Origin of the sequence: Robertmurraya mesotrionivorans (assembly GCF_050971805.1) — a bacterium.
GTDB lineage: Bacteria > Bacillota > Bacilli > Bacillales > Cytobacillaceae > Robertmurraya_A.
In genome coordinates this window covers 243,008-300,678 of the sequence record NZ_JBPCCH010000004.1, presented here as the reverse complement: position 1 = coordinate 300,678, position 57,671 = coordinate 243,008, and the positions used below count along the sequence as shown (strand labels likewise).

39 protein-coding genes and 2 riboswitches (2 of these 41 running past the window's edge) are annotated in these 57,671 nt (G+C 39.2%); of the genes, 7 read left to right on the top strand and 32 right to left on the bottom strand.

The window, feature by feature from the left end:
• A protein-coding gene (locus ACRX5O_RS09895; RefSeq protein WP_433905784.1) for an FMN-dependent NADH-azoreductase crosses the window boundary here: on the bottom strand, positions 1–94 show its 5' end (the start). It extends 551 nt beyond the left edge of the window; the window shows 94 of its 645 coding nt (coding positions 1–94); it begins with the start codon at positions 92–94; the stop codon falls past the left edge of the window.
• A gap of 190 nt (positions 95–284) precedes the next feature.
• Here ACRX5O_RS09895 and ACRX5O_RS09890 point away from each other — a divergent pair, with 190 nt between their 5' ends.
• Positions 285–626 (top strand): winged helix-turn-helix transcriptional regulator, encoded by a 342-nt coding sequence (locus tag ACRX5O_RS09890; RefSeq protein ID WP_433905783.1) that lies wholly within the window; start codon positions 285–287, stop codon positions 624–626.
• A 47-nt stretch (positions 627–673) separates the two neighbouring features.
• On the opposite strand, the gene ACRX5O_RS09885 is transcribed toward ACRX5O_RS09890, so the two are convergent.
• Both ACRX5O_RS09885 and ACRX5O_RS09880 read right to left on the bottom strand, forming a co-directional pair.
• Positions 674–1,357, bottom strand: coding sequence for a helix-turn-helix domain-containing protein (locus tag ACRX5O_RS09885; protein ID WP_433905782.1), 684 nt, complete (start codon positions 1,355–1,357; stop codon positions 674–676).
• Between the two features lie 278 nt (positions 1,358–1,635).
• Positions 1,636–5,094 (bottom strand): glycoside hydrolase family 3 C-terminal domain-containing protein, encoded by a 3,459-nt coding sequence (locus tag ACRX5O_RS09880; protein ID WP_433905781.1) that lies wholly within the window; start codon positions 5,092–5,094, stop codon positions 1,636–1,638.
• A 266-nt stretch (positions 5,095–5,360) separates the two neighbouring features.
• Between ACRX5O_RS09880 and ACRX5O_RS09875 the strand changes: the two genes are divergently transcribed.
• Entirely contained in the window at positions 5,361–6,509 is a 1,149-nt protein-coding gene (locus ACRX5O_RS09875) for an MFS transporter (protein ID WP_433905780.1), read from the top strand.
• Between the two features lie 521 nt (positions 6,510–7,030).
• Here ACRX5O_RS09875 and ACRX5O_RS09870 read toward each other — a convergent pair.
• From ACRX5O_RS09870 to ACRX5O_RS09845, 6 genes are all read right to left on the bottom strand, one after another.
• Positions 7,031–9,874 (bottom strand): alpha-L-rhamnosidase, encoded by a 2,844-nt coding sequence (locus ACRX5O_RS09870; RefSeq protein ID WP_433905779.1) that lies wholly within the window; start codon positions 9,872–9,874, stop codon positions 7,031–7,033.
• Between the two features lie 35 nt (positions 9,875–9,909).
• Positions 9,910–11,634 (bottom strand): glycoside hydrolase family 3 protein, encoded by a 1,725-nt coding sequence (locus ACRX5O_RS09865; protein WP_433905778.1) that lies wholly within the window; start codon positions 11,632–11,634, stop codon positions 9,910–9,912.
• A gap of 13 nt (positions 11,635–11,647) precedes the next feature.
• Positions 11,648–12,295, bottom strand: a complete 648-nt coding sequence (gene pgmB, locus ACRX5O_RS09860) for a beta-phosphoglucomutase (protein ID WP_433905777.1) — start codon at positions 12,293–12,295, stop codon at positions 11,648–11,650.
• A 293-nt stretch (positions 12,296–12,588) separates the two neighbouring features.
• Positions 12,589–13,494 carry an alpha/beta hydrolase gene (locus ACRX5O_RS09855; RefSeq protein WP_433905776.1) on the bottom strand — a complete coding sequence of 302 codons (906 nt, stop codon included), beginning with the start codon at positions 13,492–13,494 and terminating at the stop codon, positions 12,589–12,591.
• Positions 13,495–13,580: 86 nt separating this feature from the next.
• Entirely contained in the window at positions 13,581–14,894 is a 1,314-nt protein-coding gene (locus ACRX5O_RS09850) for an MFS transporter (RefSeq protein WP_433905775.1), read from the bottom strand.
• 255 nt (positions 14,895–15,149) lie between these two features.
• Complete coding sequence (locus tag ACRX5O_RS09845) at positions 15,150–17,654, bottom strand: GH39 family glycosyl hydrolase (RefSeq protein WP_433905774.1); 2,505 nt, start codon at positions 17,652–17,654, stop codon at positions 15,150–15,152.
• A gap of 218 nt (positions 17,655–17,872) precedes the next feature.
• On the opposite strand from ACRX5O_RS09845, the gene ACRX5O_RS09840 reads away from it, so the two are divergent.
• Positions 17,873–20,257, top strand: coding sequence for a beta-glucosidase (locus tag ACRX5O_RS09840; protein WP_433905773.1), 2,385 nt, complete (start codon positions 17,873–17,875; stop codon positions 20,255–20,257).
• 44 nt (positions 20,258–20,301) lie between these two features.
• Here the strand turns inward: ACRX5O_RS09840 and ACRX5O_RS09835 are convergent, their stop codons facing one another.
• From ACRX5O_RS09835 to ACRX5O_RS09795, 9 genes are all read right to left on the bottom strand, one after another.
• On the bottom strand, positions 20,302–21,198 hold the full coding sequence (locus tag ACRX5O_RS09835) for a carbohydrate kinase family protein (RefSeq protein ID WP_433905772.1): 897 nt from the start codon (positions 21,196–21,198) through the stop codon (positions 20,302–20,304).
• Positions 21,199–21,262: 64 nt separating this feature from the next.
• Positions 21,263–23,455: a bifunctional diguanylate cyclase/phosphodiesterase gene (locus tag ACRX5O_RS09830; protein ID WP_433905771.1), complete on the bottom strand. Its 2,193-nt coding sequence runs from the start codon at positions 23,453–23,455 to the stop codon at positions 21,263–21,265.
• A 154-nt stretch (positions 23,456–23,609) separates the two neighbouring features.
• On the bottom strand, positions 23,610–26,627 hold the full coding sequence (locus ACRX5O_RS09825; RefSeq protein WP_433905770.1) for a family 78 glycoside hydrolase catalytic domain: 3,018 nt from the start codon (positions 26,625–26,627) through the stop codon (positions 23,610–23,612).
• Between the two features lie 404 nt (positions 26,628–27,031).
• On the bottom strand, positions 27,032–28,780 hold the full coding sequence (atzF, locus tag ACRX5O_RS09820) for an allophanate hydrolase (protein WP_433905769.1): 1,749 nt from the start codon (positions 28,778–28,780) through the stop codon (positions 27,032–27,034).
• On the bottom strand, positions 28,740–32,384 hold the full coding sequence (uca, locus tag ACRX5O_RS09815; RefSeq protein WP_433905768.1) for an urea carboxylase: 3,645 nt from the start codon (positions 32,382–32,384) through the stop codon (positions 28,740–28,742). The genes atzF and uca overlap by 41 nt, the downstream gene beginning before the upstream one ends.
• 20 nt (positions 32,385–32,404) lie before the next feature.
• Entirely contained in the window at positions 32,405–33,055 is a 651-nt protein-coding gene (locus ACRX5O_RS09810; protein ID WP_433905767.1) for an urea amidolyase associated protein UAAP2, read from the bottom strand.
• Positions 33,055–33,783: an urea amidolyase associated protein UAAP1 gene (locus ACRX5O_RS09805; RefSeq protein WP_433905766.1), complete on the bottom strand. Its 729-nt coding sequence runs from the start codon at positions 33,781–33,783 to the stop codon at positions 33,055–33,057. The genes ACRX5O_RS09810 and ACRX5O_RS09805 overlap by 1 nt, the downstream gene beginning before the upstream one ends.
• A 50-nt stretch (positions 33,784–33,833) precedes the next feature.
• Positions 33,834–33,928: riboswitch (guanidine-I (ykkC/yxkD leader) on the bottom strand.
• A gap of 83 nt (positions 33,929–34,011) precedes the next feature.
• A complete protein-coding gene (locus ACRX5O_RS09800; protein WP_433905765.1) occupies positions 34,012–35,379 on the bottom strand; it encodes an APC family permease in 1,368 nt (455 codons plus the stop codon).
• A 67-nt stretch (positions 35,380–35,446) separates the two neighbouring features.
• Positions 35,447–35,541: riboswitch (guanidine-I (ykkC/yxkD leader) on the bottom strand.
• Positions 35,542–35,689: 148 nt separating this feature from the next.
• A complete protein-coding gene (locus ACRX5O_RS09795) occupies positions 35,690–36,682 on the bottom strand; it encodes a hypothetical protein (RefSeq protein WP_433905764.1) in 993 nt (330 codons plus the stop codon).
• Positions 36,683–36,874: 192 nt separating this feature from the next.
• On the opposite strand from ACRX5O_RS09795, the gene ACRX5O_RS09790 reads away from it, so the two are divergent.
• Entirely contained in the window at positions 36,875–38,575 is a 1,701-nt protein-coding gene (locus ACRX5O_RS09790) for a transglutaminase domain-containing protein (RefSeq protein WP_433905763.1), read from the top strand.
• A 271-nt stretch (positions 38,576–38,846) separates the two neighbouring features.
• Here ACRX5O_RS09790 and ACRX5O_RS09785 read toward each other — a convergent pair whose 3' ends face one another.
• From ACRX5O_RS09785 to ACRX5O_RS09750, 8 genes are all read right to left on the bottom strand, one after another.
• A complete protein-coding gene (locus tag ACRX5O_RS09785) occupies positions 38,847–40,055 on the bottom strand; it encodes a glycosyltransferase family 4 protein (protein WP_433905762.1) in 1,209 nt (402 codons plus the stop codon).
• Between the two features lie 176 nt (positions 40,056–40,231).
• A complete protein-coding gene (locus ACRX5O_RS09780) occupies positions 40,232–40,741 on the bottom strand; it encodes a (2Fe-2S)-binding protein (RefSeq protein ID WP_433905761.1) in 510 nt (169 codons plus the stop codon).
• A complete protein-coding gene (pucD, locus tag ACRX5O_RS09775; protein ID WP_433905760.1) occupies positions 40,732–43,005 on the bottom strand; it encodes a xanthine dehydrogenase subunit D in 2,274 nt (757 codons plus the stop codon). Before pucD ends, ACRX5O_RS09780 begins: the two co-directional genes overlap by 10 nt.
• 12 nt (positions 43,006–43,017) lie before the next feature.
• Positions 43,018–43,875: an FAD binding domain-containing protein gene (locus tag ACRX5O_RS09770; RefSeq protein WP_433905759.1), complete on the bottom strand. Its 858-nt coding sequence runs from the start codon at positions 43,873–43,875 to the stop codon at positions 43,018–43,020.
• On the bottom strand, positions 43,872–44,489 hold the full coding sequence (locus tag ACRX5O_RS09765; RefSeq protein WP_433905758.1) for a nucleotidyltransferase family protein: 618 nt from the start codon (positions 44,487–44,489) through the stop codon (positions 43,872–43,874). Before ACRX5O_RS09765 ends, ACRX5O_RS09770 begins: the two co-directional genes overlap by 4 nt.
• The gene (locus ACRX5O_RS09760) at positions 44,449–45,522 is read right to left on the bottom strand and encodes an XdhC family protein (protein WP_433905757.1); all 1,074 of its coding nucleotides are present in this window, start codon (positions 45,520–45,522) and stop codon (positions 44,449–44,451) included. The genes ACRX5O_RS09765 and ACRX5O_RS09760 overlap by 41 nt, the downstream gene beginning before the upstream one ends.
• 961 nt (positions 45,523–46,483) lie before the next feature.
• Positions 46,484–47,707, bottom strand: coding sequence for an MFS transporter (locus ACRX5O_RS09755; RefSeq protein WP_433905756.1), 1,224 nt, complete (start codon positions 47,705–47,707; stop codon positions 46,484–46,486).
• 15 nt (positions 47,708–47,722) lie between these two features.
• Positions 47,723–48,136: a MarR family winged helix-turn-helix transcriptional regulator gene (locus ACRX5O_RS09750; protein WP_433905755.1), complete on the bottom strand. Its 414-nt coding sequence runs from the start codon at positions 48,134–48,136 to the stop codon at positions 47,723–47,725.
• A 179-nt stretch (positions 48,137–48,315) separates the two neighbouring features.
• On the opposite strand from ACRX5O_RS09750, the gene ACRX5O_RS09745 reads away from it, so the two are divergent.
• Complete coding sequence (locus ACRX5O_RS09745) at positions 48,316–49,230, top strand: ABC transporter ATP-binding protein (protein WP_433905754.1); 915 nt, start codon at positions 48,316–48,318, stop codon at positions 49,228–49,230.
• On the top strand, positions 49,217–50,053 hold the full coding sequence (locus ACRX5O_RS09740) for an ABC transporter permease subunit (protein ID WP_433905753.1): 837 nt from the start codon (positions 49,217–49,219) through the stop codon (positions 50,051–50,053). The genes ACRX5O_RS09745 and ACRX5O_RS09740 overlap by 14 nt, the downstream gene beginning before the upstream one ends.
• Positions 50,054–50,104: 51 nt before the next feature.
• On the opposite strand, the gene ACRX5O_RS09735 is transcribed toward ACRX5O_RS09740, so the two are convergent.
• The 6 genes from ACRX5O_RS09735 to ACRX5O_RS09710 all read right to left on the bottom strand — a co-directional run bounded on the left by ACRX5O_RS09735 (position 50,105) and on the right by ACRX5O_RS09710 (position 57,152).
• Positions 50,105–50,932 (bottom strand): DUF8832 domain-containing protein, encoded by an 828-nt coding sequence (locus tag ACRX5O_RS09735; RefSeq protein WP_433905752.1) that lies wholly within the window; start codon positions 50,930–50,932, stop codon positions 50,105–50,107.
• Positions 50,933–51,146: 214 nt separating this feature from the next.
• Positions 51,147–52,208, bottom strand: a complete 1,062-nt coding sequence (locus ACRX5O_RS09730; RefSeq protein ID WP_433905751.1) for a Ger(x)C family spore germination protein — start codon at positions 52,206–52,208, stop codon at positions 51,147–51,149.
• Positions 52,205–53,299 (bottom strand): GerAB/ArcD/ProY family transporter, encoded by a 1,095-nt coding sequence (locus tag ACRX5O_RS09725; protein WP_433905750.1) that lies wholly within the window; start codon positions 53,297–53,299, stop codon positions 52,205–52,207. Before ACRX5O_RS09725 ends, ACRX5O_RS09730 begins: the two co-directional genes overlap by 4 nt.
• 24 nt (positions 53,300–53,323) lie before the next feature.
• Positions 53,324–54,811, bottom strand: a complete 1,488-nt coding sequence (locus ACRX5O_RS09720) for a spore germination protein (RefSeq protein ID WP_433905749.1) — start codon at positions 54,809–54,811, stop codon at positions 53,324–53,326.
• Positions 54,812–54,935: 124 nt separating this feature from the next.
• Positions 54,936–55,934 carry a F510_1955 family glycosylhydrolase gene (locus tag ACRX5O_RS09715; protein WP_433905748.1) on the bottom strand — a complete coding sequence of 333 codons (999 nt, stop codon included), beginning with the start codon at positions 55,932–55,934 and terminating at the stop codon, positions 54,936–54,938.
• 21 nt (positions 55,935–55,955) lie between these two features.
• Positions 55,956–57,152: a cell wall-binding repeat-containing protein gene (locus ACRX5O_RS09710; protein WP_433905747.1), complete on the bottom strand. Its 1,197-nt coding sequence runs from the start codon at positions 57,150–57,152 to the stop codon at positions 55,956–55,958.
• A gap of 199 nt (positions 57,153–57,351) precedes the next feature.
• Between ACRX5O_RS09710 and ACRX5O_RS09705 the strand changes: the two genes are divergently transcribed.
• Positions 57,352–57,671 carry the start of a sensor histidine kinase gene (locus ACRX5O_RS09705; RefSeq protein ID WP_433905746.1) on the top strand. The gene runs 1,081 nt beyond the window's last position, so 320 of the gene's 1,401 nt are visible here — the first part of the coding sequence; the start codon lies at positions 57,352–57,354; its stop codon lies beyond the right edge, outside the window.

Here is a 57,671-nt window from a genome sequence, read left to right as displayed (position 1 = left end):
TCCCTTCTAACTCCGCCATAAACGTTTCGTACATCTTACTAGAAATCGCCTCAGACGCAGGGCGGTTATTTGCTTTTACTACTAAAACATTCATTTACATTCTCTCCTTTATTTCCTTCTTTGCCGGGCTAGCTACACTAACTACCTAACTATAATTATTATAATCGGAGTCAAATGATTGTTAAGTACGCACTTAAAAGTGGTATAGTATCAAAATGTATACTATTGCTTTAGCACTCACCTTTATATAGCCAGTTAATTTTTTCATAAAGGAGGAAATGAGATTGGAAATAAAGCCTGAATTATGTCGTGTCGACGACGCTTTAGGAATCTTAACGGGAAAATGGAAACCCATTATCTTATTACACCTTTTAACAAAAGGAACTCAACGATTTAGTGAATTAAAGCGAAATATGCCTGGAATCACACAGAAGATGCTCACGAATCAATTACGTGATTTAGAAGAGGAAGACATTGTGCAACGTGTCGTTTACCCACAGGTCCCGCCAAAGGTGGAGTACTCGATAACGGATTATGGGAAAAGCTTAGAGCCCATATTAAGAGCTATGCATGATTGGGGCACCAAACACAATTTGCATAAAAAACAAAAAATTGTTAGTAAATAATAAAATTTTAAGAGCTGTCACCATGGACAGCTCTATTTTTCTTGTCACTAGGCTTGTGATTGTCTATCTCTATAAATGCCTGGTGTCATTCCCACATGTCTTTTAAATAACTCCGAGAAGTGACGATAATTATAATAGCCCACTTTTTCACTAACTTCGTTTACTTTCGCTCCGTTCTTTAGCAATTTCTTTGCCTGTTCAATCCTCACTTTTGTGACGTACTTTATGTATGACTCTCCCACTTGTTCCTTAAATAACACACTAAAATAGGTGCTACTCATGTTTGAATGCTCTGCCACTTCTTGAAGGCTAAGTTCTTTTTCATAATTTAAATGAATAAAACGCAAGGCACGCTCAATGGCGATATGTTTAGGCTTAATCTGATTGTTCTTTACCCATAGAAAAATTTGTTGCATCTGCTGTTGAAACCAATGACATAGCTCTATCGTTGAGTGTATGTTGGCAACTTCCTGATGAGGCAAATATCCTTTATTCCAAAGACTTTCTTTAGCTACTTCCATACTTAGGTAAATAAGTCTAAGCATTTTTCCTTTTACTACTTCGGGATCTAATCTCCGCTCTATCATAGAACAATTAAATTCCTCTATTTTTTGAAGAAACGCTTCACGATCAAGCATGCGGAGACTAAGAAGAAGTGATTGTTTTCTTTGTGTAAGTTCCTTTTCTGTTAATACCTTACACTCAAGTTCGAAAATGGGAGCGTTAACCATAACATTTTTCAACTCCTTATCCATAGAATATTTACAGAGATTGAATATATACGGGTTAAATAGATTTCTGGATAGTCAAAATTATGTTGGAGGACATCTACTTGATTGTTAATTGAAGAAGAACAGGAGGAGAAATAATTCATTGTTTCAGTACTTCCATTTTACTAAGTTTTTCAATATTTTGAAAACGCTATCTTTTTGGTTGATGTCTGCTTTTTTTAGGTCATACCAAAAAGAGATCACAACCGTCAAGAACGGCTGTGATCTCTTTCTAAGATTTATTTCTTTACTGACTGAGCTACTTCAAATTTCAGGCTATCAATTCGAAGATCTGGTGCATGGAACACGACATATACTGTATTTTGACCTTTTGGCAATTTCCCCTTTAGATCAACGGTTACATCTTTGTATCCCAATTCATTTACCGTAACACCTGCATTTTCAATTGTATAAGTGTTCTTTCCAGTTTTCGGAACTTCTATTTCAGCAAAAGGTTCGCTATTGACAGCACCAGCATGCAAAGTAATTTTTCCTCCTGCCACGTCTGAAGCAACGCTCGCTGTTACTTTCGTCGAACCTGTAAGCACTACTTTTGGTAGAGCTACCCAGGATCCGTCTTGTTTCGAACGGACGGCATGATATTCACCAACAACCTTTTCTGCTTTTAAGCTTTCGGCCGTTCTAGCTTTGGAGACTTCATGATAGACAACTTCATTTGATGCAAATGAGTGGTCAAATACATTAATAGGTTTATTTGTTGGCAAAGCCGCAAGTGACTTCCCATCCATTGCAATCGTACTTTCTGCTTTAATATCATCAGAAGAAGATCCTATCATAAGTTCATAGTTTCCTTCCTCTACAAGGAAATCCCCAGCATTTACATCCCAAATAGCTAAGTCCTTCGGATCGACCGTAAGTGTAACTGTCTTTGTTTCACCAGCTTGTAAGGATACCTTCTCAAAAGCTACGAGTTGCTTTTGAGGGGCATATTCCCCATAAGCAGATTTTTTAATTTTTCCGTATAGCTGAACGACCTCAGAAGTATTTACCGTTCCTTCATTCTTCACTTGAACTGATACCTCAAAAGGAGAACCCTCAGAAGCCTTCTTTGGTGCTTTAAAGTCACTATACGTAAAGTTACTATAAGATAGGCCGTAACCAAATGGGTATGTGACAGGAGCCTTTGTATACATGTAGGTTAATTCTTGTTCAATTGGATCTGCATTTGTCATATCCAACGTAAATCTTGGATCAATGTCATCCAATGCAATAGTTGTATTTCCCTCAGGAATAGAATACTTACTGATTTCTGGGAATGCAGACATATCTGCATACCATGTTGAAGAAAGACGTCCAGTTGGAGCATAGTCTCCATATAGCACTTGAGCTAACGCATAAGAATCATACTGACCTCCATATGGTTGATAAACAATTGCTGAAACGTTCGGGTTATTTTGAATTGGCTCCATCCCTACTGGGAAGCTAGATTTTACAACAACAACTGTCTTTTTCCCTTCCGCAGCAAAAGCAGCCGATACTTTCTCTACCAACTCGTAATCTGCATCTCCCATATTCAAGTCAGAGCGATCATTGCCTTCTCCCGCACTATGACGTGGAATAGCACCCACAAACACAACAGCATAGTCATCTGTTTTCGCACGTTTTACTGCTTCAGATCCTACTTCTTTTACGACTGTTTGTTCAAACTTCACATCATCATTACGATTGGTTACATTGGCAGCATTTCCAATAGTTGATGCCGCTGTCTTCAATTTTCCATCAGAACCAGTTGTAACCACTCGACCGTTAGAATAATACCAATTTGTGAAATCACCTGAGAATCCAGTTCTGTATCCATTTGCCACAAGGGAAACGGTTTGATCAGCATTTTCCTCTACTCGAATGGTTGGTGGAATCGCACTTGTATTCCCTAACATTTGGGCAAGATCCCAGTCATTATTGGTTAAGTTTAATGGCGTTGCATTTGTATTTTCAACAGATACATTACCAGTTGTAGGCGAGGTCACCCATTTTCCGTTTAATACCGAACGTAAGCTATACCCTTTTTGACCCCAATCATATACTTCAAATAGGTGCGCCGGGTTATTTTTATCTAATGGCTCAGATGTTGTTACAAGCTGAGAACCCTTTGCTACATCTGCAACATTTTCATCCGCTGTAACCGTCTGGCCATTCAGCTTTGATTTTAATGAAACCACTTCCACCGCTGGGTCATAGGAAACATTATTCGAACCATTTGCCTTGATAATAGCCAATAGTGGTGAGATTCCAGAGTTATCAATATTTGGTGTCGTCCTTGCTGAGTAAGTGGTTTTAAACCTTGAATCTGCATACACTCCAGAAACTGAAGCCTTCTTGTTTTTCTCGAGTGGTAGTGCCCCATCATTTTTTAGAAGGACAATACTTTCTTGTGCAGCCTGTAAAGCAACTTCTTGATGTTCAGGATCACTATATGTAGCTAGTTCCTCCCTAACATCCTTCGCCTCTTGAGCAAACGGATAGTTCTTCGGAATTCCGTTTTCATCTACTTCATTAAAAATACCCACTCGAACCATTTGATTCACATGTGAACGAGCCGCTTCAATTAAATCCTCTTTTGTCACACCGTATTTCCCTTCTTCAACTGCGTCAACTACAGCTGCAACATCGTCCAATGCATTTTGAGGATTTGGTCCAGGACGTCCGGCATTTGCATCAGCTAAAATCATTAAGATGGTTGCAGCCGTTCGATCCGTCGCATATTGAGTATCATAACCATTTCCTTGCGCATTGGCTCCGAATACGTGGGCATCTCCATTAAAGTCCGGAGAGCTGTAAACACCGTATTTCGAGTGATTATTAGCATGAATTTGGTAAGGTGATAGAATGTTTGGAATTCCATTCGTACGTCCAAATGACGTCATCACCCCAGCAACTGAACCTGAACTTAATGCTTTTAATGGACTTTTTGTCTGATATTCAAAAATAGATCTGGCACCAGCACTATTATTCGCCGTTTGACGGAACCACTGGGCATTATATACGGAGTAATGCTTCGTTCCAACAGCTGCACGCATCCAAAAGCCATCTTCACTTTGTTCCTGATCCGTGCCACTAAGTCCTGCTGCCATATTATCGATCATCGTAGAAGCCATGTGAACATCCTCTGAAAACCCTTCGTCAAATCGACCGCTTAACGGATTAATTCTCATATCGCTCACAACCGTAAATGCAACCGTCGCAGAAGGATCTGTTCCACCGTGAATATTTGACTCCCCTTGCTTCACTTTTAATGTACTAATTTTTTCACTTCCTACTACTTTACCAATATCCGTAAGAAGTTCTTTGTTCCAGGTTTGCCCCATTCCTACTAACGCAGGGAAATCCGTTGATACCCCTTGGACATTATCTGCTGCTGAAAGAGCACCAGGAATCACTTTACCTGCATTCGGACCACGCTGTAAGGTGTAATGGTTTCTAGAACCTGTTGCATAAACAGCTGGTCCTTCTAGACCCGTATATTCAAAATAAGCATCAACATACTCATCTAGATGGTCAGGTACACCGTCAAACAACGGCATTCCATCAAATACCCCACCCACTTGATGTTTAAATAAGTTGTTCTCTTCTGCCTGTTTCTCTGGAGCTTTAAACCCAACCATACTCGCTGTTAACGAAGTAATAAGCAATACGGACAGTGACTTTCTCCCTATTCTAGAAAGACGGGATTTTTTCAACACAGCACTTCCTCTCAGATATTTTTTAAGCGCTTTCAATTATAAAGGGACCGGTCTCCTATAAAAATATTTTAATCTCTATCTACCATTCAACGATAGTGAGTTATTTTTACGATTGTGTACACATTTTTAAGACAGATAGAAGTGGATTCATTTTAATTATCATTCTTGATAGGATTTTCCTAATTTTTACTCTGTAAAATGAACAGTATACTTAAAGTATGTCTTAGATCGCAGTGATGTTTTTTCAGATTGAGGTGATTGGGTTGGTTTTAAGAATTGTATTTATCATTACATTAGGATTTCAGACCGTTATCAATATGACGAGACCTGTTATCACGTTATATGCGTCAGAGCTCGGAGCTTCTCCCCTTGAAATAGGTATCCTTACGGCAGCCTTTGCCTTGTTTCCTCTCATTTTTGCGATTCAAGCCGGTAAACTAGCGGATAAACTCGGAGATCGCATTCCTGTATTTATCGGGTTATGTTCAATACTTGTGGGGATGGCTATTCCATTGACTTTCCCAAGCATGTGGGCCTTGTTTGTGAGCCAGTTTTTTGTAGGAATTGGAAGTGTATTTATCCCTGTCTCCTTACAGAATGTTCTTGGAAATAGTGCAACAAAAGAGAATCGTGACCACTACTTTAGTATGCTTGGCATGGCAGTAGCAACAGGAGCATTAATTGGGCCTATCATCGGAGGATTTGTTACGGAGCATATCTCTTATTCTTTTTCTTTTTTGCTTTCCATTCTTATTGGGATCGTGCCAGTGATTTTTACCTTTTTCCTGCCAGTAATCAAAAGGCAAGCTTCTGCTAATCATTATGGAATGCTTTCTTCTATCAAGCTATTACAAAATCCATTATTACAAAAAGCCTTATTTTCAAGTGCCCTAGTATTGTACTCAAGGGATATTTTTGTTGCGTATTTTCCTTTGTATGCAAAAAGCTTCCAACTGTCTGATTCGACGATAGGAATCATTATTGCTGTTCAAGGATTAGCGATGATTATTGTGCGTGTATTTTTACCGAAATTAATAGATATGTTGGGTAGAGACAGGATCCTGCTTATCTCTATCATTGTTGCTGGAACCTCGTTTCTGCTTATGCCTTTTTCAGAGAATGTGATTTTTATGGGCATTTTGAGCTCCCTTATGGGATTGGGCTTGGGTTGTGGTCAACCTCTCTCCATGACAACGACGTATAATGCGTCACCTAAATCAAGGACCGGCGAAGTTCTCGGACTACGCCTAACCACGAATCGCCTCTCACAGCTGATTGCTCCTCTTTTCTTTGGCGTGATTGGTGCCTCAGCTGGAATTATGTCTGTGTTTTTGGTTAGTGGGGTTTTCTTAGTTTCAGGGACCTTTTGGATTCGACCGGAAAAGGTGAACAGTTCGGATAATTATACTTAAGTTGGAGTCGTAGTGACCTTTCACAAATGTATCTACCACCCTCTAAACATGTTCATATGCGGGATGAAGTTCGTTTGCTTCGGCTTATCAGCTTTAAATGATCTTCATATGCTTTATGAACTTCATTTGCTCCTGCTCTTCTGTTTCAAATGATCTTCATTTGCTCGATGAACTTCTATTGCTCCAGCTTTTCTGCTTCAAATGATCTTCATATGATCGATGAACTTCAATTGCTCCTGCTATTCTGCTTTAAATGACCTTCATGTGTGAGATGAACTTCGTTTGCTCCGGCTTTTCTGTTTCAAATGATCTTCATCAGCTCGATGAACTTCAATTGCTCCTGCTTTTCTGCTTCAAATGATCTTCATATACTCGATGAACTTCATTTGCCTAAAGCTTTTCTACTTCAAATGATCTTCATATGCTCGATGGACTTCGTTACTCCGGCCTTTCTCCATTAAATTCAAATACTTTCATGTAAAAAAGCAGACAATAGTTGTCTGCTTTCCGTAAATCTATAATTATTCAAAACGAACCCGAACTTTAGCCAATATTCCATCTAATTCGTCAAGAACTTCACGTTGGATTGGTAAAAAAGGTTTGTTCGCTACTTCTCTCAAAGACAAATGTCCCACTTTTCCTATCAAATCCTCAGGTAATTGAGAAATCTGTGGTATCTTCTCTACTAAAAGGCTTTTTGCCTCTTCGTTGTGGAGTAAGTCGGACAAGGCAAATTCTGTGCTGTAGCTTTCGATAAAAGCTTTCGTTGGAGTATAACTAATTTCCCATACTCCGCTTTCCAGTTCTACCTGCACATTCTCATTCATTTGGTGTGCGGATAATCCAGTCTCTATTAATAATTGACCATTAATCTTTACCGTTTGTACTAATGCATCTGGTAAGACAAGTGTGGCTGTTGCATTAAATGGAATCGTAAATGCAAAGTCCAGGTTTCCTTCCTCATCTATTGACCAGTTGCTTTCATATAAACCGGAGGCAGAATTCAAACTAGCCTTTACCTGATTGATTCTGCTGTTTGGTTGTGGAGCTAATGTAATATGCCGGAATCCTGGATGATCTTCTACTGGATTAATCCCAGCCATATTTCTAAACATCCATTCTACAATCGAACCGTATGCATAGTGATTCAAGGAATTCATATCCGTTCCACTTATTGTTCCATCCGGCAATACAGAATTCCAGCGCTCCCAAATGGTTGTTGCTCCCATGGTCACTGCATATAACCAGCTTGGATAGTCCTTATTAAGTAACAATGTATAAGCAACGTCATTGCTTTCGTTTTCAGATAATACTCTGCACAAATATGGAGTTCCCACAAAGCCCGTCTTTAAATGATTGCCATCATTCTTTAACTTAGCACGTAAATCATTGGCAATTCTTTCCGTAAATTCTTCAGGAACTAACTCCATAAATAATGCTACAATTAATGCCGTTTGCGTATTTAATGCGAGTCGGCCATTTTTTGTGAAGTACTCGTCCTGTATAGCAGTTCTTACCTCATTTGCTAGGTTCTCATATTTGATCGACACATCGACCATTCCAAGTACTTTCGCTGCCTTTGCGACTAAACCTGCGGAATAGCAATAATAAGCGGATGAGATAAAGCCTACCTCTGTTCCACCAGTAGGAAAATTAGGATTTTCTCCATCTAAAGCTAGCCAATCACCGAAATGGAAGCCTGTCGTCCACAGTCTCTTTGAGCCTGATTCATCATCCGCTCTTTTAATATAATCAACCCAAGCTTTCATGCTATCAAATTGTTGTTCTAATATGGCTTTATCACCATAATGCAGATACACATTCCAAGGAATAATGGTAGCTGCATCACCCCAAGCACTTGAACCGCCACCCTTTATATTCGTAGCAGGCACCACCATTGGGACCATGCCCGCTTTATCCTCTTGCTCCTTCCAAAGATCATACCCATATTTGCTGAAAAAAGCATACGAATCCATATTAAAGCAAGCCGTTCCTGAAAAGACTTGTGCATCACCCGTCCAACCCATCCGTTCATCTCTTTGTGGGCAATCGGTAGGCACATCTAAAAAGTTACCTTTTTGTCCCCATAATGCATTCAAAAATAGTTGGTTCACTAACGGATTACTCGTTTCAATATGTCCTGTTTGGTCCATATCTGAGTACAATACACAACCCGTAAAATCATCAGGATTCAATTCTCCCTGCCATCCCGACACTTTTACGTACCTGAAACCATAGAAAGTGAAGTGTGGTCTAACAACCGTTTCTTCTCCATTGGATATATACGTAAACTTCGCTTGAGCTGTACGTAAATTCTCCCGATAGAAATTACCTTCCTGAAGAAGCTCGCCATACTCTAAGGTAATTTCCGAACCCCTTGGAGTCTTATTTTTAAATTGGATCCATCCCACCATGTTTTGACCCATATCTAACACGGTCTCACCTGTAGGTGTATGAATAACCTCAATTGGTTGAAGCGTATCTTTTATCACAACAGGTAAGCTTAATCTTGCTTTTAATCGATCAAATCCTAAATCAATTTCCTGGACGTTATAGGTTGTACGATTATCAAAGGTGGCGTCATACACCTCACCATCATAAATACTGCTTTCTAAAATGTTACTTCTTCTCGCCGTCCAAGTGTTGTCTGTAGGAATCAATTGACTTGTTCCATCTTTAAAGTAAACGACCATTTCACAAAGGAGTGCATACTTATCTCCATAGATTTCAGAGGTTCCTCCGTCAAAACCAAATCTTCCTTTATAAAGACCATTTCCTAGCATCACTTCTACATTGTTTTGTCCCGTTTTAACTTGCTCCGTAATGTCATAGGTTTGATATTGCAGCCATTTATGATAAGCATTAAAATGTGGAGTTAAATATTCATTACCGGCCTTGTCACCGTTGATTTCCATTTCATATAAACCTAACCCACATACATATGCTCGAGCAGATTCAATTTCTTTTTCAATCAAAAAATCTTTCATTAGTACAGGCTCTATACTCTTATCAAGCTCTGGTGTAATCCAACTAGCCTTCCACGGCTCCTCACCCTTTGCTGTCTCAAACCAGGCAGGATCACTAGTTGCCACATCCCCATTATCTGCCCATACAGTCACTTGCCAGAAATAGCGTGTATGCGGTTTTAGCTCGATTGGGAGTTCAAAAGCAAGACTGTCTATTTCTTGACTCTTCCCGCTATCGAACACGATGTTAGAAAAATGATGATCTAAAGCCACCTGAATCTGTGCAGCTGTTTGCTTTTTTGCTTCTGTTTCACAGGTGATAAAAGACAGTCTTGGTTTTCCTAGATCAAATCCCAAAGGGTTTGTTATACGGTTGGTTTTCAAATTTATAATCTTCATGATTAGAGTCTCCTTTTAACTAGTACTCTTTCTTTTTATAGTCTAGTATCCCACTTTCCACAAAACGCATCTACTGGACTCTTTCCTTTGAATTCTGATCTTCCAGTAATTTTATCAATCACTGCCTTAACGACAAACTCATTTGACGAATACGCATTAATATACGTTTTTACCATCGGTACATCCTGAAGATGATAAGGGTTGGCTACCGATATAAACATGGTCGGAATTTCGTTTACAAACCATGGAGCATTTGCATTTAATGGCTGCATCCAATCAATTCTAACAGTGGTTTGATTACTTGCGGTTTCTAGATTTGCCACATATACAACAAGGTCATATTTTTGTTTCAAATCATGAACGCTCATAAGCAATTCTTTAAAGTTCACCTTACTATTATCAAAGAGATCTACCTCAAATCCTTCTATTTGAAAAGCTTCTAAAAATGAATGAGTTACAGAAGCGCCTTCTTTCAAGCCCCCACTATGGTCACCTAAAATATTTAATCTGATCTGTTTATATTGTTTAGGGCTAATCGGTAATAATTTCTGTGTGTCTTTTACTAACGTTACCGACTGATCAGCACATTCGCTTGCCCATTTCTTATGTTCATCACTCTGTAAAACAGATAATGCTTCTTGACCTGGTACCAGTGTTCCATCTACTTTTTGATTGTATAAACCTATAGACAACTTTAAAGCTAATATTCTCGTTACTGCTTCATCTACCCTTTCGACTGAAAGAATACCTGTTTCGATTCCCTTCATCATAAACTCATAATCTTCTCTTATATCACGATTGAAAAGGAACATATCACAGCCTGATGCAATGGCTTTTGGAACAGCAATTTCTCTTTTCTCTGAAACGGTGAAACCGAGCATCGGAGTCGCATCTGTAATGATTAGTCCATTAAAGCCTAATTGTTTTCTTAATAAATTATTTAAAAGCTCTGGAGCTAAAGTGGCTGGCATAATCTCTTCGTCTTGAATGGTTGGAACAAGTTTTTTTGAATAATAAGGAAGTTTAATATGGCCTACCATAATCGATTTTGCATCAGCCTCAATCATCTTTTTATAAACCATTCCAAATGTTTGGTCCCACTCCTCTGGTGACAGTGAATTCACTGAAGATAGAAGATGATGATCTCGATCATCTACTCCATCTCCTGGAAAATGCTTAACAGCGGCTGCTACACCACTTTCACTCAAGCCTTCCATATAAGCTTTTCCCATTCTCGCTACTCTCTCAGGATCAGAACCAAATGTTCTTACATTTGTAATGGGGTTTTGATAGTTCATATCAATGTCAACGATAGGGGCAAAAGCCCAGTTACAACCTACTGCTCTGCCTTCGCGACCGGCAACTACACCCAACTTATAAGCCATATCCTCATTGTCCGTTGCTGCCACCTGTAACTGCTTCCCAAAGTACGTTCCATTTGTTGCAATACCATTTCCACCTGCTTCTAAATTAGCAGAAATTAACAAAGGAATCGGAGAGAGACTCTGTAATAGTCGATGAGTTTCCTGCATTTTAGCTCCCTCGTTAGGACGGTACATGATTCCACCTGGTTTGAACTCTTCAATAAATCTAGTTAACTCTTCTTCCTTATCAGAGCTGCCAATAGGACAGAATAATTGGCCAACTTTCTCACGTAAACTCATGGACTGGAGGGTTTCTTCAATCCAATTGATATCTTTATCTGATAAAAAAAACGGTTTATTTTTCAAATGAGTGTATTTACTTTCCATTTGTATCATCGTTTGCTCTCCTTTATCTCTCCAATAATTGTTCAATATTGAGCTTAGTTAAATCCTCTACACCGATATGTGCGTTCTGACAGGTAGAAGCTGCTCCAATTCCTACTGCCTTCATTCCTGCAGCAATCGCAGCATCGATCCCTGCTTCCGCATCCTCCATAACGATACATTCTTCCGGTCGAACGCCAAGCCTTTCAGCCGCAAGTAAGAATACCTCTGGATCCGGCTTACTATTTTTAATGGCATTTCCATCTGCAATCGCATCAAAACTTGAAGCCATTCCTATTTTTTCTAAGATAAATGGTGTATTTTTACTTGAGGAACCGATCGCTATTTTCATTTCTCTACCTTTTAGGTTCAGTATAAGTTCTCTTACACCTGGTAAAATATCTTTAACAGATAGATGGTTTAAGAGTTCACGGTATCTTTCGTTTTTCCGTTCAGCTAGAAGTAGTTTTTCACTTTCGCTATAACTCTTAGTTGAATTGCTCAGAATAATTTCGAGACTTTCCATTCGGCTTACGCCTCTTAATTTTTCGTTTATCTCTCGATTAAAAGGAATGTCTTCCTGTTCGCTAATTTGTTTCCATGCTTCATAATGATATTCATCTGTAGAGACAATAACCCCATCTAAATCAAAAATGACTGCTGTCTTTTCCATATATCCCATCCTTATCTCAGGGCGTTTCCACCATAATGTATTGTTGAAAGCGTTTCATTGTTTTTATAATATAAGAATTTTTAAGTTTGCGCTTTCCCCTTTTTGACATTAAAATAGCCGTTATTTGTTCTAAATGTAACTGGAGGAAATAGAACTGAGGTTATATTGTGTGGAAAAAAGCATGAAGTAGTTGGACTTAATAGAAGAAAAGGGGATGAAAGACGTTTCTTTTTAATTCAGCTTCAGAAACGTTCTTCATTATGGTTATGAAGAACGTTTCTGATCTGAGGTGCTTATTTAAATTGTTTCTTCAACCAATTTGTTGCAAGATCAAACCATACCTTGCAATCTTCATTTAAATGACTTGGATTATTTGCCGTTGTTTCATCACAAAGAGATAATCCGTGTACTCCGCTTTCGAAGACATGCAGTTCATAAGGAACCTTCTTTTGTGCCAATGCTGTTGCGAATCTTAGAGCATTTTCAGCATAGACGAGTGAATCGTCTGCTGTGTGCCAAATGAAGGTTGGGGGTGTTTGAGGAGAAACGAAATTCACGGGACTAACTTCGAAAAGCTGCTCTTCTGTAGGCGTGGCCGTTCCAAATACAGCCTTACTAGCAATATTCCAAAAGCCTTTAGCAAACTGATCTGCCTCTGTGTCCACCTTTTCCTTCATAAGCTGATAATCTACTAGAGGATATCCGAGAATAACAGCGCTAGGCTTAAACACATCACTTTCAACACTAAATTTTTCTTTTAATAGTGCACTATTCCATTGAACTCCCATACTAGCCGCTAAGTTCGCTCCGGCAGAGAATCCACAGACAGCAATCTTTTCAGGGTCCACTAACCATTTAGACGCATGTTCTTTAATTAGTAAAACCGCTTGTGCTAAATCATATAATGGCTGCGGGTAAGCAGACTGTTCATTCGGAGTCGGCAGATTATTAAAATCCTTTACCCACTCCTTAAAATATGTAGTATATCGTAACACAAAGGTATGATAGCCTTGAGATGCAAATCGTAAAGCAACCGGTTCTGCCTCACGGTCCGATGTTCCTAAATATCCACCCCCAGGACAGATAATAATTGCTGGTCGCGTTTGGTCCGTTTGAAATTCCATTGAATTTTCAAGAATATAAGTCTGCAAGTACACATAATCACAATTATCCCAAAGATTCATTTTTTCGATTAACATAACCATACTTCCTCCTTATTTATTTAACAGAATAATGGGCCCGATCTAAAAACCGAACCCATAACTATTTCTTTATAATTCTCTTATTATCCTACTTTATCATGAGGAATTTCTTCTGAATCATCTTCTTTCCCTTTAATGGGAGCTCCCATTTCCGGAATGGGAATAACAGCTAATGCTGAAAGAACAGAGAATCCAGCAAGAAGTAAGAAGAACAATGTATATCCGTCTCCACCAAACCATGCAACACCTAGTGCAATGACTGCTGGAGCAGCAAAGTTAACTAACGCTGAAGATAGCTGAACGGTAACATTCATAATAGACAAGTCTTTTCCTGCATCCAGTTTTGAAGGAAGAATACGGTTAACTAGTGCATTATCAACAGCCGTGTACATACCAAATCCAAAGTTAAAGATAAAGTTACCAACAATTACCCATTTGATATCTTTAGAGAAAGCGAATGCAACAAGACACAGACCCGTTACTAATGCTGCCCCCATAACAAAAGGTTTCTGCTTCTTCACCTTATCTGAAAGGAACCCTCCCAGTATTCCTGCGACAACCATTAACATAATAGAAGGTGCAGTATAAGCCATTAATTTAAAGATATCTGCTTCACCAAGATGGAATCTTGCAATATAAAACAGAGTTAATAATGATAAACCAGCATTTGAAACGTTGATAAATAGTTTTGTTAACAATGCCCATGTGAACGTTGGGTGTTTCTTATAACTAGGATAGAAGCTTTGTAGTCGCTTCCAAATTGGTGTATTCTTTGAGGCTTGTGCTGTACCAGCAAAGTAGTTATCTTTTACAAGTAGAGCAGCTGAAATTCCACCAATTAACTGAATAATAGCAATTGCTACCAATTTCTGTTGAACCGTTGAATCTGCAAACACACCCATAATCATTTGACCTGACATAACGAAAGCAGGAGCCGCTGCACCAATCAGTCCAGATACACGACCAAATTTTTCAGGCTCTACCTGTTCAGGTACAATCGCGAAGCAAGAAAGAGAAACCATTCCATAAAAGAATTGAACTAAGCAAAAACCGACCACTAAAACCGGAATAGATGGGGCATATGTTAGTAACAGCATGGATAATGCTCCACCGATACTTCCTGCGATCATCCAAGTTCTTCTTCTACCAAACTTCAAGCGAGTCTTATCTGCGATCACCCCTCCTAAAGGACCTAAAAACACAATCGCAAGACCACCGATCCCAGCAACCATTCCGTAAACAGCGGTTACATTTTCCTCTCCAACAAGTCGAATAATATTAAACTGAATAAGACCAAAACCAAGTAATACGAGAGGAGCAACTGCAGTACCTACTCCCAAAATAGCCGCAAAAACTAATCGAAACAGCGGTGTTTTATTCCATGTTACACTTTCCATTTGTTTAACCTCCCTTTAATAACTACCTAAGCGCTTTCAAAAGACCTATAAAACTACTACATAACATAAGTGCTGAATGAACTCATTTTCTTTTTACGCTGGAAACGCTTCCTTATGTACTTCATTATAGGTGTATGAAAACCTTTACACTATCCGATATTTGCTCAAAGAGAGACCGTAAATTGTCATTTCTCTTTTAAATTGACTTTTTACATTAACTAACTACAACAAAAAAAGGCAGGTATTTTATCCTGCCTAGAGGGTTCGTTGTGGGAAAATTTCTATTAACTGTACTTCGTGAGGCTGAAGGGTTTCTTCAAAAACCAATTCTCCTTCCACTCTTACCTCTCTAATAAACTTATTAGGCACGGAAGATTGCTTTAAGTAGGCCACTTCTTCCTTATCCATTTGAATAGGTGCTCCCATTTCAACCCATTGGTCATAGCTACTACCACTCTCGCGGTTGATTTTGTGTTGCTTTATTTTATATAAACCTTTGTCCAAACCAGTTACTTGAAGAATCATTCGAATATCATCTTTATCGAGAAATACTTTATATCGATCAGTTAGATTAATGTTTGCATGCTGATTCATACAATATAATCTGTCGTAATGACAATAATGATAAAGAAGAATCTGGTATCCTCTAGAATTTTGGGTAACACAGTAGCCATCCCCTGAAACTAGTAGCTCGTCGCCTAATTTTCCAAGAAACTCATACGCATAAAAGGCAGGCTTTGGAATGCCATTGTTTGTCATTAATCCAAGGCCGCCATGATACGTTTCGAGGGCTGTCCTTTGTTCCTCAATGAAGTCTGTCAAAGTCCAATAGCCAAAGCTTTGAATCTCATCAATGTTTTCAAGTAAATTCTTAACGACAAAAGCTGCTTTAAAGCTAGTATCATTTGTTAAATCCCGGTGAAATGCAGTTGAATTCCATTCCGTTAAATGAACCTCAACTTGCGACATTTTTTTCTCAGCTAAAATGCCCTTTAGTCTTTTAAGCTTATTTTTCAAAAAGTCCTCGTCTCGTGAAATATAACCAAATTCAAAAGAATCCTCGTCTAATAATTTTCTTTTCTTATTAATATCTTTTTCTTCATGTGAGTAACAATGGAACGTAATAAAATCCGGAATACAATTCTCATTCCTACAAAAATCTAAAAACCCCTGTAACCAGTCACTATTGACGGTATTGATACTAGGACCGCCGACTTTATAGCTAGGGTTGTGCTTTTTAATTGTGTCATATGTGCTTTTATAGAAATAGCAATAGTCTTCAAAGGTACCTCTCCAAAACACATCGAAATCGGGTTCATTCCATACCTCAAAAGGCCATTTCTGAACTTCTTCGATTCCATATTTATTCTCATAATGTAAAATAAAATTTCTTACTAGTGAATTCCACTTATTGATATCCTTCGGTTTGCTAATAATGCTTTTTTTATAAAAAACGGTTTCCTCTGGGTTTTCAGCTAAATCCCTTGGCATAAAACCTAGCTCAACAAATGGTTTCACGTCGATGCTTTTTAAGAAATCAAATAGCTGATCTGTATAGAAAAAGTTATAATCCGATTCACCCATATCGTTTTCTGCGTATACCATCATTTCATCGTCAAACAGTCCATGAAAGCGAAGATACTGAAAGTTCGTTGCTATTTTCACTTCCTTTATTTGCTCTTGAACACTTGTATAGAGACCTTCTTTCGCTTTCCCGATTGTCATTAAATTTTTCCACGAATGATTCAGTTTAGATGTTTTCTCTTTCATATTAATAGGAATTTTTTTCTTCATCACTGCTTTATGATTCACTTCAATTAATTTATCCTCTTGTGGTAAAAACGAAAAAAGCTTTGAAAAGGCTTGATCCTTATCTATTTCAACATAGTTAGCAAGCGTCACTTTGCTACTATCCGTTTTTCTCGGTTCCATTTCAACCGCACGTCGATATTCACTTGGTGTCTGATGATAAAATTCCTTAAACGCTCTGTTAAAGGCCTTTACACTAGCAAATCCATTATCAAGTGCAATTTGCGTTAAAGGAATATCAGTAAAAACGATATCTTTAACCGCGTGATCAAGTCGAATACTATCTACATACTTCGAAAAAGGCATTCCAAGATGCTTCTGAATAAACTTAGATAGATAGTGAATAGAAAGAAACTCGATCTGCGCGAGTTCGTTCAGTGTTATTTCTTGCTTAAAATTATCCTTTACATATGAAGTGATTCGTAAGAGTCTATCAATATGCTTTTGACTTGAGATTTTGCTTTCTTTTACCGATTCATCTTTGAAATTTTTCGTTAACAAGTAAATTAATTGGAAATAAAGAGATTGAATTTGTAGCTCATATCCTTCTCCCTCTTTATTAATGACCCACATCATTTGTGCAAGCAGTGCTCGAATCTCATTAAACTCCCCTTGATGGCTTTCATCAAATAAAAAAGACTTACATGAGAAAGAATAAGAATCTGCATCTTTTATATTTTTCTTCAAATCGGGAATGGGGATCTGAAGAGCAAGCAATAAATTATCTTCCTGATGCTGTATGGAGTGGATATCATTTGCATTGATCAGGAAAATATCCTTTTCATTTAAATCGTATCTTTTATCATTAACCGAAACTCCTACTTTCCCTTTTAACACGAAGATCACTTCTATGCTGTCATGCCAATGGTTCGTAACATAATCAACACTGTGTAGAAAAATATGTATCGGCAGGTCCTTATTCATTTCGATAATTTCATATGTAAAGTTCATTGTATTCACCCGACTTTTAACCTATTTTTTCAAGTATACCTTTCTGTCGATTAAAAGTGAATGTTGTCGTATGGCAATTTTCAGTAGATTTTGCATTGAAAAATTACTAGTAATACTAAAATAATCCTTTTAACAATGCCGAAAATTCACACTTTAGTTGGTAGAATTGTTATTGAAAGCGTTACCAATTATATTTTGCGTATTTATGGGGGGATAAGATGCTAAAGAAGATGAAGAAACGCAGAAGACAATTAACTTCCATTGCATTAGCAACAGGTATTGCTTTATCGGGATTAAGTTTTCAAACAGGGGTATTTGCAGCAGAACAAGAAGCGTCAAAGACCGTACAAATAAAACAAAATGAAGTGCCACAATTAGTAGACAAGGCTTCCATTGATTCTGTCATCGCCGCTATGACGGTGGAAGAAAAGGCAAAACTCGTGGTAGGTGTGGGCATGCCTGGAATGACGATTCCTAAACTTCCCGTACAAGGTGCGGTTGGAGGAACACCAGCCATTGAAAGATTAGGAATTCCTGCTATGTTTTATGCCGATGGACCAGCTGGTTTAAGAATTAGTCCAACACGTCCTGGAGAGTCAAAAACGTATTATACCACTGCCTTTCCCATCGCTACCTCGTTGGCATCCACTTGGGATACAAGTGTAGTAAATAAGGTTGGGCAAGCACAAGGAAATGAAGTGAAGGAATACGGTGTGGATGTATTGCTAGCACCAGCTCTAAACCTTCACCGTAACATATTAACCGGAAGGAACTTTGAATATTTTTCTGAGGATCCTTTGATTGCAGGTAAGATGACGGCTGCCTTGGTAAATGGTGTCCAATCTAATGGAGTAGGTGCTACCATCAAACACTATGCAGCAAATAATCAGGAAACCAATCGCTTCACCATTGACACCATCGTTTCTGAAAGAGCTCTAAGAGAGTTGTATTTAAAAGGCTTTGAGATTGCTGTTAAGGAATCTCATCCGAAGGCTGTTATGAGTTCCTATAATCTGCTAAATGGGACACCAGCATCTCAAAACGAAGAATTGTTAACAACTGTCTTAAGAGGAGACTGGGGCTACGATGGCTATGTGATGACGGACTGGTTTGCTGGAACAGATCCTGTTGCCCAAATGAGAGCAGGAAATGATCAGATTATGCCTGGTTTCCCTCAAAGCTCAGAAAGAATTGCAAATGCGGTTAAAGACGGTAGCTTAGACGAAAAGTTATTGGATCGAAATGTTAAGAACATCTTAAACTTCGTTGTCGAATCTCCTAGCTTTAAAAATTATAGCCATTCTGACAATCCAGACCTCCAAGCTCATGCCGAAGTAGCTCGTCAGGCTGCGGCGGATGGGATGGTTCTATTAAAGAATAATCAAAATGCACTTCCACTTCAAAAAGAAAACAAAGTTGCGTTATTTGGTACCGCACAGATTGAAACGGTAAAGGGTGGAACAGGTAGTGGAGATGTAAACGCAGCCTATACAGTGTCTATTGTAGACGGATTGAAGCATGCAGGATATTCACTCCATGAAGACCTTGTGAATCAATATAGCAACTACATTAGTGAGTTAAGACAAATGGAACAATACAAAATAAAGCCAAGTCCATGGGGTGAGGACTTTGGAAAAGAAATACCAGTCATTCCTGAGATGGTGTTAGATACGAACCAGATTGATAACATCGAGGGTGAATCAGATATTGGTGTCATTGTGATTGGAAGAAATTCTGGCGAAGGTGTGGACCGTCAAAATGTAAAGGGTGATTACCTTCTAACAGATACGGAAAAAGCGATGATTCAAAACGTCTCAAAGGCATATCATGATGCTGGAAAGAAAGTGGCGGTTGTCCTTAATATCGGTGGTCCTGTTGAAGTAGCAAGTTGGAGAGATCAAGTGGATTCCATCCTTCTAGCATGGCAACCAGGACAGGAAGCAGGAGATGCGGTAGCCGATGTATTAACTGGAGCGGTGAATCCTTCTGGGAAGCTCGCAACCACCTTCCCTGTAAAATATGAGGATGTTCCTTCATCTGAAAATTTCCCTGGTACACCAGCAGAGAACCCTACTCAGGTTGTCTATGAAGAAGACATTTATGTTGGTTATCGCTATTACTCAACCTTTGATGTGAAACCTGCCTATGAATTTGGATATGGATTGTCTTATACAAGCTTTGATTACAGTAATGTTCGAGTGAATCAGGGAGGTAAATTCAAAGATCAAATTACCGTATTTGCTAATATAAAAAATACAGGAAAAGTATCAGGAAAAGAAGCGGTTCAAGTCTATGTTTCGGCTCCAGACGGAAAGCTTGAAAAACCTGAAATTGAATTAAAGGCATTTGGAAAAACAAAAGAGTTAAAGCCAAATCAAAGCGAGCTGTTAAAGTTTGAATTGAATGCGAAAGATCTAGCATCCTTTGATGAAGAGAAAAATCAATGGATAGTAGAAAAAGGAGTTTATACAGTGAAGGTCGGTGCTTCTTCAGAGAATATTAAAGGGACAGCAACATTCACGGTTGCTAAAGATATTATTGTAGAAGAAGTGAGTAATTCGTTAGTGCCAGAAGTGGAAATTGATAGACTAAGTAAAAAGTAAAGGACTAACGCCAATATCTAAACAGGATATTGGCGTTTTTTATGCTATAGTGATCCAAATTGGGTTGTTGCCATAGCACCTGCTAGGTTTGCAAAGCTTGTATACTCCTCTAACAAAGCTTTGTTTTCAGGTACTCCTTTGTCATAAAATCGAGATAAAAGAGCAGCCATAAAAGCATCGCCTGCACCCGTCGTATCAACCGCTTTAACTTGGATACCTGGAACGTTCACCTGAATACCTTTATGGCACGCAAAAGCTTCGTTCTTTCCTCTTGTAATAAAAAGATAAGGAATATTCATGTTTGATATACTTTCCAGTCCTTGCTCAAATGTGTCCGATTTTGTTAAAAACAGTAATTCATCCTCCGCCATTTTAACGATATCAGCCTTTTTTACATAAGAGAGAATAACTTTTCTGCACTGCTCTTCATTTTCCCAACGCTTCAAACGAATATTGGTGTCAAATGCTATAAGCAAATTCCCTTCTTTAGCAAATGACAGGGCTTGGTTGGTTGTTTTTCTTGCTACCGGGTGAAAAAGGGTTCCTGATCCAAAGTAGAATAGTTTACTTTGAGTGAACAGCTCTTTGTCGAGTTCCTCTGCTGTAATCCAGTCATCTGGCGTTTCATTTATGTATGAATGGAAATATCGATCACCTTGATCATTTACATGAACATATACTGAGCAAATCTTCTTAGAGGCCTGGTAAGTACAATAGGATAGATTCACTTGTGCTTTTTTCATTTCATCCTGCACAAACACACTTGTCTCGTCCATCCCAAGCTTACACAAATAATAAGAAGGAATCCCTAACCTCCGAGCCCCTACCGCCACATTGACAGTCGCTCCTCCTAATAATCGCTTATAATTTGTATTCGTCTGATCTTGGGAGATAAAATCCACAAAAGCCTCACCTAGTGATATGACCCCTTGTTTTTTCAAACTTGTGCTCCTTTCGTTATGCTCTTTAGAAAAAAATATTGCAGCCCAGGGCTGCAATATAAGTTTACACTAGCAGGGCTTCAATTTCCTCTGACCTTACGGGTTTACTGAAAATATACCCTTGCCCATGAACACAATAGTTATTTATTAAATACTTTGCTTGAAATTCTGTTTCGATTCCTTCTGCAATGACATCAAATTTTAAAGTTCTTCCCATTTCAATAATGGCTTTAACGATAGAATTGGTCCCTGCTTCCTTTTCTAAATCATCTAAAAAGGATTTATCGATCTTAATTGTATCAATAGGAAGATGTTTTAAGTAACTTAAAGACGAGTAGCCCGTACCAAAGTCATCAATAGCAATGCTGATACCCAATTTCTTTAGTTTATTTAATACAAGGATGGAATTCTCAATGTCTTGCATGATGGTTTCTGTAATTTCCAACTCTAAATACTTTGGGTCTAGATTATACTCTGTTAAAGTGTTTTCCACGAATTCAATAAAATCTTCCTCTAGCAATTGCCTAACCGAAATATTGACAGCCACTGATACTGGTTTTAGCCCAGTATCTTGCCACTTTTTATTTTGCCTAACGGCTTCTTTTAGTACCCATTTTCCAATATCAACAATCATCCCTGTTTCTTCTGCAAGAGGGATAAATTCTATAGGAGACACTACCCCTAAGGTTGGATGAAACCATCGCAACAGAGCTTCAGTACCCACAATTTCCTTACTTTTCAGATGGAATTTAGGTTGATAAAATAACGAGAATTGATTTAACTCAATGGACTTTCTTAATCCATTCTCCAACTCTAATTTCCTTAGTTTTATCTCATCAAGCTGAGAGGTATAAAATTGATAATTATTTTTCCCATGTTCCTTCGCCAAATACATGGCTGTATCTGCATGCTTTATTAGCGTCTCCTGATCTTCCCCATCTTCAGGGTAGCGACTAATTCCAATGCTCGTTGTTAAATAGTACTCTTCTCCACTAATTTCAAAAGGTATATTAAAATCTCGAAGAACCGAATCTGCTACTTGCTCAATTTTTTGTACTTCATGGCAAGATAAAACCACGATAAATTCATCGCCACTATGCCTATACACGGAGCCTTTTTTTCCAATTATCGTATTTAACCGTTGGGCTACATCACGTAAAATTAAATCGCCGGTAGAATGGCCTTTCGTATCATTAATTACTTTAAATCTGTCTAAATCAAGAAACAGAACAGTGAATTTAGTAGGTAAGGAAGTGGCATGAACTAATTGTTCTTTTAGTTTATTTCTATTTCCTAACCCTGTTAACGTATCATAATAAGCCATATTATGAATCGTTTCTTCTGCTTTTTTCCTCTCCGTAATGTCCTTACCAATGATTTGAAACACAGGACGTCCTTCAAGCTTGATTGGTAATACAGAAAGTTCGACCGCTATTTCCTTTCCATGTATATCAGTAATTACTGTCTCATAACTTATTAAATTTCTCTCAAAATCGTCTTTTATCATTCTATTTTTTATATCACTAATCGTTTCAATCCTCATAAATCTTGTGACCGGTTCCTTACTTATCGGCTGATCATCTGAGATACCCAATAGCTGATAACCTGCAAGATTCAAATAATCCAGCTTACCATTCTTGATAATTGCGATAAAAGTCGGTGACATTTCCACCAAGCTACGGTACCTTTCTTCACTTTCTCTGAGAATCGTAATATCAAATAATACACTTGTAAAATCGATTAAGGTTCCTCTGGTATCTAGTATTGGAATCCCTCTATCCTGAATCCAACGAATCTCACCATTCGGACGACGAATACGGTACACACTAGTGACCGCTTCACCCTTCTCTATTTTTCTCTTTCTTTCCTCAAGCACATCAGAATCCTCTTCTAGAATGGTTTCCTTCCATAGCTCCGTATTCTCGTAAAAATCAGATAAAGGATAGCCGTATAATTTTTCAATTCCAGGAGTGATTAAAAGTTTATTGGTTTTTAGGTTCATGGACCAAATCGCAACGTCTAATGTATCAAAAATTGTACTAAGCCGTTGATTCGTTTCGTTTAAATCTGTTGTGTGCTTATTGATTCGTTTTGTTAAATAGAATAATAGAATGATAATCATTAGAACGAAAATATAATGAGCAACCTTAAATACAAAAGAATTGTGTGGAATAAAAAATTCAATCAACTCAGAGACAATAAAAAGGAGGATAATAATGCTGATTTTTCCATACTGTCTATTCAATGTTTTATCCATAATGAGCCCCTATAGTAATCTTTTATTATATATCGGTTATGTTAATCGGATCTTAATAGTACAGTATGGAATAATATAGTAAGGTATCTCAAAAATAAAAATAAAAAAGCCTAGTTAAACCAAAAGATTCAACTAGACTTTTTTTACATCAGCTTTAATTTATTCGCGCTTCAAATGTATATGATCCTGATTCTACTTCACATATAACTTTACCATCTTTTATTTCAATAACCTTCACTCCAACAGCTTTTGTTAAAGGATTTCCACCTTCTGTCACATCCTTTAGATCGGAAGCTGGAATAACGACAGTGGCAGTTGTATTAGCTGGAATGGTTGCTTCATAAGTAAATGTCCCATCCTTAACTTTCCATTTACTTTCGATTTCCCCATAGACTGATTTGTATGATCCATCTACCCATGTAATACGGTTTTGCTTATCTATTGTAGGCTGCAATACAAAATGCTGGAACCCTGGCTTTTCCGGGTTATTTGATATTCCAGCCATGTATTTATACATCCATTCAGCAACGGCACCGTAGGAATAGTGATTAAAAGAATTCATAGAAGAATCTCCAAAACTATCCTTTATGGAATATGAATTCCATCTTTCCCAGATAGTCGTTGCCCCGTTTTTCACACTATATAACCAAGATGGCATTTCCTCTTGTAATAAAAGTGTGTAGGCGAGTTCATCATCTCCAATATCAGACAAAGTTGGTAAGATGACATTTACTCCAAGGAATCCAACAGCTAACGTATTTTCTGGTTGACCTGGTCTAATGATACTATTCTCATTCTTTATATTTGCAGTCAGATTTTGAATCATTTTTTCCTTTTGCTGATTTGTTTCATATAAACCTAGTTTTAAAGCCCAAAGCAATCCAGTCTGTGCGTTATCCGCTCCAGGATATCCATGCCTCGATTGAGTAAAATTATCGGCACTAGCAGTTAATAAATTGCCACTTTCATCTAAATACTTCTTCACAAAGTCAGACTTCACCTGGGCATATAACTGTTCATATTTTTCTACTGCCGAATCATTGCCAATTGCTTTTGCCATTTTAATCATGAGCTGTGCATCATAGGCTCGATAGACGGTATTCAAATAAACCGTTGAGGTTGCCTGGAAAGCGAGCCAATCACCAAATAGTCCCGTATTATAACCATTTACCCCAACATAGTCCATATACTTTTCCATTTGCGCAAAGTTCTTTTCAATTACTGTTGTATCACCAGTTTGTTGATATAACACCCAAGGGATAATGATCCCCGCATCGCTCCAACCTGAAGCAACTGTGTTAGCAAAAAATCCAACAAATGCTCCTGGCATAATACTTCCATAAATACCATTTGTATTTCTGTTATGAACATCCATAATCTCACTATAACTCTCTAAAAATCGGATATCGTTATAATTATAGACAGCAGTTTGTGCAAATAATTGAGCATCCCCCGTCCATCCTGCACGCTCCGCTCTTTGTGGAGAATCAGTAGGAATTGAAAGGTAATTTGATCTTTGTCCCCATAATATATTGTTAAACAATTTATTTACATCTTTATTCGAAGTGGTTATTGTCCCGCTTTGCTCACCAACGGATGTAATTACTTTTCCTTCTACTGAATTTATTCTGATGTCTTTGTCGGCTGTTATTTCCATATATCTATATCCATGGAAAGTAAACGCTGGTTGGTATTCCTCGACTCCTTGCCCGGAAAGAATATACTTATCAGTTTGGGCAGCAGATGTTAAAGCTTTTCTATATAAGGTATCTTTTGGACCATCACTACCTCCTGTTGCAATATTTGAGTTTTTACGCCCGTCATTAAGCATCTCTGCATACCTTAGTGTAACTATACTTCCTTTCGTCCCACCTACTTTGATGCTTGGCACTCCTGCCATATTTTGACCCATATCAATAATAAGTGTTTCCCCCCCCTTTAAAGAAATATTAGACTTTGGATTAACATTTGCTGTAACTGCATGACCATAATCCAAAGTTGACTCTCCACCGTTTTGAGTAGATGGTTCGATTTCACTATATTTAAACGCTTCAATTGGGTATTGAGTATACTCTTCAGCAATACGTGCTGCAGCACCTCGGTCTCCCTTAACTTTACCAACGTAGTTAATCGCACTGACTGATGACCATCCACTGTCATCAAAATTGCTATTGTTCCACCCTTCTATTTCCCTAGCAATATTAGCATCATAGGTTTCACCATCAAAAAAGTCGTTTTCAAGTATTGGACTCTTTTCACTTGATTTCCAAGTCGACTCGTTAGTAACAATGATGTCTTTACTACCGTCTTTATAAGTGACGACCATTTTTGCTAGCAAAGCCAATTTATTCCCTGTGATTCTTGTATACTGACCTACTTGCCCTATACGTCCTGCAAACCACCCTTTTCCTAACATTACACCTAAGCTAACCTTTGATTGATTGGAAATATAGCTTGTTACATCATAAGTTTGATAATTTACATAAGAGTTATAGTCAGTCCAACCTGGATTAAATGTTTCATCAACAGGCTTATTCTGATCTTGAACTAATTGGACTTCCTTACCATTAATATAGGCATTGTATACACCCAAAGAAGTTATATAAAGTTGAGCATTCTCAATCGGATTGTTGCCTAATTCCTTCTCTGTTCGAAATAAGGTAACATTTACTGGTTCAGTTGTTGATATATTGTTAGTAATCCATTGTGCTCCATTCCAATTTGTTTTCCCATCTGTACTCATAAGTCCGGTTTCAAAATAGGCATTATCTTTAGATTCTAGTAACTTATTATTTTGATCCCATACCTTTACTTTCCAATAATATCGAGTACTAGGTTTTAACTTAGTGCTACCGCTATACTTAATATTAACGGATTGAGCTGATGCTACCTTGCCAGTACTCCAAATAAACTTTCCCTGCATTAAGTTTTTCGCACTATCGGAAACAATAATTTCGTATGCTTGCTGCTTTGCTCCCCGTTTGTTTGACACCATATTCCAACTAAATCTCGGTTGTTCGGAATCTATCCCTATTGGATTATCCATATACTCTACCGTCAAGTTTGTAATGGAACTAGGTGGCGATGCCTTTACACTTTCAGAAATTGGAAATAAAAGACTCACTGTTAAAACCATTGTTAGAAAGATGATTAATGAACGTTTAATTCGCATGGTTTTCCTCCTTATAATTCAATCTAATCCGCCTCTTTCATAGAAGATCATTACTGGTCTACATTTTTCTCACTCTCCTTTTGCATTTTGATGTATGTACACACAGAAAAACTCTGTGGTGCAAATAAAAATTGCTAAAGTTGAAAGCATACTTGCATAGATTGATATAAAAGAGATTGGGGAACCTTTTTGTTTTTACATGTCTTGTGGGGGAATAAGGGAATAAAATGTATCCGCTTACATCTAATACAATAATAAAAATTAAACCTAATTGTAAGGAGACATTTCTCGGGTTAGGGGGACAATATTCTGAATTTTAAAGTATTACTTCTTTTCCCTGTACCATACACAATTTAAAATAAGAAAAACCCTTGTAGATAAACTTCCACAAGGGCATTGATTTTCTAATGCAGATTCAGGTTCCGCCAACCGCCTAAATGAGTAATGTCTTCCCTAGGTTCTACGCCACTCGCTTCACAAACAAACCCTGGTACTTCTGTTCCATCCTCAAGCTGTACCTTCCCCATTGCAAGCGGAGCTGGAATCAGAAGGGCGAACTTCCCGAATTCTGAAAGAGGCATTTCCCAAAGCTCCAATTCAATAGAAGCTCCTTCGTCATTCGTTCGAATAAGTCCTGGCTTTGCCGGTACCGTATCAAGTTTTACTAGTTTGTATAATGAAGCTGTTTTAGCTTCTCTTACAAAGGTTGCACGGTGCTCGATCATTTGCTTTTCCAGTGGAAAGCCTCTCATATGCAAACCACAAACGGCTACTAATGTTGTAGTTTGGTTGCCTTCAGTGAGATTTCCATGAAGAAATAAATCCGCTAGTCCCCGTATGATATGTTCATTTTCATGGGTTGAAAAAAAGGTTATGCCAAAAGGTAGGTTTTCAGCTGCATCATCTGTCGGGATATTAATGGCACAAAGATCTAATAGATTACAATGATTGGTGTATAGTCCCATCGCACTATTGGTTTCTATCGGGTTACTACGTACTTCCGCTCTTGTCCAGGTTCCACCAGAGGTAGGCATTACGAGAACACCGTCTTTAAACTGCTGGTGAGCCATTTGTTTAAACATCTGAAGTTTGTGCATGGCTTTAAAAACCGATGCAGCATCATATTCCGGTTTCGCCCCCGAACGCAAAACGGTCTCAGTTACAGGAAAAGCTACTCCACTATTCTCGGTAATGAAATTCCCTAGGTCAGCCCAGCGTTCTGCCACCCAAGGACCATCGTATAAAACGCTGGCTGCTTTGGATAAATAGTCTCCATCAATGTATTCAATTGGAATATTTAACTGTTCCAATTGTAAAATTGCCATTTCCCATGCTTTTTGATATTCAGCTGCATATGGTCCAAAGAAGCGGTGTGGCTGTTGGACGAAATAGATTTTCTCCGGTAAAGCTTTAGGTTTAACGGAAAGTTCCCTCGACCATGGATCTTCTTCATTAAAGCCTCTGGCAACCTCGTCAACGAGTTCTACATCAGATAAAGTATGAGCAAACACCGTGACACAGTCCAGACTTGCACAGGCTGGAACGACCCCTTTCGTTGGCCATGCACCGAGACTCGGCTTAAATCCTATTAATCTATTAAGTCCAGCTGGTACACGGCCGGACCCTGCTGTATCCGTTCCAAGAGCAAAGGCTACTTGACCTCTTGCAACTGAAACGGCTGAACCTGAGCTTGAGCCTCCACTGATTAATTCTGGATTCAGAGGGTTCTTTGTTTCGCCATAAGGACTTCTGGTTCCGACAAGTCCGGTAGCGAATTGATCCAGATTTGCTTTTCCAACCGGGATGGCACCAGCGGCGATAAGCCGTCTTACTACTGTCGCATGTTCTACAGGAGTATAAGCAAACTCAGCACAACCAGCTGTTGTTGGTACACCTGCTAGGTCGATATTATCTTTAATCGCAAAAGGGATTCCCCAGAGAGGAGCTTTCTCTGGGTCCACTTTTTTCAAATTATCTAAGTAAGGCTGGATGATTTCCATAGAAGGTGGAGTGATCCAAATATTCATCTCTTTGTCAGCTTCACTTCTTTGGATAATCTCTTGAATAAGTTTTTCTGGTGTTAACTCGTTAGACTTATATTTATCTCTTAGATTATGAATGGATAGTAGCTTTGGCGTGTTCATCGTTTTCATTGGCTATCCCCCGCTTTTCTTTTGTAATGGAGACAAACAGTTGTCCCGCATGAACTTCATCACCTGGTGATACGTGGACAGATTGAATCCGTCCATCGAACGGAGCATGTTGAGGAAATTCCATCTTCATACTCTCCTCAATCATTAATACGTCACCTTTCTTTACTGTATCACCGGGAGAAACCAGTACTTTCCAGACGCTTCCAGGCATTGTACAACGAACCGCTTCTACCCCTTGTGGCAATTCTTCTTCAACCGTTTCAGACACCGATTGTTCCGAAATATACTCAGCAAGACCAAGCTCTTTCCAGCTCTCACGCTCCGCCTTAAATGCTGCCTCCTGCGTTTGTCGGAATTCCTCTGCACTTTCCTTAATGGAATCTAAAAACGCTAGGTACTCTCCAAGGTTAAAGGTTGTCTCCGTAATTTCTACTTCAAAACGGCCTCTTAGGAAATCTTCTCTCATGACTGTAAGCTCATCTGTGCTGACTGGGTAAAATTGAATTTGGTCAAAGAAACGCAGCAACCATGGCTTTTTCTCTGTAAAACTCTTTGTTTCCCGAACTCGATTCCAAACTTGGACCGTACGTCCAACAAACTGGTACCCGCCCGGTCCCTCCATTCCGTAGATACACATATAGGCGCCACCAATTCCAACTGCATTCTCCGGTGTCCATGTTCGAGCTGGATTATACTTTGTCGTAACTAGTCGATGTCTCGGATCTATCGGGGTTGCAACAGGTGCACCCAAGTACACATCCCCAAGACCAAGCACTAAATAGCTCGCATCAAAGACCGTCTTCTTCACATCTTCTATTTGTGCTAGACCATTGACTCTTCGAATAAATTCTAAGTTGCTTGGACACCAAGGAGCATCAGGCCGGACATTTTTTTGATAACGATCGATGGCAAGCTGTGTGGCTGGATCATCCCATGAAAGAGGAAGTCGAACCACACGGGACGGTACTTCAATCTCCTCAAGAGGAGGTAACTCTCGGTTGATTCCTTCAATTAATGCACAAATAGCAAAGGTGGATATTTTGGATGCATCAAAATGGACTTGTAAGGAACGAATCCCTGGCGTTAAGTCTAAAACAGGAATATCCTTGCGGGCTAGAATAGCATCCATCAATGCATGAATTTGAAAACGATGCAGCAGATCTAACTCCATTTCTCCATATTCAATCAGAATATGTTCATCTCCCGCCGCACGAATCGTCATCGGAAAACGGCTTTCATTATTTTGAACAAGCACGGGATAGCTTGGTGAAAGCAGCTTCGTTTTTTTAGGCAAGGTAGGAACCGAATGCTCCCCTATATTTTCTAAAAATATCTCTTGTGTCTTTCTTAACTCTTCTGCCTCTTCTAATGTTAGAAGTTGAAAGCGAACCTTGTCACCCGCATGAAGCTGGCCGAGTTTCCAAAATTCTGCTGATGCTGTCGTCACTGGACAAACAAACCCGCCAAGACTCGGACCATCAGGACCAAGTAAAATAGGCATATCTCCGGTTAAATCTAATGTACCTATCGCATACGCATTGTCGTGGATATTAGAAGGATGTAACCCAGCCTCTCCCCCGTCTTCTCTAGCCCATAGGGGGGCTGGTCCAATTAATCGGACACCTGTACGAGAGCTATTAAAATGAACTTCCCAGCTTGTTTCTGTCAACTGTGTCAAATACTCTGGTAATAAAAACTCTTCTGTACAGTGTGGACCAGGAATGACACCTATTGTCCATTCTTTTGTTAATACAGGCTGTTGAGTGATGGCAAGCTCTTTATTGGGAGGGGTAGCACAAGGATGAACTCGCAACACATCTCCTGTTCGAAGCGCACGCCCACCGTGTCCACCAAACCCTCCAAGCGTAAAGGTTGAGGCACTTCCTAAATACAGGGGCATATCGAAACCACCTGCCACTAGCAAATAGGTGCGCATTCCTTGTGTAGCTTCACCAAATGAAAGAATTTGGCCGCGCTTGGCAGTGAGCACTTTGTAAGTCGGAACAGGAATATCGTCCAATGTAGCTCCCATATCTGAGCCGGTTAAGCAAAAAACAATATCTCCACGGAAACGGTAAGATCCCCCTCGTAAAGTGAGTTCTAATCCGGCCGCATGAGAATCATTCCCTAACAACTGATTTCCCATTCGGAAGGAGAACGGATCCATCGGTCCACAAGGAGGAACTCCCACATCCCAGTGCCCCACTCGTCCTGGCCAATCTTGAACAGTCGTTTGAATTCCACCATCTAATACTTCAATGGCACACTCCGCTGGAGAAAATTCCTTCAACATTTGAGTATGCACGTGTCCAGAGCGACATTCTTCTTCCTCTAACAGTGACTGCACATATTGTAAGTTCGTTGTGACACCATAGAGTCTTGTATCCTGTAACGCTTGACTTAGCTGATTAATGGCTTGTTCACGTGTATCCGCATGAACAATAATTTTGGCAAGCATGGGGTCATACAAAGAGGTAACCGTTAAGCCATCTCTTACCCAAGTTTCAATCCGGGCGTCCTCTGAAAATCGAACTTGATCCAATTGACCACCGCTAGGACGAAAATCATTCAGACAGTCTTCCGCATAAATTCGAGCTTGAATACTATGCCCTTTTGGAGTGGTATACAAAGTATTAAGCTGACGAAGCTCACCAGCCGCTTCACGAACCATCCACTCGACTAAATCTAGACCTAATACTTCTTCGGTCACACCGTGTTCTACCTGAAGTCGGGTATTTACTTCAAGAAAGTAAAACTTCTCAGCTTCTGGGTCATATAGATATTCAACCGTTCCTGCACTTCTGTATCCAACTTCCTCTGCTAATCGTTTAGAAGCAGCTAGCATTTCCTCACGAACAGCTGAAGATAAACATGGCGCTGGACTTTCTTCAACTACCTTTTGATTACGACGCTGAACGGAGCAATCGCGTTCTCCTAATGCGACCACTTCACCGTATGCATTTCCGAAGATTTGAACCTCCACATGGCGTGCTTTTTGAATATATTTTTCTAAAAAGACTCCTCCATTGTTAAAATTCGTTTCAGCTAGACGACACACCGAATCGAAGGCATCGGTTAGTGCAGACTCATCTGCACAGACACGCATTCCAATTCCTCCACCTCCTGCTGTACTTTTAAGCATGACAGGATATCCAATTCGTTCTGCTTCCGCAACTGCGGTTTCAACTTTCGTTATTAAGGATGTTCCCGGTAAAAGTGGAACTCCTGCCTTCACCGCTATTTCACGTGCTGAATGCTTTAAACCAAACAGCTCCATTTGCTCAGGAGTAGGACCAATAAAAGTAATTCCATGTTTTTGACAAGCACGGGCGAAATCCGCATTCTCACTGAGGAAACCATATCCCGGATGAATAGCTTCCGCTCCTGTTTCAAGAGCCGTTTTTAAAATGAGTTCCGCATTGAGGTAGCTATCTTTTGCAGCACCTTCACCAATTAATACAGCTTCATCCGCGTGATCGACATGAAGGCTATCTTGGTCTGCTTTTGTATAAACCGCAACAGATGAAATGTTTAGTTTTTTTAGAGTTCTTTCAATTCGAACAGCAATCGCTCCACGATTCGCAATTAATACTTTCTTGAACATGGCTGGAGCTCCTCTCTATGTTATTTATCCCAGATTATTAGTTGAATAGGAGTAGGATTATAGGCGTTACACGGATTATTTAATTGTGGACAGTTGCTAATAAGGACAAGTGTCCGACTGACTGCTTTCATTTCTACATAATATCCTGGAGCAGATACACCATCTTCAAAGGTTAATCCACCTTCTGGCGTAACAGGAACATTCATAAAGAAATTAACGTTTGGTGCTAAATCTCGTTTGTTAAATTGGCTTCCATACTTTGATAGTTGAAGCATGAACGTATCTCGACAGTTATGCATAGGAAGCGTGTCATGAGAATAGCGAACGGTGTTACTTTGCGCGGAACAAGCGCCACCAAGCGTATCGTGCCGTCCACATGTATCGGCAACAATCTCGACAAGCTCTTTCCCAGACTCTGAAACTAGAACCGAACCAGTCGTTAAATACACATTGCCCTGGCGTTGAATCGTATTTATCGCACTATAATGGTCGGTTGGATGATCGGCATCGTAGAAAAGGGTGTCTGCTGCCTGGTTTCCTTCTACATCCACAATTCGTAGCACCTGTCCTGGTTCAAGAATTTTGGTCCACCCTTCTCCAGCAGGAACAATATAGTTATCAATCGCTTCATCTACCTGTCTTTCACTAACCTTGTATTGTAAAGTGGCCATTAGTTTATTCCTCCTTTTGTTAGCAAAACATAATCCCATGTGTTCTCAAATGCACGACGGTTTTCCGGACGATGGTTCACACAAATATCGTTCTCCTCTACTGGAGCTGCATCCGTGATCGTTATCTCGACAGGAACAGAAGGATAATTGAAACTTGGGTCAAGCGGGTTTGGCGTGTTTGATAAGATAATAAGAGCGTCCATTTCGGCTCGCAGTGTAATGGTGTCACCCTTTTTGGAATGGCCTGGAGCAAAATGAAGTGAACCATCTTCCTTGCAAGATACTTTTGAAAATAAATTAACAACGGGGATAAGATCTCTGTTCGTTAATCCATTTCGGAACAATTCAACCGCAAAGTTTTCCTCCCCACTTCGATTCCAATCATTTCTTTGTTCTTGATAGGACGTCTTCCCATACCGTTCGTCTATCATAAGGCGTGTCGCATAGCCTGATATTGTGTCATGCCAGCCAAGAGAATCATCAATAATACTTGCTAGTACTCTTCCATTGTCACTCATCAAGACGTTTCCAGTCGTTAAGTGAGCGGTATGCTGAGCCTTTAATGTATCCGGCATATTGTAGCGCTCTGATGTGTCATCTGCGTTATATAAAAGGAGAGAAAGATTGGCTCCATCTCCAAGAGCAGTAAAAGTTAGTTGTTTTCCACTTCTTATTTTTGTTGACCATTTTCCACCAGCAGGAATTATTTTCGATAGTACCTTACTCATCATTTAGCCTCCTTTAAAATAAAAAAGGATAAAAGCCTAGGAGATCATTCATCTCCCAGGCTTTTATCCTTCCGTGTATACAGCAGATGCTGTACGCTCTCTCTCGGACCTGACGTTAATAACCGGAACCCTAGAAAGCTTTTTCGTTTCCAACAGTATGTGGAAACCTGTATGTTGTTGTAATTAGTATAACTATCAGAAAAGATAGATAACAATGAAAGTGTCAGACTATCTAACAATGTTTTTCTTAATCGCTGTTTGATGAAAAGACAAAGCCATTTTACGTTCCTTAGCTTTTGTCCATTCAGTCTTCAAGAAGAGATACGTAAATCCTACAGCAACCCAGATAACACCTACTGTTAAAGTATGCTTATCAAGCAAGGTTAACAGCCAGCCTATAAAACTTGCCCCTACAAGTGGGAAAATAAGATAAAAACAAGTGTCTTTTATTGAGCGTTTTTTCATTTTTACATAATAATGAGCAATCACTGATAAATTGACAAATATAAATGCGGTTAACGCACCAAAGCTTACAAACATGACGGCAGTATCTAGACTAATGAACACCGCAGAAAATGAAATAATCGCTACCAAAACGATATTGGCAAAAGGTGTTTTGTATTTAGGATGAATGCTTGTAAAAATTTTTCCCGGAAGAATGGATTCCTTACCAAGTGCGTATAGAAACCTGCTCACACTTGTTACAGAAGAAACACCCTGTGTAAAGGTTGCGATCATAAGAACCATAATAAAAAGAGAACTGAATAAATTGCCACCTACTAACTGAACGAGATTATAGGCTGCATTATCAGGATTGGCAAAAGTAAAATCTGGATAGGCAATTTGAGTCAAATAAGAAATCGCCGTGTACATAGTTACCGCTATGATCACAATGAGAAAGATTGCTTTTGGTATCGTCTTTTTTGCGTCGATCGTTTCCTCTGCCATCGTTGTCACTGCATCAAAACCGAGGAAACAAAAACAGATGAGGGCTGCGCCGGAAAATACGGCACTTAAGGCAATATGTTCGCCGAAGAAAGGTGTTAAAGAGAATAGTGAGCTTGCACCTGTTCCACCTGCTATAAGATCCTTTGCAACGAGAATACAAAAAATGAGAATAAATCCGATTTGAACAAGTACCGACATCCCACTCACACGAGCAGCGGACTTTATGCCAACGATATTAACAATAGCAAGGATGATATTCATAATGATAATCCAAACAAAAACCGGTATAGAAGGAAATTCTGTATGCATGAAGATGCCGAACGTAAGAATCGCAATGATAGGAGAGAAAATATAATCCAAAAGAAGAGCCCAACCAACAAGAAAGCCTGCCATTGGATGAACCGCCCTCTTCGTATACGTATAGGCAGAACCTGAGACGGGGTAAGCCTTAACCATTAAACTGTAGCTATAAGCAGTGAAAAAGATTGCAATGAAGGCTGTTACATAGGCAGCCGCCATCATCCCACTGGATGCCTCATAAGCAACGCCGTAAACCGTAAAGAATATCATCGGTGTCATCCAAGCAAGTCCCATAAATACAACTTGATGCAGCTTAAGTGATTTTACTAATCCTGTTCCTTTATTCATTCCCTTACACCTTCTTTTTTGGATTTCGTGTAAAAAAACAAAAGCCCAGGAGAATTTTACAGAAAAATTCTCCCGGGCTTTTGTCCCTCCGTGTCTACAGATATACTGTACGCTCTCTCTCGGACCAGACGTTTTTCAACCGGAACCCTAGAGAGCCATTTTTGTCCTCAATTATATTAACGAGAACCCGTATGCTTTTATACTCTGAAGTATAGACGCACAAAAGTGCCGGTTCAAGGGTTATGTCAGATTATATAACATAGAAAAAAAAGCTACCAGGACATGGTAGCTTTCAAGGAATCATTTTTTATCATCCAAAACGGTAGTAAACCAACACAATCGTTGCTAGTACAAACAAGAAATTTAAAAACACAAAAATAAATTGATCTAGTTTTGTTTTATGCCATTTGATAGGAGGATTATAGAAAGATACTCCTTCAATGATAAAGATGATTAGTACAATATGAATCATAAAGTGACCGATAATTTCTGTAAAACCAAACAACATGGTCGTCATGATAAAAATAACAGTTACAACAAGACCTAACACTCTGTTTAAAATACCTACCACTAGTAAATAACCTACTACAAATTCAATAAATGCGGCCATCACAATAAAAGTAGTTGGTGCAAAGCCAAACGTTGGAACATGATGGTTTACAATAATGTCCATCGTCATGCTTGGGTACACCCATTTTTCAACGGCCACCCAGCATAGAGATAACCCTGTTCCTAAATATAAAAATGGAAATCCTACATTTTCTAGTTTTGTTTTTCCTACAAGTAAAACTCCAATAATAGCGATATAAAAGCTGTAATCAAGCATGTAGAAAATACCATGTTCGGCAGTAATATAAACAAATAAACCTAAAAGAATAGCCGAACCGATCTTTGTTGCAATATGATGTGGAATTAATAAGAAACCAACGCTAATCCAAGCAATAATGGATACCATTTGACTTACATGTAGTTCGGGTGCAAATAATGTTCCATTAATAATTTGCAAAATAAGGGCAATGGCGGTCCCATATTTTAGCAGGTGTCTTGAATATTTTCTTAAACTTGATAATTTGTCATCCCAAATCTTAATTTGCTTCCATTCTGCAAACTTTGGAATAAGTAATGTAAGTACCCCTAAAACAATTGCAGCAAGTAGTGCTAAAGATATAAATAACGGCGATAATATATTTTCAATGGTTTCTTTTTGCGGCACAAGTTTTGTAAACCATTTCACATGGGCTTGTGCAAAATAAGGTGTTAAGATTGCTCCTATTAGTGTTGTTAAGAAAAATATTTTCTTCATTGTTAGTCCTCCTTGCAATTAACACTATTAACATATTATTAATATACTTTACCGAACGTTCTTTGGGTGATAGGAATATTGAACTTTTTGTGAATAAAATCACAAAGATTAAATAAGGAAGGAAGACCTAGAAACTTAACCAAGCATGATAACGTAAATACCTTTGTAAACGGTCGTTTTAAAGGAGGATATATGAAAAAGAAAATACCTGTCATATTTATTATCATCAGTTTACTAAGCATTATTCTTTTTATTTCAGGATGCAGTAACTCTGAGGCAAGCAATTCTAAAACTGAGGAAACTCAAAAAGAAGAAAACAAATACGATAAGCTCGTGAAAGAAAAGAACAAAGAACTCGATCTTCAACCCATTGAGCTAACTTCTTATAGCAAGGAAGCTGGAGTCACATTAAAAAAACCAACTTATAAAGAATTCGCTGTAAATAAAAAAGTGATGGTTGAAGGTGCGATCGAGAAGTTTTCAGAGATAAAGTCTGATTATGTTTGGATCAAGGTTCAGGCTAACGAAGAGGGACCTGCAGGGATGGAACAGGAATACTACGCACCGATTAAAAATGGGAAGTTTAAGCAAGAGATTTCCCTTTTTAATGGAGAAGGCCAGTATGAAGTTAAAGTACAGGTTCCTAGCTTAGATCGTGAAGATTATTATTATGAGACTGCATCATTTACGGTTCATAACGTGAACCCAGACATTGAACGTGATGTTACGTATTCTCCTTTTGGTCAAGACGCAGAAATACTACTGAATCTTGATCTCGGGTATGTGACTGAAAAAGAAATTTTTTCATTAAGTGGAGATGCAGGAACATTATCCGATAACGACACCATCATGATTAAACTAACCAAGGACTCGGATTCATGGACGCACGTATTACCTATTGTTGATGGTCAATTTTCCTTTGATGTCCCCCTTTTATATGGGAAAGGAGTTCATGAACTCGAAGTACTAGTGCCTGATGAAGAGCGAGAAAAATATTATCAACCAGCAACAAAGATACTTATTAATAACGAATCAGACCGAACCTTGTCACCAATCGATTTTTCAAGTACTTACCTAGAACGAGGAGTCACACTTAATTATCCACAATTTGGCGGAGTCGAATCCGATGGTCTTTTTACCATTAAAGGTACCATTGATTCAAAAGCTGAATTTGGTCCAGAAACCACCCATATTTATGTGACGACGAAAAAAGGAGAAGACGAAGCATTAGACGTTATTCCTGTAGAAGATTTCTCATTTAATGATTCCTTCTACTTACGATTTGGACCTGGAACGTATGAAGTCATGCTTAGTGTCCCTGAAATCAAGGAAGAAAATAGTGATAGGTTCCGATATTTCGGATTTGCTAAATTTGAGGTAGAGTCTACTTCTGAGGATAAGCGTGATTTGCTCCCATCACGTGGGGTCCAATCTGATGCTCCAGAAATTAAAGAGTTAGCTGGGCAGTTAACAAACGGGCTAACCACTGACAGGGAAAAAGCAGAAGCCATTTACAAGTATGTAGCAAGCAACATCTCCTATGATGTAGAAAAGTACGAAACGAAGAACTATAACTGGGATGATAGTGCTTTAAAAACACTCCAATTAAAGAAGGGGATTTGTCAGGACTACGCTTACCTTACCATTGCCTTATTACGAGCCAGCAATGTGGAAGCACGATTAATTGAAGGCAATGCCTTTGGGGGATTTTGGCCACAAAAGCATGCTTGGGTAGAGGCAAAAGTCGATGGAAATTGGCTGACCATGGATCCAACCTGGGGAGCTGGATATATTAAAGACAATGCTTTCGTCGCACAATACACCGCAGAGTACTTTGATCCAAATCCAACAGAGTTTGAAAAATCTCATAAGCGTACAGGAGTATCTTATTAACAATGAAGCACCAGAGTTTTTTTCTGGTGCTTGTTTTCATGTAACAAATCCATTTCGGGGGGATTCGCAGACCTCATCCATGCTATGAAGGTCATTTCTTCCGAATTTTAATGAGCTAATGACCTTCATCCACCTTATGAACGTCATTTCCCTCCATTTTTTCTGAGTTAATGACCTTCATCCACTCTATGAACGTCATTTCCCTCCATTTTTTCTGAGTTAATGATCTTCATCCACCTTATGAACGTCATTTCCCTCCATTTTTTCTGAGTTAACGTCCTTCATTGACACTATTAAGATCGCTTCCACATGATTTTAGTATCGTTCTTCGATATTTAGCAATTTCCTGCTGATAGATTTGTTCAACCTTCATGGCAAACGATTCTGAAGAGTATTCACATGCTGCTTTCGCTCTTGCATGATTACTTAAACGACGATACACCTCTTCCTCACTTAGCATCATGTAAAGTTTTTCATCAAACTCTTCAAAGCTTGAGTATTGCCACCCATTTACCCCATCTGTAATCACATCATCTAAACAGCTATCCTTCCGACAAAGGGCAGGAAGTCCATTTGCTAATGCCTCAACATACGTTAGGCCTTGAGTTTCACTATTTGAAGCACTAACAAACACATCCCCCAGTTGGTAATAAGCAGAAATTTCTGTGGGAGAGATCATTCCCACAAATATCACATGATTACGAATTCCCAAAGTTTTTGCGTATTGCTCCAGGCTCTCCCGATTTGGTCCATCACCAACAATCACCAGCGTCACGTTTTTTTGCTCTGTTTTTGATAGATAAAATAGTATTTCCTCGAGGTTCTTTTCTTTTGCTAAACGACCAACCGCTAAAAGCACCTTATGATGATTAGGGATACCAATTCTCATACGAAGAGTTTGCTTTTCTTGGTCATGGATGGGTCTGGTTATTCTAGCTAAATTGATCCCTGTAGGTACCACCTGAATGGGTCGAGTCACTCCATATTCGAGCAGAATGGAGCGAACTTTATTCGTAGGGGCAATCACGCAGTGAGTGTGGTTCAAGACTTTTCTGGTAAAAAGCGCAACCATGGCTCTGCCCCACTTTTTGTTGGGAGAAAAATAATGCGTATAGTCCTCGTAAACTGTATGATATGTATGCACAATCGGAATTCCCCGTTTCCTTGCTAGTTGTCGTGCCATTAAAAAAGTACTGAATTCACAGTGAGAGTGGATAATATCCGGCTGCCAGTCAACCAACTCGTCAAGATATTCCGTATCTGTGCGCCAAGCAAACCTTGCTCCAGGGTACAACTTACCCGCACCAAGTGACCTAATATAAGTAACATGGTCCCGCCTATAAGAGCGTTTTGTCATAGATAAAGTTAGGATTCTCACCTCATGTCCTAGTCCCCTTAGTTCTTTTTCCAAAGTCATGACAGAAGTTACTACCCCATTTATGATAGGTGCATAGCACTCCGTTGTTAGTAGGATTTTCATATTTAGCCACCTTTGCTCGTTTTTTACACACGGACAAACTTGAGTCTAAATAAAATAAAAAACACCTTTCATACTATCCATTTAGTATAAAAAAGTGTTTTAAACGAGACTTTGGAGAATTGTAAAATATACTTAAAGATTTATATAAATAAATAGAGGACCCTATTGAAGGACCCTCATATTGCTTGATTATTGCTTGAAATCGCCTTTTTGACAGCTCGTATAATTCCACCATACCCTGTACAGCGACAAAGGTTCCCAGATAGAGCTTCCTGGATTTGCTCGTCTGATGGAGAAGGATTTGTAGCTAACAAGGCATTTACCGCCATCACCATTCCAGGTGTGCAATATCCACATTGAAAACCACCCTCTTCTAAAAATGCACGTTGAATAGGATCCAATTCTTCTCCTGCCAGGCCTTCAATCGTAACTATAGAAGCGTCATTTGCCTGATAAGCCATGACTAGGCATGAATTAACTAACTGATTGTTCATTTGGACCGCACAAGCTCCGCAACGGCCAACTTCACACGAAATTTTCGTACCAGTGAGGTTTAATTCTTCCCGCAAAATGGTGACAAGCCTTTTCGTAGGGGGAACCTGTAATACAACATTTGTTCCATTGATGGTTAAAGAAAGCTCCATTTTGGGAGGAGTCATGATTTCTGCCTGTTCTTTCATATCCATCGCTTATCCCCTCTAGCAGACATTTGCTCTAGTAAAAACTCCCTTGATACAGGTAGCTTATTTACCCAACACCCCGTTGCATCATGGATAGCCTTCACAATCGCTGGAGCAACTGCTATTGTACCAATCTCTCCCACTCCACGCGGGCCATATATATCCCCCTCTTGAAGCTTCTCGATTGCTTCCACATTCAAGACGAACGGCACATCTTTGATGGTAGGGATTAGATAGGTATCAAAATTATCATTTACGTACGCTCCATTTTCCATCTTTGCTTCTTCCATCAAACTGTAGCCTAGGGCCATAATCCCCCCTCCTTCAATTTGTCCCTGATAACCTAGCAAACTAACAACAGGACCAGCTGCTATTGCTTGATCTAAATCAAGTACCTTTATCTTTCCTGTTAATAGGTCTACCTCCACCCGTGCTAACACAGAAGAGAACGCATATAAGAAATGACTTCCGTCTACAACGGCATCAGGGCTTACCGGAAAATTAAAGGAAGTTTCTACTTTTAAAAGTGGTTCGTTTAACGTTTTCTCCGCTAATTCGGCATACGAGACACATAGATTTCCATCATTTAGCCAAATTCCATTTGGTCCCATAGTCAGTTCAGTAACTGGTAAATCGGTTACTCTCGATGCCCTCGCCAAAATCTCGCCTCGAAATGTTTCCTTCATTCTTTGAATCGAATTCCACACCATACTTGTTGCACGAGAGGCTGTTGACGATCCCGATATCGGTACGGAATCTGTATCTCCGACAACAATACGTATATCATTTTCCATACATTTAAACTCTTCCATGACTAACGTTTCAATGACAGCTAGTAAACCTTGCCCACACTCTTCGAAACCGAAAGCAGCTTCTATTTTCCCCTCTTTAGTAAAAGAAAGTCGTCCACCTGCTGGGTCGATTCGACCGACACCTAATCCCCCACCGTGAATGGAAATGGCCACTCCAGTTCCTGTTACCTTCCACTGATCTGACAAATGACTTTCGTTTGTATTTTCAACCACTTTCTCCTTTATTGCCTCTAAGACATCTCTAGCGCCACTAGTTGGAGCAATTTTTTGTCCTAAGGGTCCAGGACTATCCACTTGTCTTAAGTTTTTTTCACGAAATTCAATAGGATCCAACTGCAATTTTTCAGCTAAACGGTCGATTTGGCCTTCGAGTGCAAACGTCACTTGATTCCCACCAAACCCTCTAAATTCACCTGCCACACCATTATTCGTAAAAACGGACAAACCTTCTATTTCAATGTTCGGAATCACGTAGGGACCAGGAGCATGCTCTACAGAAAAATCCAAAACTGCGGGACCTAGTGTGGCATAAGCTCCCGTATCAGCTATAATCTTCACCTTATGTGAAAGTATTTTCCCCGAATCATCTACACCAGTTTTCATCGTTATTTTCATCGGATGTCGCTTTAGCCCTGCGCGAACCGATTCTCTCCTCGTTTGATGAATTTTAACAGGACAGTTTGTTGCAAGTGCCAGCAATGCCCCATATGGTTGAATGTTTAATTCATCTTTCCCCCCAAAGGATCCCCCCATCGGACTCGATACAATCCGGATGTCAGACTCATTCATATTTAAGATTCTTGCCAGCTGATAGCGATCTTTGAACCCATGCTGTGTACCAACATAGACCGTTAATTTCCCGTCAGCTTCAGGGACAATCACTCCACCTTCTGTCTCCATATAAGCATGCATTTGTCTTGGAAGTTCATATGTTTCCTCTACAATATGGGAGCATGACTGAAATCCTTCCTCCACATCTCCTTTTGAATAATAGGCACGGTGGAGTAGATTTCCATCGGGATGAAGCTTTGGTGCATCAGGATGAAGGGCTTCTTCAGGTTCAACAATGACCGGAAGCTTCTTATATTTCACCTGAATGAGCTGCAACGCTTCATCAGCAATTTCTATCGTGTCTGCAGCCACAGCAGCGATTGCATCCCCAACATAGCGAACTCGATCCTCACATAGTACAGGCTGGTCAGGAAATAAGAGTCCAAACCCGTTTAACCCTGGAACGTCCTCATAAGTGACAATCGCTCTTACCCCAGGAAGCTGCTTTGCCTGGTGAACGGAAATAGATTGTATTTCTGCATGAGGTTCCGTACTTCTTAAAATCTTTCCGTATAACATCCCTGGAAACGATAAGTCGGTTAAATATTTTAGTGCACCAGTCACTTTTCCTGGACCGTCAGGACGTATCTTCTTTTTCTTATCAAACAAGCTTGTGTGTATCGCCATGGGCCCCCTCCTTTATGTAGCTAGCCTAGCAATCTCTGAAACCACCCAATTGGCGGCTACTGATTTTTTATATATTGCAGTAGAAAACATGTCTGTAGAAGGAGTAAATTCTTCTTCTATTGTTTGGAAGACCGTCTGTAATTGGTCGTTCGTAAGTGAAGAACCTTCTAATAATTGCTCACATTCATATAATCGTTGAGGCTGAGTTGTACTGCCACTTACAGCCAATCGAACGGCTGATATCTCCCTTTTTTCATTAAGATTGAACATTCCTGCCACCGTCACAACACTCGGGGTAAATGCCTCACGATGACATAGCTTCTTATAAAAAAAACACTTCGTTTGATCATCTGGCACATGGACAGAGATAATAAGCGATTGATTGTTATTTTTTATATATTCATATAATGGTTGAAGATGAACTAAGTTACCGTCATACACGGAAAGGACGGCATCCATTGCTAGTAAGGCAGGAATCATATCGCCAAACCCATTAGCGATGTTACCACCGATCGTCGCTATGTTTCGGACAGCAGGTGCAGCAATATTTCTAGCGGCCTCCACAAGAAGAGGATGGAAGAGTTCCTTGTTTTGACGACAGATGTCTAAGGTAATGCCCGCACCAAGACGAGTATACGATTGGCCATTTAGAAGTTCCTTCCCCCAGCCTTTTACCTCATTCATTCGATCTAAACTAATTAAATACGAAGGACAATCGAGTCCTTTCGCCCAATGGGTTTGCATAAGAGTTCCGCCAGCAATAAACGAAGCGGTTTCCCCAAACTTTTCTTTTAGGTCCCAAGCCTCCTCAAGTGACGTAGGCATCCAAACTTCCGTATCAAATAGCGAAGTTGTTCCTTGTCTAATCATCTCCATTCACCTCCAAGTACTCGTTCATAATCTTCCTTCGTATCAATATCATAAAAGTCTCGAGTATTTGAGAACTCTACAAACATTCCTTCTAACTCCTTAAAAATCTTTCTTGCCCCAACATCTCCCTGCAGTTTCATCAACTTAGGAATTACTTGTTGTGAAAAGATGACAGGTGGTCTAGGGATTCCTTTGTAACAGGCAGCTACGAAATCTTGCTCGTCAGCACTGATATAAGTTGTGATTATCTTATCTATGGTAGCCTTCGACAAATAAGGCTGATCCGCTAGAAGAACCATGATTCCTTTTGGATTCACACTCATTGCTGAAAGTAATCCTCGTTGCAATGAATGCGCCTGCCCTTTCTCCGCATCATTACATACCACATGAGACCATTGACTAGAATAAGGAGAACAGAACAGAGAGGGATCAACCCATTCGAGGGAGTCTTCTTTTTTTGAAACAACAAGGACATGTTCTAGTGAGGAAGATATTGCTGTACGTAGAGCGGAGCTTCCTATGGTACAAGTAGAGAGTGGAAGAGAAAGCTTGTTTTTCCCCATTCTGCTACTCTTACCCGCAGCAAGATATATGGCGATGATTCCATTCTTCATGGCGAATTCCCTCTTTGCTTTTTTTCCGTTGTTGAATTAATTCGGCAACGATACTAACTGCAATTTCCTCTGGTCCCTCTGCTCCAATGGATAATCCAATTGGACTTTTTACATGGGGTGGAATGTCATTTCCTTCTAGCAATCGCTGTGTCCTGTTTTTAGAACCAAGTACGCCTAAATACCTTATCTCTTTGGTAAGCAAGTACTGTAAATATTCTTTGTCTCTCTGAAAATTGTGGGAAACGACGATTGCTGAATCTGTAGGGTGAAAAGTTAATTTTTCTAAGCTCTCCTCCGGAAATCCAACAATCAGTTGATCTGCCTTCGGGAACAATTCTTTATCGCATAACGCCGGACGCCAATCCGATACAATTACTTTAAATCCTGTTTTAGAAGCCAAATCAACTAATGGAATGACATCCTCCCCCGCTCCGAAAATCATGAGTCGCGGTTTTGGTTCAAAGGTATGGATATATAAATTTGAAGCTAACTCGGAGGAATACAGTGTTCCGCTTTTTTGGGGCATTAAATGATAATTCTTTAAAAGACTTTTAGCTAATAAAACATTCCTACCCGTCCAGCTCCCAAAGATAGTTCCATCCTCGGTCATAAACAGGCAAGAGGATGCAGATAAATGTTCATCTAATTGTTTGATCATCGTCACTCTATTCCCAAGTGCTAGATGATTTTTTAAAATATTGAGATGTTCTAAAAACTGATCGTCTATCGGTTCGAGTAAGACTGTAATGATTCCATTGCAGCCTGCTCCTTGACCCCATGAAAAATCATCTTCCGCTTGCATATGATAAACAATGGTTTGGGGCTCACTTGTTCCAAACAATCCTTTTACTCGATACTCGAGATCGGTTTCTAGACAGCCTGCACTGAGGATGCCAGACCTTGACCCATTTTTATGGAACAACATAGATGTTCCTTCTTTTCTATAGGCGGAGCCCTCCACTCGGATGATCGTCGCAAGAACCCCCTCATTAGAAGTTGAAATCATCTGTAGAATGTCATGGATTGCTTCCATCCGTGCCCCTCCTCGAATTTTCATATAATTCAGTGTATTTATGAATCATAACAAAATAAAAAGTAAAAATGTATATTTTTGTAAGGTAATCTAACCTAGAAAGTGAAAATGGGCCAAATATAAACAAACCAGATCTTTTCTTAATAACTGGTTTGTAAAGGATAACTATGCAAGTTTATAGAGTTGCTGAGGAATAATGTATTTAAGGCGTTCAGCTCTAAGGTCAATGTCTTATTCGGTCTCAATTTTAGCTTCTTAACTGACTCCTGTCTGAATGAGCCGTTTATTCAGACTCAATGATTGTTTTCGAGCTCTATGTTGTCTCAATCCACCTCTCATTCGGACTCTTGTTCCTTTTCTGCTCTGGTTCCTGTCTGAATGAACTCTTTATTCGGACTCTACAATGGTTTTCGAACTCTAACCTGTCTCAATCACCCTCTCATTCGGACTCTGGTTCCACTTCTGCTCTGGTTCCTGTCTGAATGAGCCCTCTATTCGGACTCTACAATGGTTTTCGAACTCTAACCTGTCTCAATCACCCGCTCATTCGGACTCTGGTTCCACTTCTGCTCTGGTTCCTGTCTGAATGAGCCCTCTATTCGGACTCTACAATGGTTTTCGAACTCTAACCTGTCTCAATCACCCGCTCATTCGGACTCTGGTTCCACTTCTGCTCTGGTTCCTGTCTGAATGAGCCCTCTATTCGGACTCTACAATGGTTTTCGAACTCTAAACTGTCTCAATCACCCGCTCATTCGGACTCTGGTTCCACTTCTGCTCTGGTTCCTGTCTGAATGAACTCTTTATTCGGACTCTACAATGGTTTTCAAGCTCTAACCTGTCTCAATCACCCGCTCATTCAGACAAAACTACATTTTCCATGACCTCTCTTGTCGGAATGACCATACAAAAAAAGACTCGGATAAAAATCCGAGTCCACTCTTCCCCAAAAAGCACCGAACTAATTAGCCCGCTTATTCAATTCTGTATTATAGGTCGCTTCCCCATTCTTGCTGAAGGATTTCCTCAAATTAAAGTAGATGTATACAGCCATTCCTGCCAATACATAAAACGATCCGTAAAAGTACAATTGGCTGAATGAGATTCCTGTTGCTATGACACCTACGATATAGGATCCGAGTCCAATTCCCGCATCAAATACAGACAAGAAAGTTGCTGTTGCCATGGCTCTTCGTTTCGGTGGTGCAGACTGTATCGCGATGGTTTGAAAGGTTGGAAACAAAGTACCCCAACCAAGGCCGATAAAAGCAGCTGCAAGTAAAAAGATGAAACCTGAAGATGCTTGACTGAGGATGAACAAACCAATGGAAAAAAGAATAATCCCAGGAAACACAATGATATTTGCCCCGAATTGATCAAACCATCTGCCAGTAAAGGGACGCGACACTAAAAGGACAAAAGCATAAACGACGAAGAAAAAGCTTGCGACATGACCTAAATGAATCTCATTTGCATACACAGAGATAAACGAGATGATCGACGAATAGACAATGGCAAAGAATGCACCTGTTATGGCAATCGGTAATGCTGTTTTTTCAAAGAGAGAGCCTGTTGTAAACTTCGTTGGTTCCTTTGAGGTTTCCCTTCGCTCCTTCGTTTTTGATAATAAGAAACCTGCAACTAATCCACCTAATGAAGCAACAAGGGCAATCATAAGCATCACATTAATGCCACCACTTTGCATGGAAGTTAGCCCGAGGTAAGGACCAATGACCATTGCTAGTGCCGAGGATAAGATAAAATATCCCATCCCTTCTCCTCTTCTTCTTTCAGGGATAATATCAGCTACGATCGAACCTGCAGCAGTGGTTGCCATCCCAAAGCTGATTCCATGTATCAGCCTTACCGTTAGCAGTTGGGGAACACTATTTGAGAAAAAGTAAAAAAGGGTGGTAGCAAGAAATAATAGTAATGAAGTGATTAATATGATTCTACCGCCATATTTTTCAATTAATTTACCTGAAAAGGGGCGTATAATGATGGCTGCTAGAAGAAAAGCGGTGGTAAGTAAACCAGCTGAGGATTTGGATGCCCCCAAGTCGTTAACGACGTAAACTGGTAATGTTACTAAGAGAAAATAAAAGCTCATAAATAAAAAGAAATTGCTGGCTGAAACCGCAATAAAGTTTCTGGTCCACAATTTTGTTTGTGTTGTATCATCCAAGATGTTCACAACTCCCTATAATTTTTTTAGCCATTCGGTCACAATGACTCGCAGTTCCTTTTGGTCATGTTCTGAAAGACCGCTAATGATTTGATTATTCACATCCATAACGGCTTGCTCCCAGACCGGATAGCTTGTGATTGCCTTTTCGGTTAGGCCAATGTATTTTTTACGTCGGTCTTCTCCTTCGATTTGTTCAATAAGCCCTAGTTTTTGAAGCTTCTGAATGGTTCTTGTCATCGGTGGAGCTTCAATGGCTAAATAATGGCATAGCTCTTTTTGTGTCATAGATCCTTTTTCCTTAAGCACAAATAAAACTGACCACTGAGAGCTATAGATTTCATACGGTTCTAACGCCGCATTTACTCTTTTGGTCAGGTTCCTTGAAAGCTGATGGATGCTATGAAACAGCTCATGTCTTTCCTGCATCTAATTACCTCTCCTTAACTATCATAATACTATTATATCACAAATTAGTTACCTAGGTAAGTAATTTATGATAAAAAGGCGCTCCGTGGAGACGAAGTGCCTTGTGTAATGGTTTTTAGTGATATAATTACCTTAATAATGGAAATTCACCATTACTAGGAAAAAGGGGGATAAAAAGATTGGTTCCAATTATTCAAGTAGAAGGAATACAAAAACAATTTGATGCTCGGCCCGTCTTACATGATGTTTCTTTCACGGTCAATAAAGGCGATATTGTCGGGTTGCTAGGACCAAATGGCAGTGGGAAGACGACCATAATTCGATTATTAAATGGAGTCATCGAAGCCACAGCGGGGCAGATACTCGTTAACAATTGGGATCCACATACACAAGGTCATGAGATTCGAAAAATCAGTGGTATATTAACTGATGGAGCAGGTCTTTATCACGAAATGAGTGGTGTTGATAATCTTAGATTCTTCGGAAAACTTTACGGAGTAAATGATGAGAAGAGGATACAACAATTACTCGAGGATTTTCTACTGGCTGACCATCAGCAGAAAAAAGTGGGTACTTATAGCACAGGAATGAAACGCAGATTAGGAATCATAAAAGCCATCTTACATAACCCGACCATCTTGTTCTTAGATGAACCTACAAATGGATTGGATCCAGAAGGTATTCAAATGGTACTTCAAAATATCCATACACTAAACAAGCAATATGGAACCACGATCTTCCTTTGCTCTCATATTCTGCATCAGATTGAAAGCGTTTGTACACAATATTTATTTTTGGATCATGGTACCATTATTGAGTCTGGTACCAAATCAGAATTAGAAACAAAATACATCAAAGAAATCTCTGTAAAAATTGAAACAAACGCGGTTGTAAACGAACTAAATCCTCTATATAAAGTAGTCAAACAGGAAGGCTCTTTTATCACCTTTATCTTGCAAACAAAGGACCAACTGCCAAGATTATTAGAGGAGATATTGAAAAAACAATTCTGGATTCATCATGTTGAGATTCAAAATAGAGATTTAGAGAGTTTGTATTTTCAGATCAGAGGTGGGAAAAATGAAGATAAATAGGCAACTCGTCTGGACAATAGCTTTGAAAGATATTAAGGGCATAACGAGTAATAAACAAGTGCTCATCGGTCTGATCATCCTGCCTTTGATTTTTGCGGTCATTTTTCCCGCTGCACTTATTTTACTTATTATTTTTGTTCCTCTCACCTCTTCTGATATAGAGGTGATGACAAACACCATTTTATCTGGCCTGCCTAACGGAGAAATTAAAGACAGGATTAACGCGTTACCATCGTTTAACCATCAAATCATTTATGTGGTTGTAAACTATTTGTTAGGTTCTATGTTTCTACTTATTCCCGTAATCAATTCCATGATGATTGCTCTTAATAGTTTTGTTGGGGAAAAGGAAAGAGGCACCTTAGAGAGCCTGTTATTTGCACCGATCACAGTAAAGGAATTGTTTTTTGGAAAGGTACTTTCCGCTTTTGTACCAACCATGGTTTTAACAATCGGCAGCTTTGTCATTTTTGGTATCATTACGACTGTCATTACATATCCAATCTTTGATGGTTTTATTTTTCCAAATGCAAACTGGATATTACTAGTATTTTGGTTATCACCAATCATTACCCTATTTACCATTTTAATAGAGGTATTAGTGTCAGCCAGGTCAAAAAGCTTTCAGGAAGCCCAGCAAATCGGTGGACTGGTCATTCTTCCTATTGTTGGTTTATTCGTAGGTCAAGCGACAGGAATGTTAATTATTAGTCCGATCATCCTTCTTTTAGTTGGCCTTTTCTTATTGATGATCAACGTACTGCTGCTCTACTTAATATCCAAATATAATAACCGAAACACCTTATTCGAAAGCCAAGTGTAACATATGAAAGAGGTACAGACGTGAACCATAAGTCTGTACCTCTTCTTATTTTCACTCGATCTCCACTACAAACGGGAAGACTCTCACTTTCCCATCTTGCTTAAATTCTGCCCATATTTTATAAATTCCCGGTTGGTCAAACTGTGTACCAAATACAGGTTTTGTAGCATCTTCTGGGTGTACATGAAGATACTTTTCTCCATGTGCATCTAGAATGACGACATGGCCCATTGCACCTAAATATGGTTCTAACTCAGTTACATCAAGGTCAAAATCAAGGGTCACTGGTTCTCCAGCTGTTTGTGAACTAACTTGTAAAGTAACCTTTTTTCCATCAATCTCCTGAGTAAGATCATTATCAGGTTGTAACCCATGACCATGAGCATCAGTAGCATCTCCGACTACAATAGACATCGGTTGAACCGTATAGGATAAATCCTTAGGCTTGATGTCAACAAACACTTTATAATTATCTTCTTCTAATTCAACAGGAACTTCGTATTCTCCCGCTCCAACTTCATTCGGGTGAATATGCTGGTACGTGTCTAGGTGCTCATTCACAACAATAACATGCATATATTTTTCATGATTGATCTCCAAGTCTGATACAGGATTCCCCTCATCATCAGCCAAAAAGATGTGTAATAGATCCGCTTTGTAATCGAGCGTAACCTTTACTTCACTATCGGCTACATCGTGTCCTTCATGACCTTCCTCTTCCATGTGACCCTGTACTTGTTCTTCATCTGAATGACCATGTTTACTACTCTCTTTTTGTGCAGCTGAACTTTCTTCTTCTTGAAAAAACCCACTATAAATCGTGTATCCAGTAACAACCAAGAATACATACAGAATGGCTGATAAAGTCCACTTTTTCATGATCGTATTCCTCCAGTTCATTATTCACTTACTCTTTTTTTATATACCTTAATACTATACCCTCCTACCCTATAATGTCAACAGTAAAAGAATATAATTTCTAAATAAAGGAAACCAAGATGGCTCAGCGAAAGATATGTCTGTTGGGTCCATTGTTATAAATAAGACAAAAACCTCTTTTAGTGGATCTCCACTTTAAGAGGTTTTTTTACTCTTATTCAATTACTCCCGTTTCTGTAATTAACACTTTACTGGATACTTGGAAAGTAGCATTGGGATAGACTGCATTCCACTTCTCTGGGTCAAAATTTTTTGTTTGGGTTTTTGCTAAAACTCCTATTCCAATTGGATCGATGCCTTGATCTCGGAAACGATCCAGTAACTCTTCTGTTCTTTTATTTATTTGCTCTTCCAATGACTTTCCAGCTAAGTCAATAACTTTTGGATCAAGTTTTCTCCCTGAAAATTCTCTAATGTGTGCATCTAGTTTGACATGTAACTTCAACTTTGGCTGAGTTAATGGGTCCTCGATATGATACTTCCTTTTCATTGTTATATTATAGGTGGTAACATACTCTTTCCCTACTTTAAAGGTATAGGCTCCATTCCTAAAATCCTCCATCAGTATCTTAAAAAAAAACATATCTTTATCATTTAGATAATCTACAGCTTTATCTTCTTTGAATAAGGCAATCCCAATAATCTTCACTTTATTTCCTGTTAATTTAACATAAGGAAGAAAAGAATCCTTTACTTTTGAATAAAATGAGTACATAAATAAATGAAGATTCGACTGTGGCAACTCTCGGTGCCTCATATTATGTTCAAGTAAAGTATTTAAATAGGCTCCTGTTCCAAGATTTCCAAGATTTTTCTCCAATACCTCATCCGCATTGCCATCAACAACAGCCAAATACAATCGTGAACCAATGGCAGCATCACGTTCAAAGGTATCCGTTATATCATATATTCCTCTTTCCGCTAACTCTTTTCCAAATAAAACAACTTCGATCCCCCCATTTTCTAAAGGATCCGCTGATTTCATTTGTGATTGTCGGTTAATTTCTTTGCTTACTTTAGCCACACTCATAAAAGATTCATTGGATATACTTTTATCCGCTTTATATACTGGGATAACGATAGTCCCTTTTACTTCTCCATCTTCTCTAGCATCATAGCCAACCGCACTCATAATATTGATATCATCAATAATTTTTTGTTCTACACAGCCTGTTAATAACATTAGGGAAATCAGTAAAAAAAAGACCTTCATCATGCGGATTTCCGCCCTTTCATACGATAAAAAATACTACTAAAAAGAAATAGAAAAGGAATATAACCAAAAATTAAATAAAAACCGATTTCAGCAGTAAAGTTACTTATCATATCAATTTGCTCACGGGTCTTTAAAACACAACAGCCTGCACAAACGAGTAATAATAATACGACCAATAATGGCCGTTGTCTCTTTTTAAAGACTCGTTTTGCCCCCCGGCTAGCAGACCACATCGCTAAACAAAGATTCGGTAAAATCACAAATAACCATGAAGAAATGGCAACGTATTCGATTCGCTCGACAAATGGAAGTTGAACTATTTTTAACATGGTAAGTGTTGCCCATATATTTCTGATTAATTGTTCTTCAGAAAAGTAAGCAATACTTACGATCATAACGGCAAGATACATAAAGATCGTCGATGCTGAACCTAAATGAGCCCATTTTTGCGATTTTTTTGGTTCTTTAAAAAATGGATAATAAAATAACAATGTCTCAAATCCTAACACACTTAAGGTTATTTGTTTTGTTGATCCCAAAATTTCTAACACGGAGTGATCAAAAATAGGCATCAGATTTTCAAAAAACGCATACTTTAAGGGATAAAACAAGGAAAATAGCAAATATGCAGGCAGGACAACTCCTAAAACTGCCATCCCAGTAACGGTACGGAGGCCTCCATTGATAATGTAAAAAACAATAATCAATATCATAATCGAGAAAAGACTAACTCTAATTCCAGGAAACACCCATACCTGTACCACTTCAATATAGGATCTTAAGACAGTCGTTGTTAATAAGCTAAAATAGATGATTAACAAAATAGAAAAGGCCGATCCTATCCATTTGCCAAAAAGAACCCGATGTACGTCTGTAATATCTCCGTCTTGTTTATTAAGAATTTGATAAATCATCCATATGACTACGTGAACTCCTATTCCTCCTAAAATAATTGAAATCCACGCATCATTTCCGACAGCTTTTGTGAGCACTCGTTGGAAACCTAATATTCCAACTCCTATTTGAATCGATTGGACTAGGTAAAAAGAAAAAAATGGTGATACTTTTAATCGGTCTGGGATGGTAGTCACAAAGGAACAACTCCTTCTAACGAGCTATTCATCAATATCTCGATGAACTTTTTCATCTTTTGGTGAGAAGCGTTTTTTCTGTTCGGGATGATTGTGAACAGGTCTTCGACTTAGCTTGGAAAACGGCAGTCGAATAATCGTATCCTTTAAATCTCTAACCCTTGTAGGATAAAAAGGCTCTAGATACGGTCTCCCTAATGAGGTTAACTGCAATAAATGTCCTGCCAGAAAAGAAAAGCAGAGAACAATCCCGATTAAGCCCCATGCATGTGCAAAGAGTAAAAATGGAAACCGGATCAAACGAATCGTGTTACCGAATTGATAAGTCGGAGTGGTAAATGAAGCCAGAGCTGCTAAGGCAACCATAATTAACAAAACATTACTTGTTAACCCGGCCTCAACCGACGCAGTCCCGATAACGATCCCGCCTACGATACCAATTGTTTGACCTACCTTTGTCGGAAGTCTTGCTCCAGCCTCCCTTAGTAATTCAATCGTTAGTTCGAGAAACAAAGCTTCTAAAATAGGAGGCAAAGGAATCGCTCTTCTAGACGTAATTAATGTTGCCAATAAATCCTTTGGAATTAACTCATAATGATAAGTCAAAGTTGCAACATAAATAGGTGTGATCAAAATAGAGAAGGCTATGGATGCAATTCTTACAATCCGAATGAAGGAAGCAGCATACCAATTTAATAAATAGTCCTCGAATGTGGATATAGACTCATTAAAAGTGGTTGGACCAATTAAGGCATGCGGCGACCGGTCAACTAGAATAGCTAATTTTCCCTCTGCAAGTGCGGTTGCCACTCGATCTGGTCTTTCGGTATCAAGAATTTGCGGAAAGGGGGATCGCTGATTGTCCGCAATAATTTGTGAAATATATGCTGTATCCCCAATCGCATCAAAATCGATTTCATTCAGTCGCTGCTTGAGCGTATTTACGTTTTCTTCATCAGCAATATCTTCTATATATAAGTAGGCCACCCCGGTATTTGATAAATCACCGATTGTGATTTTTTCCACTCTTAGGCTATCAATCGGCAGTCTTTTTCGGATAAGGTAAATATTTGTATCTAATGATTCAATAAAAGATTCTTTCGGACCCACCACACTAAATTCAACTTCAGGTGGAGAAATGGACCGATTTGCATCTTTTGGTGCTGGAATTAATACTCCATGATGTTCTGAATCTGTAAAGTAAATATACACAAATCCAGAAGGCATCTTCTCAAGTAGATCCTTTGGACTTGTGACATCAATAATTTCCTCAATCGGAATCTTTGACCTTAGTTCGTCGACCTGATTGATTTGCAGCAAATTCGGTAGGATATATTGATGAATTACTTCCGCATCCACGATACTTGAAAAATAGGAAATCACATATGGAACATTGCCATGCTCTTTTTTATAAAACACAAAATCAGTTGATTTCCTTAGAGAATCAAACGCTTCCCTTATGGTCGTAATTTCTGGTTTTTTCTCAGATTTTTTGTTACTCCCTTTTTTCATCAAACTTCTCACCGAGCTTTCACAAAGTAAAAATTATCCTAGGATTATTATCCTTAAAGAGGAAAAAATTATACTTTCTCTACATAAAAAAGACGTAGAGAACTACTTCTCTACGTCAGACTCTTTATTGTAAATTTCCTGATTTCGCTATCATATTCCAACTTTCCCCGTTATCGGTGGTTTGGTATATGTCATTGTTAAAACTGACGAATGTGATTTCATGCTCTTTTTTTGGATTGATTGCGGCGTACATGACGGCATCTTCCTTCATCTCCGGCAAGGAAACTTCCACTTCTTTATCATCCGTTAAGTTTCTTATTACAAACGAAGGCTGACCATCATATCCACCGTAAAGGAGACTATTCTCCGTAAAATAAACACTTGTCCCCTGTGTTCCTGTTGTAAGTAACTCAAAGGTTTCTCCCTGATCTTTAGATAAGTAAATTCCGTCTTCACCCGCGGCTGCCAGAATATTTTTATCTGTTGGATGTACAGCCAATCCGATGAACTCACCTTTTAAACCACTTGCTTCAACTTCCTTCCAATTGGCTCCATCGTCTTCACTCACATAGAATGCATCGGCCTTCATAACGGAGTTTTTATGTGGGCTCATCACAAAAATCTGATGATTGTTATATCCAACCGCCATAAGATGAAAATCCACTTCGGCTTCAAAGCCAAGACTTTGTAAAGTTTGACCATTATCCACACTTTTCATAATGCCAATCGGATTGGGCAGCTTAGAATCTGATCCTGGATGACCACTAGAGTAAAATCCATCATCGGTCGCGTTAAAGCCCATATAATCATTATTTTCCCTCTTCGTTTTTAACCATGTTCCATTCTCATATACCTTTAACCCGTCGTGGGCTGCAAAAAAGGCAGCCTCTTGATCTCCCACATACCCCAGCCCGTGGATATGATCTATTTTTCCAGTGAACGGTTCAAAAAAGTCATGTGATGCGAGCGAGACTGTAGTTGAATCTTTGGTTTCATCCTGTGCGTCTGAGCCCTGAGTTTCGGATTGATTTGTTGACTCCTCTGGTTGTACTGTCTCGTCTTCTTGGCTGCACGCCGTTAATGTTAAAAGGCTAATAGCAGCCACTAGTAAAAATTTATTCATTTGAAAAAGGTCCTCCTACTATTAATGTGAACCATGTCCCCCGCTTCCATCAGCTGGAGAAATCTCTAACATACTATCAATCATTCCTTGTGTATCCATTGAAACTTCTTTCAAATTCGCTAAAATATAGGCGTGGTTGTATGGCCCAACGGTTGGGTCATCCGTAAACTTTGGTTGAAGAGCTCCTAAATATTCATGTACTTCACTTGTGGCTTCTCCATTCTCCAACCAAATAAGTGGTGCATGCTTTCCTAAATGGGCAAAAGGAGCTCCAGCGATGCCAAACTCAGGCTGAGCTGTTGTTGTAAAAGCAAATCCATGTCCCGGCTCTGTCACACCCCAACCAAAACCTATTTTTTCATCCTTAAATTTGGCAAATGCAATGGATGCTTCCACTGGAGTTTCTCCATCAATACGCGTAACATTTCCATACTCTTGTAAGCTAGAAACAACTTCCTCAGAAATCACTTCTTCAGGTGCCAACACATACATATTTGCTTTATTTCCCCGGGATTGTAATGCTTCCACAGTCGCTTGAGGGATTTCATCCTTTGAAACAAATAAAACAGGTTCAGGCATATGAGCAATCCAGTTAGAGGCAACAAGTGAGTATAACTTTGCATCATCTTCCAGAGAAACGATGATCACACTTTGAGGCAATTCCCCAGCTGTCTCCGCATACTTCTTATCAACCGCTAATGCAAATTCCGCTGGATCGTTACCGGTAATTTGCTCCACCTTATAATCTTCTAAGGCATTTAGAACCTTCTCGGTAGCATCTCCCATGACCATCACTTCTGTTCCGTTAACATTGCCAGTTGGGCTCAGGCGTTTGATTTCATCTAACGTTACATCCGAAAGCTCTTGATTGTAAAATAGTACCGGCCCATTATTCGGATGGTGGATTAAATCGGACCCAGCAAGAGCGATTTGCCATTGATCAGCAGGTGCTAAAATAACGGTTCCAGGTCGATTATCGTTCCCCGTTGCTGGCCAAATCGTTTGCGAAACCATAATCGCTGCCTCTTCCAATGAATCAGCATCTAGCCTCGTCACATTTTTCGTACTAGTAACAAGAAGCTCACTCGATACATTTCCATTGGTTTCAGTAACCTCCGTATTCTCTTCTGCTTCCTTTCCTTCGTCTCCATCCGAAGTACAAGCAGCTAAAAATGTTAAAAGCAATATACTTATCATACTTGCAAATAGCTTTTTCATCTACGGAACTCTCCTTTTTCTACAAATTCATAGTGAAAACATAGTTTCACTTTATCAACACTTTGTGCAGATTTTATGCATAAAGTTTGATTCTTTTTTGTCATCTGCTAGTATTGCCTTATTTTTCTTATTCATAAATTAAGATTTCCATAGTAATTTCGATTACTATAGAAGTATTACAGGAAAAGGAGATTTCCCTTTGAAAAAGCTATCCATCAAATTAGGTGCCATTTTCTTTTTATGTATTTTAGGACTTGAATCGTTTATGTTCTTCTTTCTTCACTCTGCATTAGTAGAATCAAGGATACAAGAAGAACTGAATGCCCTTCAAGCTCGCGGGAATTCCCATCGTGCGATTTTAGAGAACCATTTTACCCCAGAAACCATTGCTCACGTTGCTTTAATGGAGACAGAATCCACAACAGATGTAGTGGTAACCGATGCTGACTTACATATCCTTGGGTCTTCGAGTAAAAATGAACAACTCATGGAAAACATAAAGCTCCCTTCAAAAGAGAT

Coding starts and splice junctions, on each gene's coding strand:
- ACRX5O_RS09845 (WP_433905774.1), bottom strand. CDS start 17,654: ATGAACTTTACATATGAAATTATCGAAATGAATAAGGACCTGCCGATA.
- ACRX5O_RS09855 (WP_433905776.1), bottom strand. CDS start 13,494: ATGTTAATCGAAAAAATGAATCTTTGGGATAATTGTGATTATGTGTAC.
- ACRX5O_RS09720 (WP_433905749.1), bottom strand. CDS start 54,811: ATGAAAAAAGGGAGTAACAAAAAATCTGAGAAAAAACCAGAAATTACG.
- ACRX5O_RS09735 (WP_433905752.1), bottom strand. CDS start 50,932: ATGAAAAAGTGGACTTTATCAGCCATTCTGTATGTATTCTTGGTTGTT.
- ACRX5O_RS09840 (WP_433905773.1), top strand. CDS start 17,873: ATGCTAAAGAAGATGAAGAAACGCAGAAGACAATTAACTTCCATTGCA.
- ACRX5O_RS09795 (WP_433905764.1), bottom strand. CDS start 36,682: ATGAAGAAAATATTTTTCTTAACAACACTAATAGGAGCAATCTTAACA.
- pgmB (WP_433905777.1), bottom strand. CDS start 12,295: ATGGAAAAGACAGCAGTCATTTTTGATTTAGATGGGGTTATTGTCTCT.
- atzF (WP_433905769.1), bottom strand. CDS start 28,780: ATGAAAACGATGAACACGCCAAAGCTACTATCCATTCATAATCTAAGA.
- ACRX5O_RS09885 (WP_433905782.1), bottom strand. CDS start 1,357: ATGGTTAACGCTCCCATTTTCGAACTTGAGTGTAAGGTATTAACAGAA.
- ACRX5O_RS09730 (WP_433905751.1), bottom strand. CDS start 52,208: ATGATGAAGGTCTTTTTTTTACTGATTTCCCTAATGTTATTAACAGGC.
- ACRX5O_RS09830 (WP_433905771.1), bottom strand. CDS start 23,455: ATGGATAAAACATTGAATAGACAGTATGGAAAAATCAGCATTATTATC.
- ACRX5O_RS09765 (WP_433905758.1), bottom strand. CDS start 44,489: ATGAAGAATGGAATCATCGCCATATATCTTGCTGCGGGTAAGAGTAGC.
- ACRX5O_RS09715 (WP_433905748.1), bottom strand. CDS start 55,934: ATGAATAAATTTTTACTAGTGGCTGCTATTAGCCTTTTAACATTAACG.
- ACRX5O_RS09785 (WP_433905762.1), bottom strand. CDS start 40,055: ATGAAAATCCTACTAACAACGGAGTGCTATGCACCTATCATAAATGGG.
- ACRX5O_RS09790 (WP_433905763.1), top strand. CDS start 36,875: ATGAAAAAGAAAATACCTGTCATATTTATTATCATCAGTTTACTAAGC.
- ACRX5O_RS09710 (WP_433905747.1), bottom strand. CDS start 57,152: ATGAAAAAGCTATTTGCAAGTATGATAAGTATATTGCTTTTAACATTT.
- ACRX5O_RS09800 (WP_433905765.1), bottom strand. CDS start 35,379: ATGAATAAAGGAACAGGATTAGTAAAATCACTTAAGCTGCATCAAGTT.
- ACRX5O_RS09865 (WP_433905778.1), bottom strand. CDS start 11,634: ATGATACAAATGGAAAGTAAATACACTCATTTGAAAAATAAACCGTTT.
- ACRX5O_RS09760 (WP_433905757.1), bottom strand. CDS start 45,522: ATGGAAGCAATCCATGACATTCTACAGATGATTTCAACTTCTAATGAG.
- ACRX5O_RS09810 (WP_433905767.1), bottom strand. CDS start 33,055: ATGGCCACTTTACAATACAAGGTTAGTGAAAGACAGGTAGATGAAGCG.
- ACRX5O_RS09850 (WP_433905775.1), bottom strand. CDS start 14,894: ATGGAAAGTGTAACATGGAATAAAACACCGCTGTTTCGATTAGTTTTT.
- ACRX5O_RS09770 (WP_433905759.1), bottom strand. CDS start 43,875: ATGATTAGACAAGGAACAACTTCGCTATTTGATACGGAAGTTTGGATG.
- ACRX5O_RS09740 (WP_433905753.1), top strand. CDS start 49,217: ATGAAGATAAATAGGCAACTCGTCTGGACAATAGCTTTGAAAGATATT.
- ACRX5O_RS09825 (WP_433905770.1), bottom strand. CDS start 26,627: ATGCGAATTAAACGTTCATTAATCATCTTTCTAACAATGGTTTTAACA.
- uca (WP_433905768.1), bottom strand. CDS start 32,384: ATGTTCAAGAAAGTATTAATTGCGAATCGTGGAGCGATTGCTGTTCGA.
- ACRX5O_RS09870 (WP_433905779.1), bottom strand. CDS start 9,874: ATGAAGATTATAAATTTGAAAACCAACCGTATAACAAACCCTTTGGGA.
- pucD (WP_433905760.1), bottom strand. CDS start 43,005: ATGGCGATACACACAAGCTTGTTTGATAAGAAAAAGAAGATACGTCCT.
- ACRX5O_RS09780 (WP_433905761.1), bottom strand. CDS start 40,741: ATGGATATGAAAGAACAGGCAGAAATCATGACTCCTCCCAAAATGGAG.
- ACRX5O_RS09750 (WP_433905755.1), bottom strand. CDS start 48,136: ATGCAGGAAAGACATGAGCTGTTTCATAGCATCCATCAGCTTTCAAGG.
- ACRX5O_RS09805 (WP_433905766.1), bottom strand. CDS start 33,783: ATGAGTAAGGTACTATCGAAAATAATTCCTGCTGGTGGAAAATGGTCA.